This window comes from Nocardia sp. MH4 (genome assembly GCF_019266065.1).
GTDB lineage: Bacteria > Actinomycetota > Actinomycetes > Mycobacteriales > Mycobacteriaceae > Nocardia > Nocardia canadensis.
Genome location: NZ_LPNR01000125.1, coordinates 163,177 through 209,190, shown reverse-complemented (window position 1 = coordinate 209,190; position 46,014 = coordinate 163,177). Strand labels below are relative to the sequence as shown.

The 46,014-nt window shown below is 69.3% G+C and carries 41 protein-coding genes, 1 tRNA gene and 1 pseudogene (1 of these 43 only partly in view); 28 read left to right on the top strand and 15 right to left on the bottom strand.

The features are described 5' to 3' along the window. The 7 genes from ATM97_RS30005 to ATM97_RS29975 all read left to right on the top strand — a co-directional run. On the top strand, window positions 1–923 hold a 923-nt coding region (locus ATM97_RS30005), incomplete at its 5' end, for an AAA family ATPase (RefSeq protein ID WP_218721547.1). 53 nt (window positions 924–976) lie between these two features. Next, a complete protein-coding gene (locus ATM97_RS30000; RefSeq protein ID WP_255588614.1) occupies window positions 977–2,665 on the top strand; it encodes a vWA domain-containing protein in 1,689 nt (562 codons plus the stop codon). Window positions 2,666–2,786: 121 nt separating this feature from the next. Next, window positions 2,787–3,035 (top strand): hypothetical protein, encoded by a 249-nt coding sequence (locus ATM97_RS29995; protein ID WP_218721546.1) that lies wholly within the window; start codon window positions 2,787–2,789, stop codon window positions 3,033–3,035. Window positions 3,036–3,167: 132 nt separating this feature from the next. Then, window positions 3,168–3,713, top strand: a complete 546-nt coding sequence (locus ATM97_RS29990; RefSeq protein ID WP_218721545.1) for a hypothetical protein — start codon at window positions 3,168–3,170, stop codon at window positions 3,711–3,713. Between the two features lie 122 nt (window positions 3,714–3,835). Next, window positions 3,836–4,459 (top strand): hypothetical protein, encoded by a 624-nt coding sequence (locus ATM97_RS29985; protein WP_218721544.1) that lies wholly within the window; start codon window positions 3,836–3,838, stop codon window positions 4,457–4,459. Window positions 4,460–4,819: 360 nt separating this feature from the next. Next, window positions 4,820–5,698, top strand: a complete 879-nt coding sequence (locus tag ATM97_RS29980) for a hypothetical protein (protein WP_218721543.1) — start codon at window positions 4,820–4,822, stop codon at window positions 5,696–5,698. 93 nt (window positions 5,699–5,791) lie between these two features. Next, window positions 5,792–6,241, top strand: a complete 450-nt coding sequence (locus ATM97_RS29975) for a hypothetical protein (protein ID WP_218721542.1) — start codon at window positions 5,792–5,794, stop codon at window positions 6,239–6,241. Window positions 6,242–6,335: 94 nt separating this feature from the next. On the opposite strand, the gene ATM97_RS29970 is transcribed toward ATM97_RS29975, so the two are convergent. The 6 genes from ATM97_RS29970 to ATM97_RS29945 are packed head-to-tail and all read right to left on the bottom strand — an operon-like array spanning window position 6,336 to window position 14,013. Continuing rightward, entirely contained in the window at window positions 6,336–7,763 is a 1,428-nt protein-coding gene (locus ATM97_RS29970) for a cutinase family protein (protein ID WP_218721541.1), read from the bottom strand. 27 nt (window positions 7,764–7,790) lie between these two features. Further along, a complete protein-coding gene (locus ATM97_RS29965) occupies window positions 7,791–8,792 on the bottom strand; it encodes a bifunctional lytic transglycosylase/C40 family peptidase (protein WP_218721540.1) in 1,002 nt (333 codons plus the stop codon). Between the two features lie 7 nt (window positions 8,793–8,799). Then, a complete protein-coding gene (locus ATM97_RS29960; protein WP_218721539.1) occupies window positions 8,800–9,810 on the bottom strand; it encodes a replication-relaxation family protein in 1,011 nt (336 codons plus the stop codon). 33 nt (window positions 9,811–9,843) lie between these two features. Next, entirely contained in the window at window positions 9,844–12,306 is a 2,463-nt protein-coding gene (locus ATM97_RS29955) for a type IV secretory system conjugative DNA transfer family protein (RefSeq protein WP_218721538.1), read from the bottom strand. After that, a complete protein-coding gene (locus ATM97_RS29950; RefSeq protein WP_218721537.1) occupies window positions 12,303–13,319 on the bottom strand; it encodes a TRM11 family methyltransferase in 1,017 nt (338 codons plus the stop codon). Before ATM97_RS29950 ends, ATM97_RS29955 begins: the two co-directional genes overlap by 4 nt. Window positions 13,320–13,365: 46 nt before the next feature. Then, complete coding sequence (locus ATM97_RS29945) at window positions 13,366–14,013, bottom strand: hypothetical protein (RefSeq protein ID WP_218721536.1); 648 nt, start codon at window positions 14,011–14,013, stop codon at window positions 13,366–13,368. 484 nt (window positions 14,014–14,497) lie between these two features. On the opposite strand from ATM97_RS29945, the gene ATM97_RS29940 reads away from it, so the two are divergent. The 4 genes from ATM97_RS29940 to ATM97_RS29925 are packed head-to-tail and all read left to right on the top strand — an operon-like array spanning window position 14,498 to window position 20,512. Further along, window positions 14,498–15,424, top strand: coding sequence for a hypothetical protein (locus ATM97_RS29940; RefSeq protein WP_218721535.1), 927 nt, complete (start codon window positions 14,498–14,500; stop codon window positions 15,422–15,424). Next, window positions 15,421–15,819, top strand: a complete 399-nt coding sequence (locus ATM97_RS29935) for a pilin (protein ID WP_255588613.1) — start codon at window positions 15,421–15,423, stop codon at window positions 15,817–15,819. The genes ATM97_RS29940 and ATM97_RS29935 overlap by 4 nt, the downstream gene beginning before the upstream one ends. A gap of 35 nt (window positions 15,820–15,854) precedes the next feature. Beyond that, the gene (locus tag ATM97_RS29930; RefSeq protein ID WP_218721534.1) at window positions 15,855–17,675 is read left to right on the top strand and encodes a conjugal transfer protein TrbL family protein; all 1,821 of its coding nucleotides are present in this window, start codon (window positions 15,855–15,857) and stop codon (window positions 17,673–17,675) included. Then, window positions 17,672–20,512: a PrgI family protein gene (locus tag ATM97_RS29925; RefSeq protein ID WP_218721533.1), complete on the top strand. Its 2,841-nt coding sequence runs from the start codon at window positions 17,672–17,674 to the stop codon at window positions 20,510–20,512. Before ATM97_RS29930 ends, ATM97_RS29925 begins: the two co-directional genes overlap by 4 nt. 53 nt (window positions 20,513–20,565) lie before the next feature. On the opposite strand, the gene ATM97_RS29920 is transcribed toward ATM97_RS29925, so the two are convergent. Continuing rightward, window positions 20,566–21,669: a DUF3644 domain-containing protein gene (locus tag ATM97_RS29920; protein WP_218721532.1), complete on the bottom strand. Its 1,104-nt coding sequence runs from the start codon at window positions 21,667–21,669 to the stop codon at window positions 20,566–20,568. A 648-nt stretch (window positions 21,670–22,317) separates the two neighbouring features. Here ATM97_RS29920 and ATM97_RS29915 point away from each other — a divergent pair. Beyond that, on the top strand, window positions 22,318–22,605 hold the full coding sequence (locus ATM97_RS29915; RefSeq protein WP_218721531.1) for a hypothetical protein: 288 nt from the start codon (window positions 22,318–22,320) through the stop codon (window positions 22,603–22,605). Between the two features lie 80 nt (window positions 22,606–22,685). Here ATM97_RS29915 and ATM97_RS29910 read toward each other — a convergent pair whose 3' ends face one another. After that, window positions 22,686–23,000 carry a hypothetical protein gene (locus ATM97_RS29910; protein ID WP_218721530.1) on the bottom strand — a complete coding sequence of 105 codons (315 nt, stop codon included), beginning with the start codon at window positions 22,998–23,000 and terminating at the stop codon, window positions 22,686–22,688. Between ATM97_RS29910 and ATM97_RS35105 the strand changes: the two are divergent. Then, window positions 22,899–23,561: pseudogene (locus ATM97_RS35105) on the top strand (recombinase family protein); the annotation flags it as partial. The gene ATM97_RS29910 and the pseudogene ATM97_RS35105 overlap by 102 nt on opposite strands. Before the next feature lie 366 nt (window positions 23,562–23,927). Here ATM97_RS35105 and ATM97_RS29900 read toward each other — a convergent pair. Both ATM97_RS29900 and ATM97_RS29895 read right to left on the bottom strand, forming a co-directional pair. Continuing rightward, a complete protein-coding gene (locus tag ATM97_RS29900; protein ID WP_218721529.1) occupies window positions 23,928–24,113 on the bottom strand; it encodes a hypothetical protein in 186 nt (61 codons plus the stop codon). Window positions 24,114–24,481: 368 nt separating this feature from the next. Then, window positions 24,482–24,555: transfer RNA gene (locus tag ATM97_RS29895), tRNA-Arg, on the bottom strand. A gap of 138 nt (window positions 24,556–24,693) precedes the next feature. Here ATM97_RS29895 and ATM97_RS29890 point away from each other — a divergent pair. From ATM97_RS29890 to ATM97_RS29860, 7 genes are all read left to right on the top strand, one after another. Next, window positions 24,694–26,760, top strand: a complete 2,067-nt coding sequence (locus ATM97_RS29890) for a cytochrome c oxidase assembly protein (protein ID WP_218721528.1) — start codon at window positions 24,694–24,696, stop codon at window positions 26,758–26,760. Between the two features lie 17 nt (window positions 26,761–26,777). Further along, window positions 26,778–27,734, top strand: coding sequence for a serine/threonine dehydratase (locus tag ATM97_RS29885; RefSeq protein WP_218721527.1), 957 nt, complete (start codon window positions 26,778–26,780; stop codon window positions 27,732–27,734). 121 nt (window positions 27,735–27,855) lie between these two features. Further along, on the top strand, window positions 27,856–28,314 hold the full coding sequence (locus ATM97_RS34670; protein ID WP_255588611.1) for a single-stranded DNA-binding protein: 459 nt from the start codon (window positions 27,856–27,858) through the stop codon (window positions 28,312–28,314). Window positions 28,315–28,383: 69 nt separating this feature from the next. Beyond that, window positions 28,384–30,060: an energy-dependent translational throttle protein EttA gene (gene ettA, locus ATM97_RS29875; RefSeq protein ID WP_218721526.1), complete on the top strand. Its 1,677-nt coding sequence runs from the start codon at window positions 28,384–28,386 to the stop codon at window positions 30,058–30,060. A gap of 248 nt (window positions 30,061–30,308) precedes the next feature. Then, the gene (locus tag ATM97_RS29870) at window positions 30,309–35,189 is read left to right on the top strand and encodes an NAD-glutamate dehydrogenase (RefSeq protein ID WP_218721525.1); all 4,881 of its coding nucleotides are present in this window, start codon (window positions 30,309–30,311) and stop codon (window positions 35,187–35,189) included. Window positions 35,190–35,230: 41 nt separating this feature from the next. Then, window positions 35,231–35,656, top strand: a complete 426-nt coding sequence (locus ATM97_RS29865) for a thioesterase family protein (protein ID WP_342800792.1) — start codon at window positions 35,231–35,233, stop codon at window positions 35,654–35,656. Between the two features lie 5 nt (window positions 35,657–35,661). Further along, window positions 35,662–36,333, top strand: coding sequence for a hypothetical protein (locus tag ATM97_RS29860; RefSeq protein WP_218721523.1), 672 nt, complete (start codon window positions 35,662–35,664; stop codon window positions 36,331–36,333). A gap of 15 nt (window positions 36,334–36,348) precedes the next feature. On the opposite strand, the gene ATM97_RS29855 is transcribed toward ATM97_RS29860, so the two are convergent. From ATM97_RS29855 to ATM97_RS29845, 3 genes are all read right to left on the bottom strand, one after another. Next, a complete protein-coding gene (locus tag ATM97_RS29855; protein WP_308248672.1) occupies window positions 36,349–36,858 on the bottom strand; it encodes a DinB family protein in 510 nt (169 codons plus the stop codon). 232 nt (window positions 36,859–37,090) lie between these two features. Next, window positions 37,091–37,411 (bottom strand): AzlD domain-containing protein, encoded by a 321-nt coding sequence (locus tag ATM97_RS29850; protein WP_308248671.1) that lies wholly within the window; start codon window positions 37,409–37,411, stop codon window positions 37,091–37,093. Between the two features lie 151 nt (window positions 37,412–37,562). Further along, on the bottom strand, window positions 37,563–38,261 hold the full coding sequence (locus tag ATM97_RS29845; protein WP_218721522.1) for an AzlC family ABC transporter permease: 699 nt from the start codon (window positions 38,259–38,261) through the stop codon (window positions 37,563–37,565). A 67-nt stretch (window positions 38,262–38,328) separates the two neighbouring features. Here ATM97_RS29845 and ATM97_RS29840 point away from each other — a divergent pair, with 67 nt between their 5' ends. Further along, complete coding sequence (locus ATM97_RS29840) at window positions 38,329–38,898, top strand: helix-turn-helix domain-containing protein (RefSeq protein ID WP_218721521.1); 570 nt, start codon at window positions 38,329–38,331, stop codon at window positions 38,896–38,898. A 1-nt stretch (window position 38,899) separates the two neighbouring features. Here the strand turns inward: ATM97_RS29840 and ATM97_RS29835 are convergent, their stop codons facing one another. Then, the gene (locus tag ATM97_RS29835; protein ID WP_255588610.1) at window positions 38,900–39,613 is read right to left on the bottom strand and encodes an HNH endonuclease; all 714 of its coding nucleotides are present in this window, start codon (window positions 39,611–39,613) and stop codon (window positions 38,900–38,902) included. A gap of 186 nt (window positions 39,614–39,799) precedes the next feature. On the opposite strand from ATM97_RS29835, the gene ATM97_RS29830 reads away from it, so the two are divergent. The 4 genes from ATM97_RS29830 to ATM97_RS29815 all read left to right on the top strand — a co-directional run bounded on the left by ATM97_RS29830 (window position 39,800) and on the right by ATM97_RS29815 (window position 42,791). Next, window positions 39,800–40,213: a globin gene (locus ATM97_RS29830; protein ID WP_218721520.1), complete on the top strand. Its 414-nt coding sequence runs from the start codon at window positions 39,800–39,802 to the stop codon at window positions 40,211–40,213. Window positions 40,214–40,389: 176 nt separating this feature from the next. After that, window positions 40,390–41,991: a glycoside hydrolase family 13 protein gene (locus tag ATM97_RS29825; RefSeq protein WP_308248670.1), complete on the top strand. Its 1,602-nt coding sequence runs from the start codon at window positions 40,390–40,392 to the stop codon at window positions 41,989–41,991. Window positions 41,992–42,061: 70 nt separating this feature from the next. After that, window positions 42,062–42,340 (top strand): hypothetical protein, encoded by a 279-nt coding sequence (locus ATM97_RS29820; RefSeq protein ID WP_218721519.1) that lies wholly within the window; start codon window positions 42,062–42,064, stop codon window positions 42,338–42,340. Then, window positions 42,327–42,791 carry a DUF5130 domain-containing protein gene (locus ATM97_RS29815; RefSeq protein ID WP_308248669.1) on the top strand — a complete coding sequence of 155 codons (465 nt, stop codon included), beginning with the start codon at window positions 42,327–42,329 and terminating at the stop codon, window positions 42,789–42,791. The genes ATM97_RS29820 and ATM97_RS29815 overlap by 14 nt, the downstream gene beginning before the upstream one ends. A 24-nt stretch (window positions 42,792–42,815) precedes the next feature. On the opposite strand, the gene ATM97_RS29810 is transcribed toward ATM97_RS29815, so the two are convergent. Further along, window positions 42,816–43,850 (bottom strand): AraC family transcriptional regulator, encoded by a 1,035-nt coding sequence (locus ATM97_RS29810; RefSeq protein WP_218721518.1) that lies wholly within the window; start codon window positions 43,848–43,850, stop codon window positions 42,816–42,818. Between the two features lie 278 nt (window positions 43,851–44,128). Between ATM97_RS29810 and ATM97_RS29805 the strand changes: the two genes are divergently transcribed. The 3 genes in view from ATM97_RS29805 to ATM97_RS29795 are tightly spaced (at most 5 nt apart) and all read left to right on the top strand, a layout consistent with a single transcriptional unit that may run on beyond the window. Further along, the gene (locus ATM97_RS29805; protein ID WP_218721517.1) at window positions 44,129–44,698 is read left to right on the top strand and encodes an NADPH-dependent FMN reductase; all 570 of its coding nucleotides are present in this window, start codon (window positions 44,129–44,131) and stop codon (window positions 44,696–44,698) included. Window positions 44,699–44,700: 2 nt separating this feature from the next. Further along, window positions 44,701–45,318 carry a pyridoxamine 5'-phosphate oxidase family protein gene (locus ATM97_RS29800; protein ID WP_218721516.1) on the top strand — a complete coding sequence of 206 codons (618 nt, stop codon included), beginning with the start codon at window positions 44,701–44,703 and terminating at the stop codon, window positions 45,316–45,318. A 5-nt stretch (window positions 45,319–45,323) separates the two neighbouring features. After that, window positions 45,324–46,014, top strand: partial view of an MFS transporter gene (locus ATM97_RS29795; protein WP_218721515.1) — the 5' portion only. 455 nt of this gene lie beyond the right edge of the window; 691 of the gene's 1,146 nt are visible here — the first part of the coding sequence; its start codon is at window positions 45,324–45,326; its stop codon lies off the right edge, out of view.

The following is a 46,014-nucleotide window of genomic DNA, read 5'->3' as shown; positions in this document are numbered from 1 at the left end:
CCGCCCCTGCCCCTGCCGCCAGCACAGCGCCGAAACCGGCCCGCCGCCGAACCAAGAAGAAGACCACCCCGGCGGCCCCGGCCACCCCCACGCCTGCCACCCCCGCCCCGGCGGCCCCGGCCCGCACCGGGAACACGGTGGCCCGCCCGAACGGGCTGCCCTACCACGTGCGCAAACTCGCCGGGCGCGCCGATGTCGACGTACTCCAGACCATGCGCACCGCCGAAGTCCCGGTGCTGCTGTACGGGCCCCCCGGAACCGGCAAGACCTCGCTGATCGAGGCAGCGTTCGGGGACCTGCTGACCGTGCAAGGTGACGGGGACACCACGGTCGCCGATTTCGTGGGCGAGTACGCCCAAAACCCCGATGGCACTTTCGAGTTCGTGCACGGGCCGCTGGTCCGGGCGATGCGCGAGGGCCGGGTGCTGTTCATCGACGACGCGACTCTCATCCCGCCGACCGTGCTCTCAGTGGTGTACCCGGCGATGGACGGACGCAAAGAGATCGTGATCAAAGCCCATCGCGGCGAGGTCGTGACCGCCGCCCCCGGATTCTTCGTGGTGGCCGGACACAACCCCGGCGTGCACGGGGCCATCTTGTCGGACGCACTGTCCTCGCGGTTCGCGTTCCAAGTCCAGGTAGGCAGCGACTACGACCTCACCGAACAACTCGGGGTGGACACCAAAGCGGTCAAGGTGGCGCGCAATCTCGCCGCCCGCAAGGACAAGGGCGAGATCGGGTGGGCCCCGCAACTGCGCGAGCTTCTGGCGTTCCGCAAGATCGCCGCCGCCACCGATACCGACACCGCCGCCGCCAATTTGATCGGGGCCGCACCCGAAGAGGACCGCGCCACCGTGGCCGATGTGGTGCGCAGTGTCTACGGCACCCGCCACACCCCGCTCACCCTGGGCGCGCGCCTGTGACCTCGGCCCCGCATCCCACCCCGACCCCCGCCTCACCTGAAAGGACTCCCGCGATGACCGGACACCTGAACGCCGACCCGAGTGCCACCCCGACTCCCGCACCCGCCACCGATGGCTGGGACACGCTCTCGGCCGCATTGACCGCCGAGGCCCCACCGATCGCAGACCGTGACGACTTGGTCGTCTCGATCGCCCCTGGCGCTGCCCACGGGCACCCGGCGGTGTTCATGCCCCATAGCGCGGCCATCGAACTCGACGGGGTCCGACTCGGTATCGATCCCGCCACCGCCCGCCCCGATCGCAACAGCGACCGCAACCGGTACGCGGCGGTGTGGGGTGCGTTCGTGCACGAATGTGCCCATGCCAAACATTCGGTGTGGGAACGGCCCCCGGTAGCGAATCCGGCCGTGATCGAGGCCGCGATGCTGCTCGAGGAGTCACGCATCGAGGCCGCCCAGATCCGCCGCCGCCCCGACGACCGGCACTGGCTCCGCGCCAGCGCTACCGAGATCGTGATCGGCGACCTCGGTGGTGCCGATGCCGCCGACGCGATCCCGCCTACCCCGTATGCCGCCGCCCATACCGCCGCACTCGTGCTCGGGCGTATCGATGGCGGTGTCCTCGAACGATCCGAGTGCGCGCCCGTGGTGCTCGAGGTCGAGGCCATTCTTGGCACCGACACACTCGAGAAGCTGCGCGCCGTGTGGCGGCAGGCTCACACCGTGGCTGATCACGACGCCGCCGCCATGCTCGAACTCGGGCAGCGCTGGCTCGACCTCGTGGGACCCGACCCCCACGAGGACCCGGTCCCGGGCTCACCATTGGGGGCCGCGATCACCGACACGGTCGGCAAGGTCCGGCGCGCGGTCGCTGCCAACCCGGTCGAGCCCGACCCTTCCGAGGTCGCCGCCGAACAAGCTCGCGCAGCCGCCGAATCGGTAAAGCGCGCCGCCGCGCAGGCGGCCAAGGTATTCGGCAAGACCGCCTCTACCAGCACGCACACCACGCGCGCGCCGCGCGGGGACGAACAATCCGCCGCGCGGGTGCTGGCCCGCGCCCTCGACTCGGCGGCCACCCGCGAACGAGCCGCCGTGAGAACGACTTCGGCGCTGCCGCCGGGACGGTTGCGGATGCGCGGTGCGCTGGCGCGTGAGGCACAACGCGCCGCCGGGGCGATACCGACCGCCGAACCGTTCACCCGCACCACCCGCAAGATGACTCCGCTGCCACCGCTGCGAGTCGGGATCGCCTGCGACGTGTCCGGGTCGATGGCCGAGTTCGCGCAACCGGTGGCCTCGGCAGCCTGGATCATCGCCCGCGCCGCCGAGCTGGCCATGGTGCCCGCCTCGACCGCGACCGTGACCTTCGGGAAAACGGTCCGCCCGATCGTGTACCCGGGCACCGCGCCCAAACAGGTCACCGACTTCACCTGCCCGGACAACTGGGAAGCCATCGACAAGGCCATCGACGCCCTCGACGGTGCCCTGGGCCTCGCCCGCCCCGGCGCGAGCAGGCTGCTGGTGATCATCTCCGACGGCCAGTACTCGGCCTCACCCCGCATCAACGGCCAACAGCGGCTCGACGCGTTGCGCGCGGCCGGATGCGCGGTGCTGTGGCTGGCACCGGCCACCACGTACTCGACCCCGCTGGTCGGGGCGACTGTGCACCGAATCAGCCACCCGGCCGCTACCGCCACCGCGATCGGGCGCGCCGCTACCGCCGCCGTACGCGCCGCCACCTAACCCCCGACGCCCCGGGCACACACCCGTGTGCCCGGGGCAACCCAACCGCCCGCCCACCCTGCCCCATACGAACGGGCAGGGGCCGGGCGAATTCACTACGACAGCAAAGGAACTCACCCTCATGACCGACAGCCCGCAGCACCTCGCAACGACCCCGCCCTTGGACCTCGCCGTGGAAGTCACCTGCGATACCTGCCAGCAGAGCACGACCTTCCACGTCAACGAGGACCGGTTCACCGCGTGGCGTGCGCGACGTCTGGCGATCCAGAACGCCTTGCCACACCTGAGCGCGCCCGAGCGCGAGTTCATCAAATCCCGTGTCTGCCCGTCCTGCTGGACCGACATGTTCGGACCCCGCCCCGGCTGCTGACAACCCCGGGTGCCCCGGGCGCGACACCGCGCCCGGGGCACCGCAAACCCGGCCCGCACCTACCGCCCGCCCCCTTTGGTCACCCGACAACCCAAATCGCCCGAACAGGCGACAACGACAGGACACGACATCATGACCGACAACGCCCACACCCCCGCCGACCAGAGCCCGACCGAGACCGACATTTCCCCCGAGGTGGCCTGCCCGATCCGAGTCGGTGACGAGGTGACGGGCCAAAACAACCGCACCTGGCGCGGAGTCGTGCGCAATATCTACAACGACGACGGCATCGTCAAGTGCTCGATCCGAACCGCGACCGAGGGCCGGGCTCACGCGACCCCGTGGTCTTTAGCCCCCGCAGACGAGGAGCCGTCTGCCGAATGGCTCGACCGGATGCACGCCTACCGCAGTGCCGAACGCGACAACGCGCTCGCCCGGCTGCGCAAAATCCAGCGTGAGATCGCCGAGGAAGCGCAAGCGCTCGCCCAGCAACTGACCACGATCGCGGCCACGCTGCGCGCTTGCCGCTTCTACAACCCCGACACCCACGACGGCCTCGAATCTGAGGCCACCGAGATCGACGGCGGGCTCGCCTACCTCGCCGAAACCCGCCGCCACCTTGCCAACAGCGGGCTGTTCACACCCACGGAAATCCTGGAGCACCTCGCCGTGGACTGAACCTGAGCAACGACTCGGCCCCCGGGCGTGGCCACCGCGCCCGGGACCGAGCACCCGGGACAACCCTGGCAAGCGAACGAATCGACCAGCACGACAACCGCACTCGCAGAAATGAGGATCTGATGGCACTCGTACGAGAAGACACCGAGGGACTGTTCGTCATCGTCGGCGGATGGATCGCCCGCCCACCGACACCGCAGACCACCCACCCCCGCGCACGCGGGCTACCCCGCGCCCAGACCGCGCTCGCGGTCGGTGACAAACCACGCGCGAGCCATTCCGGGGGCCATACCGCCCGAGTCGGCGGGGATCTGTGGTTCATCGACCGGCAGGCGCGAAACCGCACACCCGCGCACAGCGCCAGTGAGCCACCAAGCACTCCCGCGCCGCACACCACCGGCTCCCGAGCCCAGACCACCACCAGGCTCGCCAGCAACACGTCCCCGGTCGCGACCACGACCGCGCTGGACTCGATCTATGTGATCGCCAATGCCGTCAGCGGCGAGCAGTTCGTGATCTACGCCCCCGGCGGCCACGACGAGCGCGGCATGTACACCGTTGCCCACGTGAGCGGCGGCACCGGCGAGATACGCCGCCCCCCGCGCATTCACCTCGTGCACCCCGACGACATCGCCGCCTACGCCACCGGGGCCGCCGACCGGATGCGCCGGGACGGGCCCGGGCACGCGGTGAGTGTGTGGCTCGACCGCACCACCGGCCCGCTGCACGAGCACCTGACTCGATGAACCCCGTCACCCAGCCCGCCGAGGTCGACTCGTCGTGGGCACGCACGACCCTCGACCGGCCTCGTGCTCGGTCCGCCTACCGGCCCGCGGTGAGGTCGCCGACGCGAGTCGCCCTCGCGCCGACGCAGGAATTGCGCGTGAGCCGAATTCCTCTCGTGCTGTTCGCATTCCGGAAATGGAAGAGAGGAATTCGGGGCCGGAATTTGTTTTCACATTCCGCTTGACATCGCACACCGTATCGAGCGTCCATGGAACCCGGAACGCCACCGCCCCCCGGGGAATTCGCCCCCACCGGAATGGCATTCCGTCCCGACCAGGACAACACGAATTCACCGAAACCTAATGTTGGAAGGAATCCCCATGTCCAAGAAGAAGAACACCGCCGCCGCGCCCACGGCACCGGCCGGACCCGTCCCGGACACCGCCGCACAGGCCCCGGAATACGGTTCGGTTGTGGTGCCCGTGCTGCGCAAACCGGCCACCCGGGCGTTGTGGGCGGCGCTGGGCAGCAACCCGGGCAGTACCGCCGCCGCGCTGGCGGACACGGCAGGGATCGCGGTGTCGACGGCCCGCCGTCTGCTGACGGGGTGGGAATCGGCCCGTGCCGTGCGGTCCTACACCGACCCGGAAACGCCCCGGGCCGCGAAAACCTGGTTCACCGCTGGATCGGCCGCGCCCGGACCCGCCGCCGAACCGGTCGGACCCGTAGCAGCCGCCCCGGAACCGGCCACGCCCGAACCGGCCACCCCGGAACCAGTTGCGACCGAACCCGCCGCCCCCGAACCGGTGACCCCGGAACCTGCCTCGGCGGAACCCGACTCGGCGGAACTCGCCGCGCCGGAATCCGTTTCGCTCGAACCGGCGACCCCGGACCCGACCGATCCCGCCGAGGAGGCGGCACCGGCCGACCCCGTGTCGGACAACGCGCCGGAGACGGCGGCAGCTGCCCCCACGGGCGACGATCCCGCCACCCCGGCCCCGGTGGCACCGGCTCCGGTCACCGAACCGGCAGCGGCCGACGCGGAGTCAACGGTGGAACGGTTGCCCGCCGGTGCGCTGCGCGGGCAGGTCGAGGACTACCTGCGCGACAACCCAGGAAAGGAGTTCAGCCCACACCAGATCGGAAAAGCGCTCGAACGGTCCAGCGGCGCGGTTCACAACGCCCTGGTCAAGCTGACCAAGGACGGGACCGCTCGCCAGACCGGCCCGGCCCCTAAGAAATTCGCTCTCGCGTCCTGACAATCGGGGCGATGCCGGAATCCCCGGAGACCCTAACTCCGGGGAGTCCGACACCGCGCCTCTCACTTTAGATCCTGAGAAAGGTGCTCGACCATGTACATCACTCCCACCCCTTCCATCCTGGCCTCTGCCCTATACAAGGTGTACGCCAAGTCCAGACAAGCCCCCGACACCTTGGCGCTGTGGCTCGATATCGCGGCGGAGGCCGCGCGTGAGCTCGATCAGCCGGTGCAGCCCGCTCTGGTGCCCTGGGTGCCGGTAGTTTTGCGGTACCAGCTCAATCGGATCGAGGGCGAGTTCTTCCCGTACACCGGTACGGTGCGGATCATGTCGGGGCCGCTGGCCGGTACGAGCTACGCCGACGCGCACAGCGCGGCGCTGGCAGTTGTCGACGCGATCACGGTCCCGGTGACGGACGGCGACGAGGATGGCTCCCGTGCCGACATCGAGACGGTGCCGAAGGTGTTGCCGTTGTGGCGGTTTCGTACCACCGGTGCGCCGGGCGCGTTCACCCCGCGCGCAGTGCCGCCCCTGATCTCCTGACCCCGCCTACCGACTGAAACGGCCGGTGGTGCCGAGCGATTCGCTCGGCACCACCGGCCGTTTCTCTGTGCGCTGTGGGGGGGCGGGGCGGGGCCTACTTGGTGCGGTCGATGGCCCCGGCGATCGAGTCGGTCAGCGCGGGGGCGGCGGTGTCGTAGCCGGTGGCGTCGAACACGGCCGTGTCGCCGTTCTGGGGGGCCGGAACGCCTGTGCCGGTGGTGGTGGTGCCCGCCCCGGTGGTGGTGGCGGTGTTGTAGGTCTGGGTGAGCGTGGGGAACCCGGTCCCGGTGAACGCGCTGGCGGTGGCCGAGAGGAGATCGGCGGCGATCGGTGCCAGCCCGGTTATTGCCAGGAAGGCGGCGACGGGGTCGCCTTTGGCGAGGCTTTCGGCGGCGGTCCAGGCGATCTCTTGGGCTTGGCCGATGTCGGTGGCGATGCGGGAGATGTCGAGACCGGCGAGGACACCGACGATCTCGGCGGCGATCAGGGCGGCCCCGGTGGTGTCCAAGGGTGCGGCCAGCTTCAATGCGCGGGCGACGAGGCGCAGGTCGAGTCCATCGGCCATCGTGATCAGGGGGTTGAACTGGTTGTTGAGGTCCCCGGAGACTCGGTGCAGGCCAACCACGTCCGAGGCGGCGATCAGGCCGGGCAGCTGGGCGAGGTCGTTGATGATGGCGGGCACGTTCGCGGTGAAGCTCGCGAGCCCGTTGAGGACGGTGATCACTTGGGCGAGCACCTGGGACGCGCTGAGTTGCCCGGTCGAGGCCGTACCGGCGGTCGTGGTCGGCGTGCTCGTCGTGGTGGTGGGGACCTTCACTGTGGTCGTGGGCGAGCCGGTGGCGGTGGTCGAGGTGGCGGTGGCGAGTGCGCGGCTCACCGCGGCGAGGACCGGCGAGGACTCGGCGGTGGTCGAGCAGTAGCTGTCGCCTTCGAGGCAGAGCGTGCGGACCCGCTCGGTCAGCTCACCGAAGCTCTGCGCACGCGGGCCGGTGACTCCTTGCCCGGAGACAGGTGTGCCGAGCTGGGCGGTCGTGGGGTCTCGGCGCGGATCGGAAACGAGCGCGACAGCCACGACTCGGGAGGCGGGAATCGGGCCCTTGCCGTTGCCGATGGTGGTGGCGAGGTCGCCGGTGACCTCGGCGCCTTGGCCATAGCCGGCCAACACGACTCGCGTGTCCGAGCACAACCCCGAGGCCACCGCGGTGAGTTCGACTCCGCTCACGGAACCGGCACCGGTCGCCGTCGTGGCGAGTGTGCGGACCTCGATGTCGCTGCCGTAGCGGGCGGTGAGCGAGTCCCCGAGCTGGGCGAGGATCCCGGGTAGGGCTTGCCCGGTGGTGGCCGGGGTTGTCTCGTAGGTGCCCGGTACCAGCAGTGCGGTCCAGCGCGGGCACTGGGCCCCGTTGCGGCCCGGTGTGGGTTCTGCGGCTGCGACACCGGCGGTCACGGTGGTCGCGGCGACGGCCGCACACAGTGCCAGGTGTGCGGCGCGGCAGGTGGTTCGAATGTGGTTGTGGTGCATGAGTTGTCTCCGTCCGTGCAGGGGTGATCAGGAGGTGGCGCGGGAGTCGTCGTGGGCGGGCGAGGGCCGCATCGCGGAGTAGTAGTCGTCACCTCCCCAGCGATAGGCCGAGACCTGGACGGGCTCGTTGAAGGTCGGTGCGTGCACCATCTGGCCGCCGCCGAGGTAGATGCCGACGTGATGGACGTCGGCGGCGGTGCCGTAGAACACGAGATCGCCGGGGGTGAGTTGGTTTTCGGCCACCGGTGTGCCGGTGTGGACTTGGTCGTAGGTGGTGCGGGGTATCGAGATCCCGGCGGCGCGGTAGGCGGCCTGGGTGAGTCCGGAGCAGTCCCAACCGCCGTTGACGTCGGGCCCGTTGCCTCCCCACACATAGGGCAGGCCGAGCTGGGCGCAGGCGAAGGAGATAACCTGCGCGGCAGTCGGGTTCGGTGGTGAGGCGGTGTGGCAGTCGCCGCCGGAGGTGTCGGTGGCGCGGTAGCGGGCGGCTTGGGCGAGGACGTCGTTGACGTACCAGTCGGCGTGGTTGTAGGCGAAGATCGCGCTGTACATGTCCTCGGGTGCGCCGGAGTCGCAGAGGTAGAACGCGGCAGCGTGGATGGCGTCGGAGGGGTTGTAGCGCGAGGGCGGACTCGCACCACCCGCCGGAAGAGAGTGCCGTGCGGTGACCGAGTCGAAGGTCTGGGCTAGGAACTGCATCGGCCCACCCGCCCCGGAGCTGTTCTCGCCCTGTGACACTCCCGGCAGCGTGGACCGGCCGTGGTCGGTCTCGATCTTGCCGATCGCGGCGAGCACCGACCAGTCCAGCCCGGGACAGTCCCCGGCAGCAGCCTGATAGAGCACGAGCATCTCGGCCGGGATGTCTTGTTGGGCTTCGGGACTCGGGGCGGTGCCGGTGCCGGTCGAGGCTCCCGGGGCGGGTGCGGTGAGCGCGTGGTCGAACACGATGACTGTGGTGACCACTGTCGCGATGACGACGGTGAGGAACACGAATCCCGCGAATCCCGCTGCGAGCGCCTTGACCAGCATCGCTACCTCACCAGAACTCAGAAGCCGGGGGGCTCGGTGGCGGAGGTGCGAGGGCGACGGTTCCGCTCAGCGGTGCCCAGGTCGACTCCGCGTCGATGCCGTCGTCGGGTGCGGTCCGGCGCGCCCAGACGGTGCCGAGTTCGTGCAGGTGCTTGCGGCCGGAGTCGGTGTGTAGCGGCAGCCATACCGGGTCGGCCGGGCTGGTCCCGGAGATCGTGCCGAGGAATTCGGCGGCGGCGGTGGCGACCGGCACCGCCTCGGGATCGGGCAACCGTTCCCAGGTCCGTCGTAGCACCACCCGCGCATTGGTCTCGCGCAGGGTGGTCGGCACCCAGAACAGGACCGGGGTGATGGCCCCGGTGGTGCGGGCGAGCTCGGCGAATCCGTGCAGCTTGGCCGCGACCCGGGGCAGGGAGGTGGTGCCGAGGTCGTATTCGAGGAAGAAGTCGAACACTGTCTCGCCGTGGGTGTAGCGGCCGTAGGCGTCGGGGCGGGCGAGGTCGCCCCACAGGCGCTGGCAGCGGGTCTGCGACCACCACCGAGACACCCGCGCGCTGTTGGCGGAGTGGGTGGTGAGGGTGGTGAGGGTGGTGAACCATTCGTTCACGCCGAGGGTGTGTGTCAGGTGAAGGCTGTGGGCGACCGAGAGCGTCGTTTGGTGGTTGTAGCCGAGCTCGCGCACGCTCACCCCGGCTTCCGCGGCGAGGATCGCTGCTCCGGCGGGGGCGAGGGTCCAGTGGTGGGGGGCGGTGCCGCGAGTTCGCATCGGCCGGAACCGGTCCAGGACCTGGTAGGTGTGCAGGATGGCCAGGCGGCGGCGGGCGATCTTGGCGGTCGGGAACGCCAGGTCGGCGAGCTGGTCGGTGGTCAGGACCCGGTGCTCGTAGACCATGCGCAGGACCCAGCGGTCGCGCACGGTCAACGCCCGCACCACCGAACTCTGCTCCGGGACGGTGGTCGGTGACCAGGCCGGGCGCGGGGCCCGGGTATCGGCTTGCCTGTCAGGACGCGAAATCATCAGTACTAGAGCCTTTCTCGGGCGTGGCAGGGGTTAGAGGCGTGCGGAGTTGGGGGGTTGGGCGGTGAGGCGGGCGCGGGCGGCGGCGGCGATCTCACGGGCGCGCCCGGGGATCGGCGGGTCCAGGGGACGGGTAGTGAGGGTGAAGGGGCGGGCGTTGCGGCCGTCGACGAGCAGGCGGGCGGCGGCGTGGAAGGCGTCGAGGTGCGACAGGTCGTGCTCGGACAACCAGGGCTCGGTGTGACGGGCCAGGTCTCGGGCGTCGTCGGGAGAGACGGCGAAGACGATTTTGTTGCGGGCATTCGCCGAGATGCCGTCCCTGAGTTCGCGGGAGAGCTGTCCCAAGTTCTGGTGCGCCAGCAGCAGAGAAAGGCGTAGTCCTCGGGCTTCGGCGAGCATGTCCTCGATCGGGGTCGAGAGGTTGAGGAAGTTCTGGGCCTCATCGAGCACCAGCGCCGCGTCCGGCCGGTCAGCGGCGGGCACTCGGGCCCGCGCGGTTACCGCCTGCCAGGTGCGGGCTACGAGCAGTGACCCGACCAGGCGTGAGGTTTCTTCCCCGAGCGAGCCTTTCGGCAGGCGGGCCAGACAGATGCCGCCGTTGTCGAGGATGTCGGCGAACTCGACGGTGCTGGGCCCGCCCGCGATGGCCGAGCGCACGAACGGCCTCAACAGGAACGCTCGCAGTTTGTTCAACAGCGGGCCGGTGAGTTGCGCGCGGCCGGTGTCGGAGAGGGTCTCGTAGCTGTCCCAGAACCCGCGCAGGACCGGGTCTTTGGTGGTGCGCGTGACCCGGGCACGGAAAGCGGGCTCGGTGAGCAGGCGAGGCAGATCGGCCAGGGTGGCGGTGCCGGGTTGCGCGCACAAGGTGAGCAGGCTCGCGCGCATGATGTCGTCGGTGCGCGGCCCCCACCACTGGTGGAAGATCCGGTGGAAGACGGTGACGAGGTTGTCGACGGCGAGATCCATTCCCGCGCGCCCGATCCGGTCGATATCGAGGGGGTTCACGCACGGAGGAGGGGCGGACGAATCGGCATCGAACAGCACGACCCGGTCGGCCATGCGCGAGGGCAGCCGGGATAAGACGTCGGTGACGAGGTCGCCTTTGGGGTCGATGACGATCACCCCGCGTCCGTTGTCGGCGTCGTCGAGGATGGTGCGCGCCAGCAGGGTGGACTTGCCGACACCGGTCGGGCCGAGGATGTGCAGATGGTGTCGGGCATCGGAGATCTTGACCGCGACCGGGCGGCGAGTCCCGGTGTCGGCCATCCCGAGGGGTTTCGTGTGCTCCCCACCGACAGGGATCTCGGGGGCGGGGGACAGCGCGCGGGCTCCGGCGCGTTGCAGGCCGGGTAGACCGGTGTCGGTGGGCAGGTGCGCGATCGTGGCGAGTTCGGGGACCGACAGCACGTCCCCCCGGCCGAGACGCCGCTGCCGGATCAACCACCCCAGGCGCAGGCGACGCCGCCGCCGGTAGAAGTTGTGATCGGTGCACGCCCCGAACACGGTGGCCAGGGCGTCGGCGCGACCGCGTGCCACCGCTCGCGCTTGCGCTGTCGGCGCGGTGTCGTCGGAGTCGGTGGAGACCGGGATCGAGGTGGCATAGCGGACCACGGTCTCCCAGTGGCCGCCACGCGCTTTCGCTGCCGCCGCGCGGGCGGCGGCGGCGTACTCCATCACGGCTTGGCGGTCGCTGCCCCTGCCCTTGTTGCCGCCCCCGGCCCGGGTCGGCGGGGCGGTGGTCGTGCCGGGCGTGAGCAGATTCAGTGCCTCGCGCAACAGCTTCACCACGATCCCGGATGAGGCACCGGTGCTCGCCGCGGCACGGGTAGCTCGCGCGACTCTGCGGCCGGTGACCGGACGGGCGAGGATCTGCACACAGGCGGCCTGGCCGGGGCCGAGATCGTCGGCGGCGGTGATCAGGTCACGCACGAGATCACCGGAGTGATCGGTACTCAACGGCAAACCCTCACGCCGTCCGAGCCGCAGCTCACCTCCGGCCACGATCCGCCGGACACCTTCTGCCGGGGCCGGTAGCGGGGGTCGGGCTGGGGTGAGGGTGTCGGTGTGCGCACCGGGCCACGCCGAGGCGATGGCGCGTTCGATGAGCCCCGGCGGGATCGCGCCGGGCACCCAGAGCTGGATCGCTGCCCCCTCCTCGGGAGTGACGGTGTACTCGAACCCCAGGTGCGGCTGACCCAACAGCACCCGTGCCCAGGCAGGGCGGAGTTGCCCGATGAGGTGCGCCCAGAAGGCGAGTGCGCCTTTGGCGTCGACCTCGGGTGGAGTGAGCACGGTGATCTGGCGAGCACGCGCATTCAGCCGGCGCCGACGCCACTCGCCCAGAGATCGCACCGCGGCGAGCACCGCGAGCACAGCGGCGACCACGCCCAGCCCAGACACCGACCCGAGGGCCTGCTCGACCGCTTCGCCGAGATCGGCCAGGGCCGAGCCGGGCGCGAGAAGCGCCCGACCCAACCACCCCTGTTCGGGATTCACGCGGCCACCGAGCCCGAGCCGGTCGCATCGAGAGTCGGCAGCGTCGTAGAGGTACCGAAGGGGAAACCTCCGCTCGCGCGGCGGCGCTTGGACGCGGCGCTGGCGGCCTCAGGCTTCCTCAAAATGACGACGTCCTCATGAGCGATGAGGTGCATCGGCAGCCCGGCGGCGCGCTGTTTGACGACGAAGTCGCGCTGGAAAAAGCTCGACCGCGCGACTAGTTCACCCTCGGTCAGGCGGCCCAGCAGGGCGACGCACCGCTCCACCGGCACGAGCCCGGCCAACTCGCCACAGGTGTAGAGGTGGCCCGGCAGCGGCACCAGCTCGGCGTGCTGACGCCACGGTCGCGCGGTGATCACGACATGCCCGCCGGGGGCGAGGTATTCGGCGGCCCCCGCGAGAATCTTGGTGAACCCGGTGAGCAGCCGCCCGAGGCCGACGTTGGCGAGGTTGCCCCGGTCCAGGACCGCGCCGTAGCGGTGGTTTCTCTTGCGAATCGGGTCAGCGCCGTTGGCGCGCACATGCCCGTGCAGGGAGTCGCCGTAGGGCGGGGAGGTGATCACCAGACTCGCCTTGCCACGCAACTCGGCCGGGATGAGATCGGGAAGCTTGCGGGCGTCGCCGTGGTAGACGTCGGCGTCGAGATCGATCCCGGCTTCACGGGCGAGCCCGATGTTGTTGCGCGCCAGCTCCGCCCACCGGCCCTCGTATTCGACGCCGACCGCTCGGCGACCCAGGTGCAGGGACTCGACGAGGGTGGTACCGATCCCGCACATCGGGTCCAACACGAGGTCCCCGGGACGGGTATAGGTCTCGACCGCGTGGGCCACGATCGCGGGGAACATCTTCGCCGGGTGGGCGGTGCTGTCGGGGTGGTAGCGGCCCCGCCGTTGCGCGGTCGGGGCGGTCTGGGCGGTGGCCCACACCGACACCGGCAGGGCGGCCGGGCCGGTCTGTGCGGGGGTCGCGGAGTCGATGTCGGGGGTGTCGGTGGCGTTCGCGTCGAGAGTCATGCGGGTGTCCTTCGCGTGAGAATTCGGGCAGGGCGAGGCGTGTGGGTCAGCCATGGGCGGGCTGGAGGAACACGAAGACGTCGATGTGCGCGACCCGGTGGCGCGCGACGGCAGACGAGCCCGGTTCGGCGGGCGCGGCGGTGATGGTGGTGCCGCTGACGGGTGCGGCGATGATGTGCTGGAGGTAGAGCAGATCGGCGGCTTGCGCGGCGGCCACGACCGAACCGGCCGGGTCGTTCAGGACGCCGGAGTCGCTGTGACGGCAGCGGGAGAGAACGACCAGCAAACCGCCCGGAGTTACCACTTCGGTCGCGATCGCGGTGACGTGCTCGGCAGCCTCCACCGGGTTGAGGTGATCGGCGAGCAGGCTCGCGATCACCAGATCCACCGGCTCGCCGGAGCGGTCGCGGTCGGTGGGTGCATCGAGGCCGTGGCGGTCCAGTTCACCGATCGAGGCCAGCGCAGCGGCGGTGTCGGGCTCGATGATCCGCAGCGCGCCCCGGGCGACAGGGGCGGGCCAGCTCAGCAGCATCACTCGTGAGGCCGGTTCGGAGAACTCGGCGATCGCGTGGGACAGGACCGGGTCGGGCCAGCGGTCGTCGGGATCGAGCGGGGCGGGCCCGAGCGCCCACAGGGTCGAGGGGACCCGCACGGCGGCGGAGGCGGAACGAGGACGGCGGGAACTGGCGGACAAGACGGCCTCCTGAGCGAGAGAGCGGTGTGTACTCGCTTACTTCCGCCAAAAAGCCGAAATCGGGACACCAGGTTCAAAACTATTTTCTGAGAATTTCATGAGCCGAAAATGACAGGCCGGAACACTGCCCGGAATCAGGTCGCGATCAAAATATTTTGAGAAATTTTTCGGCAGGTTGCCCATGCGTAAATGGGATCTATCCTGGATCTATCTGAAACATATCCAAGTCATATCCTGGATCTATCCTCGTATTCACCTCCGCAGGTAGATCGGCATATCAATCCGGATATGACCAGACATCGGGACTCTGGTTGAGCGATAGCGAAACGTTCGCCAGCTCGCCCAGGATATGACTCGGATATGTTTCGGATAGGTTTTGGGTGTGGTTTGGATAGATCCCGGATAGGTCGCGGATAGATTCCGGATAGAGCGGTTCGGTGTCCTTGTGAGGTCGAAAGTTATCGATCGAACAAGGAGAACTGTTGTGACGAATACACGCCCTGCGAAATATGCGGGACAACTCAAAAAACCGGGCTCTCCGCTATCGGTGGTGCGCTCCGGTTTCGACAGGGTCGCCGCGCAGGCACTTCCCACCGATCCGCACCCGGTGCCGACATCCGAGACCGGCCCCGCCGGTCCGGTGCGGACGTGGGGGCAACTGCGCGAGCGGCTGTGGGACCGGGCCACCCCGATCGCCGAGGTCGACGCGATCTGGGTCTGGCTGCTCGAACGAGTCCGCGCCAACGACCAGGGCGCGATGCTGGTGTGCGCCGGACTGGCCGCGCCGATGCTGTCACGGACCGCCAGCGAGTATGTGACGTCGAGCCATACGGCTCGCCACGACATCGAGTCCGAAGTGCTGACCGCGTTCCTGCTCCACCTCCCGCGCGTCGGTTTGGAAGCCCCGGGGGTGTGGCATCGGCTGCGGTGGGGTGCCTACCGCGCCGTCCTCAAAGCGGCAACCCAACAGCGAACCATGGCAACAGTGGTCGGGGACCTCGACCGCGACCTGGCCCCGTTGGGCGAGCGGGTGCAGGCGATGGTGTCGCAACCGGGCCATCCCGAGACGATCCTGGCCCAGGCCGTGGCCGCCGGAGTGATCTCCGCCGACGCCGCCGAACTCATCGCGGCGTCGCGGTGGGAAGGCCGTTCTTTGACCTCGCTGGCGGCCGAGCGTGGTGTGTCGTTGGGCAAGCTGCGCAAGCAACGACCCCGCGCCGAACGCGCACTGCTGGCATGGCTGTCCGAGCGCGCCCGCGACCTCGACCCCGAGCGCACCAGCACGGTCGAAGCCGAGGCGGTCACCGCCCTCGCATCGACCTCACGGTTACCGCGGCGAGGTCGCCGGCCGAACCCACACTCGACAGCCTCGGCGCAGTCGAGCACCGAGCACGGGCAGGTGGCGGCATGAACACCAACCAGACAAATCTCAGCGTGGCGGCACAGGCATCGGCTCGACACCGGCGGCGCTGGACTCGAGCGCTCGCGGTCGCGGGCACGACCGTGGCGCTGCTGGTGCTGCTCGCCGGATCGGCCTCAGCGGCACCACCGCACACCGACGTGCTGGCGATCGCCTCGTCGCTGGGGGAGGTCATCGACAACGCGCGCAACTGGATCATGGGGATCCTTGCGGGGCTCGCGACGCTGTTCTTGACCATCGCCGGTGCCCGTTACCTGCTCGGCGGCGGCGATCCGTCCGAGATCGAGAAGGCCAAGACCGCGTTCCGTGCCGCCTGCCTCGGTTATGCGCTGGCGATGCTGGCACCGGTCATCGTCGCCGTGCTCAAGTCGATCGTCGGAGCCTGACCGTGCACACCACGGCGCAGGCCCCACCCGCACCCGTGAGGGTTACACCGGCCACACGCATCGCTGCCGCCACGGCGGTGGCGGTGCTCGCCGCGCTGCTGATCGTCGTCATCGGCGCGGCCGGTGCCGCCGCCCAACCCGCGACACCGACCGTGCCGGTCACCCCCACACCGGCAACCCCCGCCCCGACAACCACACCACCGACCACGACCACTGCGCCGAGCCGGTGGGTGACCCCACCGTCGACCACCTCGAGCCCGGCCACGCCCGCCCCGACAACGCCCGGCACAACGACCCCAACTCCCGGGTCGGGGTCGGCCGAGTGCGGTGTCACCAATATCAACGGGTGCGTGGAGAACGCGATCGACGGGTTCTTCCGACGCATCGTCGAATCCGCGCTCAACCCGCTGCTCGAACTGCTCTCGGAAACCCTGCTCACCACACCCGAACCCAGCGAGATCCCACAGATCGGTGTGCTGTGGGACCAGTCCTGGCAGATCGTCACCGCCCTCTACGTGCTCGTCGTGATGGCGGCCGGGGTGCTGCTGATGATGCGCGAGACCTTCCAGACACAGTGGTCGATCCGAGAACTCGCTCCCCGGCTGGTGGTCGGTTTCGTCGCTGGGGGACTGAGCATGGCAATCGCCACGGCAGCGATCTCCTTCGCCAACGCCCTCGCAGGCGCCGTAGCCGGAGACGACGTCGACTCCACCTCGGCCGCCGCCGCACTGACCGAGCTCGCAACGACCAGCCCCCAGACCCAGAGCTTCGGGCTGCTGCTCTATCTCGCATTCGTGCTGATGCTGCTCGTGCTCCTCATCAGCTACGTCGTACGGGTCACCATCACGATCCTGCTGGTCGTGGGCGCACCCCTGGCGTTGATGTGTCATGCACTGCCGGGGATCGACGGGGTCGCGCGGTGGTGGTGGCGCTCGTTCGCCGCATGTCTAGGGATCCAGGTCGTGCAGTCGCTGATCTTGGTGACCGTGCTGCGGGTGATGCTCGCTCCGGGCGGGTGGTATCTGTTCGGCCCGGACGCGAACGAGATCGTGAACATGATCGTCGCGTTGGCGCTGATGTTCGTGTTGATCAAGACACCGTTCTGGCTGCTGTCGGTCCTCAAGATCGGGCAAGGTCGCAGCTTCGTGGGGTCGATCGTGCGGGGCTTCATCGCCTACAAGACACTCGGCCTGCTCAAAGGGACCACGTCGAGCAGCGCCCGCACCGCCGCCTCGGCAGCCTCTGGACCGCGAACCCCGCGAGCCGCTCGCGCCCCGCGAGCGCCTCGCACGGCCGCCGGGACTTCCGATCCGTTCGCACGGGTCCGCTCGACACGAGACGGGCAGCTGATGCTGCCCCTGGAGGGGGTGCGCCGCGTCCCCCGCCAACCCGGCCCGACACCCGCCGAGGCCACTGGCACCCCGCCGCCGCGCCCTGCCCGGACACCGAGGGGACGCCAGCTCGCGTTCGACTTCACCCCACCGGACCCCTACCGGGGCACCCGCGCCGGGGCGGGAGGCCAGTACCCGCTCCCGATCCCGGTCCGCCGGGTTCGCACGACACCACCGGCCCCGCCGCCACCCGAGCGACCCGGCCGCCGCGCGACACCTCAACAGCTGGCCTTCGATTTCACCGAGCCCGCCCCGGCCGACCCGTACGCCCGTCTTCGGCCGAACCGCAGCGGCCAGTACCCGCTGCCGTTCCCGGTGGCCCGGGTCAAACCTGTAGCGCCGCCACCGAACCCACCACCGCCCGCACCGGCGCGTCCGGCGGGGCGGCAACTGCACCTGCCCATGCCCGACCTGCCCGTGCGCCGCCGCGCATCACGCGCTCCGAGAGGAGGAACACTGCGATGAGCACCATCGTGCGTATCCCCGCCGACGTCGACCGCTCCGACCGGCTGTTGGGCCCCTTCACGGCCCGCCAACTCGCCGTTCTCGCCACCACCGCCCTACTGCTGTATTCGGCTTGGGCCACAACCAGAACCTTGATCGCCCCGGTGGTGTTCGCCGCCGTCGCGGCCCCGGTGTTCGTCGTGATCGCGGTCGCGGTCCTCACCCGCCGCGACGGCCTGTCGGCCGACCTGCTGCTCGTGGCGGCCATCGGCCACCGCCTCCGGCCACGCCACCTCGTCAGGACCGGTGTGCAGCCGTCCCCGAGGTGGATCAACCACAGCGCGAACAGGACCCGGTCGCGCTCGCCGAGCCTGGCCCCGTTGACCGCGCACGCGGCACGGCTACCGGAGTGGGTGAGTGCCAGTGGTGGCGGAGGTGGCGGTGTCGGGGTGATCGACCTCGGCCCGGACGGCCTCGCTGTCATCGCCGTCGCCGGAACCCTCAACCTGAGCCTGCGTACCCCGGCCGAACAGGACAGCCTGGTGGGTCAGCTCGCGGGCTGGCTGCACACCCTGCGCCAGCCCGTGCAGATCCTGGTCCGCTCGGCGCGGCTGGACCTGACCGAGCACATCACCGGCCTGCACGCCGCCGCCGAGCAGATGTCACCCGACCTGGCCGCCGCCGCGCTCGACCACGCCGACCACCTTGCCGAATTGACCGCTCGGGAGGACCCGACCCACCGGCAGGTGCTGCTGATCTGGCGCGAACACACCGAGACCCTGGCCGCCACCGGGTTGCGCGCCCGCCTGCCCGGCCGCAGCCGGGCGCGGCGGGTGTTGTCGACCGGTGCGCGCCGAGCGGCCGAGTCCCGGCTGCTGCGTCGGATGAGCGAGGCCGCCGATGTCCTTTCCCCACTGGGTATCTCGGTCACCGCCCTCGACACCGCCGCAGCTGCCGCCGTCCTGATCAGCTGCACCAATCCCGAGGGACTGGTCTCGGCTACCGCCGACATCGCCGCCCCTGACACGGTGATCACCACCGATCCCGACAGCCATGTACCGGACCCGTTTGCCGGTGAGGGCCTGGAACGGTTCGCCCCGGAATCCCTCACGATCGGCACCCGCCATCTCGAAATCGGGTCCGATTGGACCGCGACTCTCGCGGTCACCGGATACCCGCGCGAAGTGACCGCTGGCTGGCTCGCACCCCTGCTCTCACACCCCGGCCGGGTCGAGGTCGCGGTCCACATCGAGCCCGTCGACCCGGCCACCGCCGCCACCCGTCTGCGCCGCCAGCAGGCCCGCCTCGAGTCCTCGCGGATGCAGGACCTCGGGCGGGGCCGACTGACCGACCCGCAGATCGATGTCGCGGTCGAGGACGCCGCCGATCTGTCCGCGCGGGTGGCCCGCGCCGAGGCACGCCTGTTCCGGGTCGGGGTGTATCTCACCGTGCACGCCGAATCCGAGGCTGAATTGGCAGACGAGGTCGCCGCCGTCCGTGCCTTGGCCGCGAGCTTGCTCGTGGACACCTGCACCCTGTCCTACCGGGCCGCTCAAGCCTGGACCACCACGTTGCCGCTCGGGCTGGACTTGATCGGGGTGCAGCGGACTTTCGACACCACCGCCCTCGCCGCGGCATTCCCGTTCGACTCTCCGCAGCTGCCCGCTGCTGATCCTGCTCAGGCTGCTCGCCCGCAGGGTGTTCTCTACGGGCGCGACGCCGCGTCGGGGCTGTTGTTCGTGGACCGGTTCGGGCCCGAGGCCCACAACCACAACCTCGTCGTACTGGGGCGCAGTGGCGCGGGCAAGTCCTACCTGGTTAAGACCGAGATCCTGCGGGCGTTGTATCGCGGGATCGAGCAGGTCGTGATCGATCCCGAGGACGAATACCGTCGACTGTGCGAGTTCGTGGGCGGTGCCAACATCCGTCTCGGCGCACCAGGCGTCCGGCTCAACCCGTTCGATCTGGAAGTCCACACCCGAGCCGACGGTCACCGCAGCGCCCCGGCCGACACCGTCCTGCGCCGCAAGCTGTTCCTGCACACCCTGATCCAGGTGCTACTGGGGGACCAGACCCCCACGCAACGGTCGGCGTTGGACGCCGCGTTGGCCGCGACCTACGCCGCCGCTGGGATCACCGACGACCCCGCCACCTGGACTCGGCCCGCGCCGACGTTGAGCGGGTTACGCGACCAACTCGACCGCCTCGCTACGCCTGCCGCGACCGAGCTGGCCGCCGGGCTGCACCCCTACGTCGGTGAAGGTGCCTACGCGGGGCTGCTCGACGGGCCGACAACGACCGAGCCCGAGGGTGGGCTGATCGTGTTCTCGCTGCGGGAGCTGCCCGAGGAGCTGAAAACCATTGGCACGCTGGTGGTGTTGGATGCGACGTGGCGGCGGGTGTCGAATCCGGGACAGCGGCGGCCTCGCATGATCACCGTGGACGAGGCGTGGTTGCTCATGCGTCAGCCCGCCGGGGCCCAGTTCTTGTTCCGGGCGGCGAAAAGCTTCCGCAAACACTGGGCGGGATTGACCGTCGCCACCCAGGACTGCGCGGACGTGTGCTCGACCGAACTGGGGCGCGCAATCGTGTCAAACGCCGCGACCCAGATCCTGTTGCGCCAGGCACCCCAAGCCATCGACGAGGTCGCTACCGCGTTCCACCTCTCCGACGGCGAGCAACAGTTCCTGCTCTCGGCAGCACGCGGTTCGGGGCTATTGGCGGTCGGTGGCACCGACCGCGCGGTGTTCGGGTCTCTGGCCTCTGACACCGAGAACGCGCTCATCACCACTTCTCCGGAGTTCCTCGCTTCTGTCGAGAATCCCGACGAGAACTTCCCCCTGGTGGAGGTCGCGTAATGGTGACCGAGCCCTGGAGTTCGCGCACTCCGTTCAGGATCCGACGGTGTCGTTCACTCGACACGACAGCCTGGAAGCAGGCAGGGAGCAGTCTTGGAACGCCCCTTCGACTTGTGTGCCTGCCAAACGGCATCCATGTCGATGGTTGCGATCGCATCCCGCATCACCGTGAACGCGTTGTCGGAGTACCGCCGTTGACGGAACGCGCCAAATTCGAAAAGGTGGCTATACGGCCCTTCTTCGTCGATCCCCAGATGTCGGCGCAGAGCTACGCTGCGTGTCGGGCTGAGTCCTACCGCCGCCGCCAGTTCGGCCGGTGCACGGTGGTACTTCTTCTGGAGGTCCACCTCTCGGATCGCCGCTGCTGGCACCGTATCGTCGGCGACGTATCGGACCGGCGCACCCTGCTTCTTTGTGAAGTGGACCGTCAGCGTCAACCCTTCTCCGTCGATCGTCGTTGCGATGTCACTGAGCCGTGGAAACACATCTTCTCGAGAATCGCCACGGCGGACACCGTCTTCGACCCGTTCTACGTCGTTGTTGGACACCGCAGTTTCGGGTTCGACGTGGGCTTCCATGGCCAGCAGCGTCCGGATACGGGCTCGCGCTTCGTGTCCCGCCCGACGCCCTGGTTGCAGGAGCGCTGTGATCTGGCTGTATTCCTCGTCGAGCACGAGTGCCAGATCGCGGGGCGGGTCGACCGACACCGGCAGCACCCGGCTGGGCAGATGTGTGGCCAGTCGCTCAGCGAACACGCGCTGAAGGAGGTCATCGAACAAGGTCACGCCCGCCCGTGCATGCAGGTAGAGGATCTGTTCGGGAACGATATTGAACCAGTGTTGTTCGTCGTCGCGCATCGCGTCGATGGCGCGGAGCGTACCCGCGTCGGTATCCTCGAGCTTGATGGTGGCGTTCCCCTCGGCCAGCCGGACGCACTTCTCGAAGCCGACGGAACGACCGGTTTCTCGATCGAAAATGTTCTTCTCACCAGTCTGTACAAGCGCTGCCTTGAGCAACATCTCGAAGGCATGCTGCAGATGCAGCAGAATTCGGGTCACCCGACCGGTGTCGTGCGGCGAGTTGAAGGCTTCGACCGCGCAGGTCAGCGACGCAAGTCCCTTCCCCTTCAGCACCCGGCTTTCCTGCTTGAGCTTCATGCTCCCTCTCGTCTCACATACTGCGGCAGTCATAGATGGAGTCGGTCCGAGAGAGGCGGACGTTTCAGGCCACGATCAAGGCGGCGTCGCTCGATCACCGACGAGGCCCAAACGACACCGATATCGACATCGACTCCCTGCCACCGCTGCACCGGTCCAGGACCTCCGGTGGATACGCGGCCTCGGATCTCGCCCGCGGTGAGGTCGACACCGAGGCCGGCGAGCACCCAGAGACCAGACCCGACCGGAGGGCCGCATAAGGGGACCGTCCACATGCCGACACCGCTACCGCCGTCACCCGCCGCCCCGCAGGCACAGGTCGTCCGCCGGTGCCCGCACCTGTCGCCATCCATGACCCCGGGTTTCGGACATCGCTGGTAACCAACCGCAGCGGGCAATGCGCGTTGACCCCGCCAGAACGGCCCCTGGCTGCCGTATCCCACCCGGGTCGGCCCAGACGTGGGTATCGGCGGTCGAATCGGCAGAAACGTTGGACGAGAAGACATTTGACGCCCCGGCCGCTACGGAGCGTTCATGGACCCCGATGTCCGGGCCCGCGCGGTCACCGCGCAGGTCCACCATCCACGAAACCGACACCACCCACCCCGGTTATAGGGCGGCGGTGTGGTGCGAGAGAAGGAGAAGAACATGGACGAGGAATTCTCGGACGGGGGCGTGGTGATCCCGTTGAACAGGCGGGCTCGCCGTGCGCACAACAACGAACCGGTGCCGGGGCACGTCGATGCCCGCGTGGCTGGGATGAAGGCGTCGTTCCACATCCGCTACGTCACCGGGGCTGAGGCGAAACGCACCGCACAACGCCAAGCCGACGCGATTGCCGCGCTGCTGCGCTGGCTCAACAGTGCTGACCAGGACCCGGCCACCGTCGAGCTAGACGCCGTGGCCCTCGACGGTGATCAGGAGAACGCGGCATGAGCCTGCCCGCACTCATCGGAACCGACAGCGCCGACCTGCTCGGGGTCGGTGGCGCGTCCCCGGTCCCGGTCGCGGTGTTCCTACGCACCTCGACCCGCGATTTGCAGGACCCGACGTTGTCGCTGCCACGCCAGCTCGACAACTGCCGCAAAGTCCTGCCCAACGGGTTCGTGATCGTCGCCTTCTTCTACGACGTGGAATCCTCGCGCAAAGACCTCGAGCTGCGTGGTCTGGGCAACGCGCACGAAGCATTCGACATCCCGATCCCGCGTGACGGCGGCTTGGCCGACTTGATGGCCGAGGCCCGCCACCCCAACCGCCGGTTCGAAGCGGTCGTGGTGGAAGAGATCGAACGCGCCGCCCGCTGGACGCACCAGTCCACCCAGCTCGAACACGAGCTGGAAAAAGTCGGGGTGCCGCTGTTCGCCGCCGACGAGGGACCGATCTCGCTGTCAGAGAAACGGGCCACCCAGATCCTCGTACGCCGCATGAAACAAGGTGTCGCCGAGTGGTTTCTGCGCCACACCCTCGAACAGTCCTGGGAAGGGTTCCGCGAACACACCTTTCAAGGATGGAACATCGGCAAAGCCTGCCACGGCTACCTCAACGAGAAAGTGCCACACCCAGTCGCGGCGAAACGAGAGGAAGGCCGCACCAAATCCCGGCTCATCGTGGACCCCGAGCGGGCACCAGCGGTGGTGCGGATCTACCAGTGGCGTCACGACGAGAAACTCGCCTACAAGGTGATCGCGGACCGACTCAACGCCGACCCCGACCGCTACCCACCGCCACAGCCCAACAGCGGAACCCGAGCGCGGGGACGCTGGACACCGTCGTCGGTGCGCGAACTCCTGATCAACCCGAAATACACCGGCCACATGGTCTGGAACAGGCGTGCCAGCAAGAAAGGCGGGATAGTGAACCCGCCCGAGAAATGGATCTGGTCACCAGAACCCACCCACGAGCCCCTGGTCACCCGCGAGATGTGGGACGCGGTGCAACAGAACCGGACCGCACGCCAAGGGTCACGGATGAACGGCCGCAACTCCCACCCCGACACCCACCGCACCTACGTGTTGCGCTACTTCGTGCATCACAAGCAGTGCAACAAACGGATGTTCGGCAAGACCCGCAAGGGCAACGGCTACTACACATGCCAGCCCAAACTCGATCTGGTCGGCAAACCCGAGGAATACGCCGACCACCCCCGCTCGGTATACGTACGCGAAGACGCCCTGCTCGAATGCCTTGAGAAGTTCTTCAACGAGCGGGTCCTCGGTCCTGACCGCACCACCCTGCTACGCCACCAGCTACGGGGGCAGTCATCCAGCAAGGGCACCGAAATCGCGCAGCGGATCACCGCGATCGAGAAGACCGTGGCCGAGATCACCCGACGCCAGGACAACATCCTCGATGAACGCGAATCCCGCCCGATCACCAGCGGTGACGATCTGGCCGATGCCTGGGCCGAGCGGCTGCGCCGCCGCTACGCCGAACTCGAACAGCAACGCCGGACCAAGAACGACGAGCTGAAGACATTGCGAGAACAAGCTGCCCGCCAGCAGCCCGACGAACCCGCCCTGCTCGAAGACCTGCCACGCCTGGCGCTACATCTCACCCGCGCCCCCGACGTCCTGCAACGCGACCTATACGAGGCATTCGGCATCAAGATCGTCTATGACCACACCACCAAACACGTGACCATCTACGCCACACTGACCGCAGAAACACTTCCCGCCGCCGTCACAGCCGTTGGCACGCTGTCCCCGGCTACACCTACCGAACCGGCCCCCGTGCCACCACCAGCGCGTGGCGGTGGCGGCACGGGGCAACCCGGCACGACATGGGCAACCACCACAGTTGCCCATGTTCTACGCGCCCCCGGCAGGAATCGAACCTGCGACCTAGGGATTAGAAGGCCCTTGCTCTATCCAACTGAGCTACGGAGGCAGTGGCATCCACCTTGGCCGAACTCGGCGCCGGTGTCCAGCGCGAAAAGTATAGCGACCGACCAGCAGGAGTGCTGGGGTCGTCGGCAGCGATGCCCCATCGGGTCGGCCCGGGGCAGGTCGAACTACCCTCGTTGTCATGTCGTTATCGCAGCACCCCTCCGCTGGACCCGCCGTGGACGGCGCGCCACCGGTGGAAGCGGGTCGGGCTGCGCCGACAGGCAACAGCGCGACGTTCGGGGTGCTGAGCGTCGTCGCCGGGGCGATGGCCGCGGTCGTCGCGGCGATCGTGGTCGGGTTGTCGGCGGCGCAGGCCCTCAGTCTGCTGGGTATACCCGATCCGGGGCCGTTGACAACATATGGCTTGCCCGCGCTGCGGGCGGTGGCCGATCTGGCCGCCGCGATGACCGTCGGCTCGCTGTTGTTCGCCGCGTTCCTGCTGCCGCCCCGCGACAGCGGACTACTCGAGGCCGGCGGCTACCGCGCGGTGCGCCGGGCCGCCGACGCCGCGCTGGTCTGGGCGGGCTGCGCGGCGCTGCTGGTGCCACTGACTGTCTCGGATACGACCGGGCAGCCGGTCGGTGACATCTGGCGGCCCGAGGTGCTGTGGCCGGTGATCGCCCAGGTCGAGGTCGCCGGTGCCTGGCGCACCACGACGCTGTTCGCGCTGATCGTCGCCATCGGGTGTCGCCTGGCGCTGCGCTGGGGCTGGACGCCGCTGCTGCTGGCCGGCTCGCTGATCACCATGATGCCGCTCGCGCTGACCGGGCACTCGTCCTCCGGCGGTGCCCACGATGTGGCCACCAACTCGCTGATCCTGCACATGGTGGCGGCCGCGGTCTGGGTCGGCGGTCTGATCGCGGTGCTCGCGCACGCGCTGCGCGGAGGCGCGGGGACCGATGTCGCTGCCCGGCGGTTCTCGGTCGCCGCGACCATCGCGTTCGTGGTGATCGGCCTCAGCGGCGTGGTCAACGCCTGGGTCCGGCTGCCCGCGTCGGAGCTGTTCGGCACGACCTACGGCAAGCTGGTGCTGGCCAAGGCGGCGGCGCTGCTCGTCCTCGGTGTGCTCGGCTACCTGCAGCGCCGGGCCGCGCTGCCCGCGCTCGCCGCCGATCCGCGCGACCGCCGGGCGCTGATCCGCTTCGCCGGGGTGGAGATGCTGATCTTCGCGGCCACCATCGGCCTGGCCGTCGGCCTCGGGCGCACCCCGCCCCCGCCGCCCACCTCGATCCCGACGCCGGTGGAGGTCGAGCTCGGCTACACCCTGGCCGGGCCGCCGACCGTGGGCAGACTGCTGTTCGACTGGCGCTTCGACCTGATCTTCGGGACCCTCGCGATCGTGCTCGCCGCGCTCTACCTGCTCGGCGTGTATCGCCTGCGCAAGCGCGGCGACGCCTGGCCGGTCGGGCGGACCATCGCCTGGTGCAGCGGCTGTCTGGTGCTGCTGCTGGCCACGTCCTCGGGTGTCGGCCGGTACGCGCCGGCGATGTTCAGCGTGCACATGGGCGCGCACATGGCGTTGTCGATGCTGGCGCCGATCCTGCTCGCCCTCGGTGGCGCGGTGACGCTGGCGTTGCGCGCGCTGCCGCCCGCCGGGCGCGAGGGCGTGCCGGGTCCGCGCGAGTGGATCCTGGCCGCCGTGCACAACCCGGTCTCGCGGTTCCTGACCCAGCCGGTCGTGGCGTCGATCATCTTCGTCGCCGGGTTCTACGCGCTGTACCTGGGCGGGATCTTCGACACCTACGTCGACTCGCACGCCGCGCACCTGATGATGAACGCGCACTTCCTGCTCAGCGGCTACCTGTTCTACTGGGTGGTGATCGGCATCGATCCCAAGCCGCGCGAGGTGGCGCCGCTGACCAAGCTCGCGATGGTGTTCGGCACGTTGCCGTTCCACGCGTTCTTCGGCATCGCGCTGATGAGCATGAACACCGTGCTCGGCGGCTGGTTCTACCGCACCCTCGGCCTCGGCTGGAACATCGACCTGCTCGCCGATCAGCGCAACGGCGGCAGTTTCGCCTGGGCCAGTGGTGAGGTGCCGCTGGTCGTGGTGATGCTGGCGCTGCTGATCCAGTGGTCGCGCAGCGATCAGCGGCTGGCCAAGCGCACCGACCGCGCCGCCGACCGCGACAACGACGCCGAGCTCACCGCCTACAACGCGATGTACGCCGAGCTGGCGCGTCGCGACGGCGAGGTGCGTCAGTGAATGGATGCGGTGCGCCCATGAGTGGGTCGATACATCGCACCGAACCGCATCGTGTGCTGCGCACGGAGGTGCGGGCGGCGCGACGCAGGCTGTCGGGCCGGGTGCGCAAGACCCCGGTGTTCCATACCACCGTCGACGGCCCCGACGGCCCCGTGCCGGTCTCGCTGAAACTGGAATTCCTCCAGCACGGTGGCACCTTCAAGGTGCGTGGCGCGCTCAACGCGCTGCTGGCCGCGGGCAAGGATGTCGATCATGTCGTCGTCGCCTCCGGCGGCAATGCCGGGATCGCGGTCGCGCTGGCCGCCGCGCAGCTGGGCAAGGCCTGCACGGTGGTGGTGCCGGAGTCGGCGCCGCACACCAAGGTCGCCGCGATGTGGGCGCACGGCGCCGAGGTGCTCTGGCACGGCACGAGCTACGCCGAAGCGCAGCTGCGGGCCGTGACATTGGCCGCCGAACGCGGTGCGCAACACCTGCACGCCTACGACATGCCCGCCGTCGTGGCGGGAGCCGGGGTGATCGGCCTCGAACTGGAAGAACAGGTGCGCGGGCGGCCGCCGGTGCTGGCCGCGATCGGTGGCGGCGGGCTGATCGCCGGCCTCGGTGCCGCGCTGGGCAGACGCAGGCAGATCGTCGGCGTCGAGTCCGAGCACACGCCTGCGCTGTCGGCCGCGCTGGCCGCGGGCAGGCCGGTCGACATCGACGCGCAGTCCAGGGCCACCGAGTTGCTGTGCGCGACCAGGGTGGGCGAGATCGCCTTCGACATCGCGCGCAGGCACCGCATGCCCGCCCTGTCGGTCGCCGACGACGCGATCACCGCGGCCAGGGAGTACCTGTGGCGCGAATTCCGCGTCGTCGTCGAGCTGGAGGGCGCCGCCGCGCTGGCCGCGGTGCAGAGCGGCGTCTATCGTCCGGACCCGGGCGTGCGCCCGATCGTCGTCCTGTGCGGGGCGAACACCGAACTCCCCGTGCTCTGACACAGGAGATCTCCACAACCGTCGAGGTTGTCCCCAGTTGCGTCCGCGTCCGACCGTTCGGCCGACGGTGAGTCCATCCTGGGGAAGTCAGCACAACAGCGACCGAGCGGGGGCGGATTCGATGTACGAGGCACAGGCGACGGTGATCGGCACAGTGGTGACCCATCCGGTCCGGCGTGATCTCGCCAACGGCGAACAGGTGGTGACCTTCCGAATGGCGAGTAATGCGCGCCGGTTCGACGCCGCGGCCGGGGGATGGGTGGACAACGGCACGTATCGCGGCAAGGACGGTACCGAGCGTCGGGATCTGGAGATGCGCGCGGTCGCGGTCGGCCCTGATCTGGGACGGTGCAGCGCATCGGTGGTGCGGCGATCCGATGCGGCACGCTCCGCGTCGCACACCGTGCGGAATATTTCGGACCGGCGCGGCGCTGTACCACCGATCCCCGCGCAGGACGCGGCCGAGTATGCGCCGACGGTACCGACTGCCGTAGCCTCTACGACCGCGGCGGATTCCCTCCCGGCGCGATCGCCGGTTGCGGTGCCGATCTCCGGTACGCCCGAGCGGGTCGACGCCTGAGGGTCGCATCCGCGGCACCGGCCCGCTCCGCATCTCACCCCCGTTACCCGCACCGATAGGCTTCCATATATGGCTGAGTTCATTTACCAGATGATCAAGGTTCGCAAGGCGCACGGCGACAAGGTCATTCTCGACGACGTGACGCTGAACTTCCTGCCCGGCGCCAAGATCGGTGTGGTCGGCCCGAACGGCGCGGGTAAGTCGTCCGTGCTGAAGATCATGGCGGGGCTGGACCGGCCGAACAACGGCGAGGCGTTCCTCGCGCCCGGCGCCACCGTGGGCATCCTCATGCAGGAGCCGCCGCTCAACGAGGAGAAGACCGTCCGCGGCAACGTGGAGGAGGGCCTCGGTGAGGTCAAGGTGAAGCTGGATCGCTTCAACGAGATCGCCGAACTGATGGCCACCGACTACTCCGACGAGCTCATGGACGAGATGGGCAAGCTGCAGGAGTTCCTCGACCACGCCGACGCGTGGGATGTGGATTCCCAGCTCGAGCAGGCCATGGACGCGCTGCGCTGCCCGCCGCCGGACGAGCCGGTCACCAACCTCTCCGGTGGTGAGCGCCGCCGCGTCGCGCTGTGCAAGCTGCTGCTGAGCAAGCCCGACCTGCTGCTGCTCGACGAGCCGACCAACCACCTCGACGCCGAGAGCGTGCTGTGGCTCGAGCAGCACCTGGCCGCCTACCCGGGCGCCGTGCTGGCCGTCACCCACGACCGGTACTTCCTCGACAACGTCGCCGAGTGGATCCTCGAGCTCGACCGCGGCCGCGCCTACCCGTACGAGGGCAACTACTCCACCTACCTGGAGAAGAAGGCCCAGCGGCTCGAGGTCCAGGGCAAAAAGGACCAGAAGCTGCAGAAGCGCCTCAAGGAGGAGCTGGCCTGGGTGCGCTCCGGCGCCAAGGCCCGGCAGGCCAAGAACAAGGCCCGCCTCGGTCGCTACGAGGAGATGGCCGCGGAAGCCGAGAAGCACCGCAAGTTGGACTTCGAGGAGATCCAGATCCCCGCGGGTCCGCGCCTGGGCGACATCGTGGTCAACGTCTCGCACCTGGACAAGGGCTTCGGCGATCGTCAGCTGATCAAGGACCTGTCCTTCACGCTGCCGCGCAACGGCATCGTCGGCGTGATCGGCCCCAACGGTGTCGGTAAGACCACGCTGTTCAAGACCATCGTCGGACTGGAGGCGCCGGACAGCGGCGAGGTGAAGGTCGGCGAGACGGTCAAGCTCAGCTACGTCGACCAGAACCGCGCGGGCATCGACCCGAACAAGAACGTCTGGCAGGTCGTCTCCGACGGGCTCGACTTCATCGAGGTCGGCAACCAGGAGATGCCTTCGCGCGCCTATGTCAGCGCGTTCGGCTTCAAGGGCCCGGACCAGCAGAAGCCGGCCGGGGTGCTCTCCGGTGGTGAGCGCAACCGCCTGAACCTCGCACTGACCCTCAAGCAGGGCGGCAACCTGATCCTGCTCGACGAGCCGACCAACGACCTCGACGTCGAAACCCTCAGCTCGCTGGAGAACGCGCTCGAGCAGTTCCCCGGCTGCGCCGTCGTGATCTCCCACGACCGCTGGTTCCTGGACCGCACCTGCACCCACATCCTCGCGTGGGAGGGCGACAGCGACAACGACGCCAAGTGGTTCTGGTTCGAGGGCAACTTCGAGGCCTACGAGGCGAACAAGGTCGAGCGCCTCGGTGCCGAAGCGGCGCGCCCGCACCGCGTGACCCACCGCAAGCTCACCCGGGACTGATCCCGAGGGTTTGCTGCGACGGCCCGGCGGAACGATCCACGATGATCGGCTCGCCGGGCCGTCGGCGTCAACGCGCGAAAACGACTGGCAGCGGCGCCTTCCGCGGCGTTCACCGAACGTTGGCCAAGTTACCGGCGCGGCAAGCGCAAATTCCCTCCGCGTGTCCATGGAGCCCCGACTAGTCTCGAATTTGCGTCACCTGAGTTGCGGAATCGAAGCGAACCGAATCCATGGGAGTGGGCGAAACGATGACGGTCTCGTCGGAAATGTCGAGCGCGGCGTGGGCCGCGGGAATACCGCAGAGCTTGCGCGGTGATCTCGCGACACTCGAAGGGGCGTACTTCCGACACGTGGACGCCGGCGACGCGGACTTCCCGGTCACCGGCATCAACCAGATCTTCCGTCGCCACATGGAATTGGCCGCCGAACGTCCCGCGGACACGGCGCTGGTGCGGGTCTACCATCCCGACGACGGGTCGGGCATGGGCGCGGCGGCGCAGCTGGTCACCGACGACATGCCCCTGCTGGTCGAGTCGATCACCGCGGCGCTGAGCCGGATGCAGGTGAGCGTCACCGAGGTCATCCACCCGATCTTCGAGGTCACCCGCGACGCGCACGGCGTCCTGATCAGTGCGGCACCGCACGAGGTGGACGGCAACGGCGCGACCGGCAAGCCGGAGTCGTGGATGCATCTGCAGCTGCATCCCTCGACCGGGCGGGCCCAGCTCGATCACATCGAGCGCACCCTGCCCACCGTGATCGCCGACGTCCGTCAGGTGATCGACGACACCGAGGCGATGACCAGGGTGCAGAGCTCCCTGGCCGACCAGCTCGATCGGACCGCGGCCGCGGGCACGGGGCCGTTCCCCGCCACCGATCTGGCCGAGTGCGCGGAGCTGCTGCGCTGGCTGTCGCGCGGCAACTTCACCCTGCTCGGTTATGCGCGCTATCACCGCGACACCGAACTCGGCCACACCGTGTCCACCCCGGTGGCCGGCGCGAGCCTCGGCGTGCTGCGTGCCGACATCGGCACCGACTTCCAGGTGCCGATCAACGGCGGCGACCGCCCGCTGCTGATGCTCACCCAGGGCCTGGTCCGCGCGACCGTGCACCGCTCGGTGTACCCGTACTTCGTCGGCGTCGCCGACGTGGACGACGCGGGCGCCGTCGTCGGCGTCCATCTGTTCATCGGCGTGTTCACCGTCAGCGCGGTGCACGAGAACGTCCTCGACATCCCGGTCATCAACACCAGGGTGCGCACCGCCATCGAGGCGGCCGGATTCGACAAGGACTCGTTCTCCGGGCAGGCGATGCTCGAGGTGATCGAGTCGTTCCCGCGCACCGAGCTGTTCTCGGCCGACACCGAGGCGATGCGCCGCACCGCGGTGGCGGTGCTCGGGGTGGGCCTGCGCAGGCAGGTGCGGCTGTTCCTGCGCAGCGACCGGTACGGCCGGTTCGTGGCCTGCATGGTGTACCTGCCGCGCGATCGCTACACCACCGCGGTGCGCCTGCAGATGCAGGAGATCCTGGTCCGCGAGCTCGGCGGCGCCGACATCGACTACTCGGCGCGGGTGAGCGAAAGCGAGCTCGCCAGTGTCTATTTCACCGTGATGCTGCCCGCCGAGGCCACCGCGGCGCCGGACACCTCCGAGGACAATCGGCTGCGCCTGCAGACTCTGCTGAACGCGGCCAGCCACACCTGGGACGATCGGATCGACGACGAGGTCGCCACCTCCACCGTCCTGGACCCCGGTGTGGTGAAGCGATATTCGGAGGCCTTCCCGGAAAGCTACAAGGAGGATTTCGGCCCGGTCCGCGCGCTGGCCGACATCGGCAGGCTGGAACGGCTCACCGAGGGCGGCATCGGCCAGCACCTGTACCGCAAGCCGGAGGCCGCGCCGGGGTCGTGGCGCTTCAGCCTCTACATCGCCGGGGCGGCTGTCTCGCTGAGCCAGGTCCTGCCGGTGTTGCAGAGTCTCGGCGTCGAGGTGGTGGACGAGCGGCCCTACCAGCTGCAGCTGGAGTGCGGTGCCGAGCGCTGGATCTACGACTTCGGGCTGCAGGCGCGTCCCGAGCTGCTGCGCAACGCGCTCGGCGGCGATCTCGACGCCGAACTGCTCGAGCAGGCCACCCACGAGGACGAGCTGCACTCTCGGTTCACCGACGCCTTCGAGGCGGTCTGGGACGGCCGAGCCGAGGCGGACGGCCTCAACGAGCTGGTGCTGCGGGCCGGTCTGCCGTGGCGGTCGGTGGCGATCCTGCGCGCGTACGCGAAGTACCTGCAGCAGGCCGGTTTCCCGTACAGCCAGGTCAACATCGCGCGCGTGCTGCTGGCCCATCCCGAGGTCGCGCGGGCGTTCGTCGACCTGTTCGCCGCCCGCTTCGATCCCGACACCGTGTCGGCCGAGACCGCCGCCGAGCTGGAGACGAAGGTCAGGGCGGGCATCGACGAAGTGGTCAGCATGGACGCCGACCGCATTCTGCGCGCCATCCTCGGCCTGATCAAGGCGACCCTGCGCACCAACTACTACGTCGTCGACGCCGAAGGTCATCCCCGCGACTACTTCTCGTTCAAGGTGGAACCGCGCGAGATCGCCGAATTGCCCAAGCCGCGACCGCAATTCGAGATCTTCGTCTACTCGCCGCGCGTCGAGGGCGTGCATCTGCGGTTCGGCTCGGTGGCGCGCGGCGGTCTGCGCTGGTCGGACCGGCTCGAGGACTTCCGCACCGAGATCCTGGGTCTGGTGAAGGCGCAGGCGGTGAAGAACGCGGTGATCGTGCCGGTCGGCGCGAAGGGCGGCTTCGTGGTGAAGAATCCGCCCGCGCCCACCGGTGACCCCGCCGCCGATCGTCAGGCGAGCATCGCCGAGGGCGTCGCCTGCTACCGCACCTTCATCTCCGGCCTGCTCGACGTGACCGACAATGTCGATCTGGCCACCGGCGCGGTGCTGCCGCCCGCCCGGGTGGTCCGCCGCGACGCCGACGACACCTATCTGGTCGTCGCCGCCGACAAGGGCACCGCCAGCTTCTCCGACATCGCCAACGACGTGGCGACCCGCTACGGCTTCTGGCTCGGTGACGCCTTCGCCTCCGGCGGCTCGGCCGGCTACGACCACAAGGCCATGGGCATCACCGCCAAGGGCGCGTGGGAAGCGGTCAAGCGGCACTTCCGCGAGATGGGCATCGACACCCAGAGCCAGGACTTCACGGTCGTCGGCGTGGGCGACATGAGCGGTGACGTGTTCGGCAACGGCATGCTGCTCTCGCGCCACATCCGGCTGGTCGCCGCGTTCGACCACCGCCACATCTTCCTGGACCCGAACCCCGACGCGGCCACCTCGTACGTCGAGCGCGAGCGGCTGTTCGCGCTGCCGCGGTCCTCGTGGGCCGACTACGACCGCTCGCTGATCAGCGCGGGCGGCGGCGTGTTCGAGCGGACCGTGAAGTCGGTGCCGATCTCGCCGCAGGCCCGGCTCGCGCTGGGGCTGCCCGACTCGGTGCAGGCGCTCACGCCGCCGGAACTGGTGCGGGCGATCCTGCTCGCGCCGGTGCAGCTGTTGTGGAACGGCGGCATCGGCACCTATGTCAAGGCCAGCACCGAAGCCAACGCCGAGGTGGGCGACAAGTCCAACGACGCGGTCCGGGTCGACGGTAACCAGTTGCGGGTCAAGGTGATCGGTGAGGGCGGCAACCTCGGCGCCACCGCGCTGGGCCGGATCGAGTTCTGCCGGGGCGGCGGCAAGATGAACACCGACGCGCTGGACAACTCCGCGGGCGTGGACTGCTCCGACCACGAGGTCAACATCAAGGTCCTGCTCGACGGCGTGGTGAGCTCGGGCGACCTGGCGCAGGCCGACCGCAACCCGCTGCTGGCCTCGATGACCGACGAGGTCGCGCGGATGGTGTTGCAGGACAACGTCGATCAGAACGTGCTGATCGGCATCGCGCGCACCGACGCGCCGCAGATGGTCAGCGTGCACGGCCGTGTCATCGACGATCTCGAGCAGCGTCGCGGCCTGGACCGTGAGCTCGAGGCGTTGCCGAGCGAGGCCGAACTGAAGCGGCGTGACGAGGAGGGCCGCGGGCTCACCTCGCCCGAACTGGCCAATCTGCTCGCGCACGTCAAGCTCGGGCTCAAGGCCGATCTGCTCGACACCGATCTGCCCGACAGCGTCTACTTCGCGCGCAGGCTGCCGCAGTACTTCCCGACGCCGCTGCGTGAGCGGTTCGGCGCCGCGATCAAGAAGCACCGGCTGCGGCGCGAGATCGTCACCACGATGATCGTCAACGAAGTCGTCGACTACGCGGGCATCACCTACGCGCACCGGCTCAACGAGGAAGTCGGGGCCAGCACTTCCGACACCGTTCGCGCGTTCGCCGCGGCCACCGAGATCTTCGAACTGCACGACGTGTGGGCGCGTATCCGCGGCGCCGACGCGCCCGCGGGTGTGTGCGATCTGCTGGAGCTGGAGTCCAAGCGGACGCTGGACCGGGCCTCGCGCTGGCTGCTCAGCAACCGGCCGCAGCCGATCGCGGTGGGTGCCGAGATCAACCGATACCACCGGCGGGTGCAGGAGCTGGCGCCGCAGGTGCCGGGCTGGCTGCGCGGGCACCACGTCACCTCGCTCACCCAGGGCGCGGCCGAGCTGATCGCCCGTGGCGCGCCGACCGAGCTGGCAACCGAGGTGTTCGGGCTGCTGAGCCTGTACCCACTGCTCGACATCGTCGACATCGCCGACATCGCCGACCGGGACGGCACCGAGGTCGGTGCGCTGTACTACGCGCTCAACGAGCATCTCAAGATCGATTGGCTGCTCGAGGCGGTGAGTCACCTCGAACGCGGCGATCGCTGGCACGCGCTGGCCCGGCTCGCGTTGCGCGACGACATGTACGGTTCGCTGCGCTCGCTCACCCTCGATGTGCTCTCCGCGGGTGACCCGGAGGAGACGGCCGACGAGAAAATTGCATACTGGGAGTCGAAGAACCAGTCCCGGCTGGGTCGTGCGCGCGCGGCACTGTCGGAATTGTTCGAGTCCGGGACCCACGACCTCGCCACACTGTCGGTCGCCGCGCGACAGGTGCGGAGCATGGTGAGCGGGGTGGGCGCCCAATCGGAGGTACCACGGTGACGAGCTCGCCGAACACAGCCACGGCCGCGCCGGAGACGAACCTGGTGTTGCCCCGGCGCTTTCACGCCAAGGTCGAGATCCGCTGGTCGGACATGGACGTGTTCCAGCACGTCAACCACGCGCGGATGGTGACGCTGCTGGAAGAGGCCAGGATTCCGTGGCTGTTCGACGACGACAAGCCGACGGCGTCGATGGGGCGGCAGGGTTGTGTGCTGGTCGACCTGCACGTGAAGTACCGGGGCCAGTTGCGGCACGAGGACACCCCGCTCGACATCGCCATGTGGGTCAAGCAGTTGCGGGCGGTCGATTTCACGATCGGCTACGAGGTGCGTGCCAACGGCGCCGCCCCCGATTCGCCGCCGGCGGTCACCGCCACCACCCAGCTCGCCGCGTTCGACATCGAGACCCAGCGGTTGCGCAGGCTCAGCGACACCGAACGCGACTACCTGGCCCTGTGGCGGGCCTGACCTCCGTGAGCTCCGAACAGCGGGTGCTGCACGCTCCCGACCCGGCCGAACGCGAGAACCTGGCCACCTTCCTCAGCCGGGCGATCCGGCTCGACCCGGCCGCGGTGGTCCGGTTGCGGCGGCGGGGTTCCAGTCTCGTCTCCGCGTGGGTCGCAACAGGTTTCGAGACCCTCGCGGTGCGCACGGTCACCGCCGAACTCGGTGTCGACGATGTCACCGTCGGCGCCGATACGGTGCTGGCGGGTCTGCGCACCGGGCACCCGATCGACCTCGGCTACTCGATGGACTCGGCCTGGCGCGGTGCGCTGCCACCCGCCGACGGTTTCACCCACGTCGACGACGTCCCGGCTCGGGCACTGGTCGAGCTGGCCGAGCGCGGTGCCGATCTGGCCCGCGAGCACGGCGGGGCCCACGGCCCGCCCGCTTCGTTGCTGGACCAGTCGGTGCTCACCGTCACCGGCGCCGACGACCTCGCGGTCGAGGTCCCGATGCGGGTCGTCTTCGCCCTCACCGCCATGGACTTCATCCCGCACGCGGGGGAGAAGACCGAATCGCGCCGCATCCAGCCCACCGAACTGGTCCGCGTCCGCGCCACCCGCACCTGGCTGCGCCTCGACGCCCGTTACGGCTCCGTCGCGCGTCGCCTGGGTGGGGGGATCCCGCTGTCGCCCAGCTGAGGTCGTGCGCCGGGCTCAGACGCCCGTGGCTCCGTCGATGCGCTCGCGCAGCAGATCGGCGTGGCCGCAGTGGCGGGCGTACTCGGCGATCATGTGGGTGTAGATCCAGCGCAGGCTCACCCGGCTGTCCAGGAACGGGCTGGTGTCGTCCAGCTCGCGAGCGGCGCAATTGCGGCGGGCATGGGCGATCTCGTCTTGCCAGACCGCGACGGCCTTGTCGTAGGACGAGTCGTCGGTGAGCTCGAAACCACCGTCGTGTCCCGCGGTATCGGCGTGCGGGTCGTAGATCGGCGGCGCGGGCTCCTCGGCGAGGACTCGGCGGAACCAGTTACGTTCGACCTCGGCCATGTGCTGGAGCAGGCCGAGCAGGGTCAGCGCGGATGGCGCGGCGGCGGTGCGCAACTGGGCGTCGTCGAGGCCCTGGCACTTGAGCGCCAGCGTCGCGCGGTAGAAGTCGAGCCACGCCTCCGTGGTCGCGCGCTCGTCGGCGTTCAGGGGCGGCATCGGTCGTTCGCTCGTGGTCACGGGCGACATGGTGCCAGTGGGGTCGGACATCTCCCGGCGACAACGAGGTCGCGCGCGCGGCGCCGGAGCAGAATGGTCGACGTGCGCGTGTCCGTAATCTCGGGGACGGTGGCCAGCAGCGGCGCGAGCCGGCCCGTGCCGACCATGACTCGACGGCAGTGTGACGATCAGGTCGGTGGACGCTCGCGAGTCGCCGCGTCACGGTCGTCGAGCACAGGGTGACGGCGCCGCGTCAGTGCACGCCGGCCAGTCGGAGGAGGGCGGTTGTCGCCGCCGCGGCGAGCACGGTGACGAGCAGCGGCGCACGGCGCCACGCGAGGAGGCCGCCGACCGTCACTCCGGCGGGCAGGGCGATGCCGAGTTCGCCGGACCCGGTCGGGAGGGTGGCGGTCGCGACCAGCGCCGCGAGCAGAATCAGCGCGCCGGTATCGAGAAGATGGATCATCCTGGGCGACAGGCGAAGTCGATGCCGAAGAGCCGGGCCGGTCCACCGCAGCGCGTAGGTGCCCGCGGCGAGCGTGAGCATCGCGGGCAGCAGGTAGGGGGTGTTCACGACGGGCACCGCCGCTGGGAGACGGGCGGAGTCCGGCCGGTCGCACAGGTCGGCACGACCCTCGGCGATCCGAGCGCGCGGCCGGGACGCGCGGGGATCGACCGGGCGGGTATCGACCGCGCACCGGCGTGCCCGGGCCGAACGGCCGAGGTCAGCATGGCTGTGCCGCCGGGCTCTCGGTCTGCTCCGGTGGCCGCAGCGCGAACACCAAGCCGAGCAGAGCGATCAGCACCGGCAGGCCCGCCGGGACGAACGGGGCGGCCGCGACCGCGAGTGCGGCGCCGACCAGGACCGGGCGCAGGGTGGCGCGGTCGCGCAGGGCGGGCAGGATGAGCGCGAGCAGGATCACCGGGAACACCGCGTCGAGACCGAGAGCCGAGGTGTCGGGGACGAGCGAACCCAGGGCGGCGCCGAGGGTCGCGCCCAGCGGCCAGCTCAGGGCGACGCCGATGCCGCAGGCCCAGTAGGCGGCGCGCTTGCGCTCCTGGTCGCCGGGCGCGGTCGCGAACGCCACCGACTCGTCGTTGAGCACGTGGATGCCGAGCACCCGCTTCCAGCCGTGGCCGAAGACCTCCGGCGCCGACAGGCCGTAGGGCAGGTGCCGGGCATTGAGCAGCAGTCCGGCGACGACGGCGGCGAGCGGGCTACCGCCCGCCGCGACGATGCCGAAGAACAGCAGCTCGGACCCGCCGGCCAGCACCGTCACCGCCATCACGATCGGCATCCAGACCGGGAACCCGGCCGCGATCGTCGATGCGCCGTAGGACACGCCGAAGAGGCCGACGGCCAGGCAGGCCGCGGCCACGGCGGTGACGGTTCGCCGATCGAGTGTTCGCCATATCGAACGCATGTTTCTCATATTGAACGCGACAGGTGGGTAAAGTCAACGCGAAATCGCCAGCTCCCAGGAGGCGTTGATGGACCGGCAGGACCCGGTGACCGGACCACCCCAAGCGGTGATCGCGGCATCGCTGCGCCGCGAACGCGCGCGCGCTGGTTTGTCGCTGACCGAGGTCGCGAGCCGGGCCGGCGTCGCGAAATCGACACTGTCGCAACTGGAATCGGGCACCGGCAATCCCAGTCTGGAAACCCTGTGGGCGCTGTGCGTCGCGCTGGAGATGCCGTTCTCGCGGCTGCTCGACCCGCCCCGGCCCAATGTCCAGGTGATCCGCGCCGACGAGGGCGCGCCGGTGCCATCGGCCGACGCGGACTATCGAGTGACCTTGCTCGCAGCGGGACAGTCACACACGCGCTGCGATGTCTACCGGATCGCGGCCGAACCCGGCCATACCCGCCGCTCCGATCCGCACAACCCGGGCGTGGTCGAGCACGTGGTGCTGGCCGCCGGGCGCGCGCTGGTCGGCCCGGCGGACGAGCCCATCGAGATCGGCCCCGGCGATTACGTCCGCTACCTGGGCGATCTTCCGCATATCTTCGAGGCGCTGGAACCGGGGACCTGGGCCTCGATGGTCATCGAGAGCCCCTGACTCAGGCGGCTCCTTCGCCGAGATACTGCAACCAGATCGGATCCAGGTCGGCGGTGGTGGACAGCAGCCGCCAGTGCGGTCCCTTGGGGGAGACCAGGGGGTGGCGCAGCGTCCAGCCGAGCTCGGTGAGCATCTTGTCGGCCTTGCGGTGATTGCAGGGGGCGCAGCTGGCGACGCAGTTCTCCCACGAGTGCTCGCCGCCGCGGCTGCGCGGGATCACGTGGTCGATGGTCTCGGCCTTGCCGCCGCAGTAGCCGCAGCGATAGCGGTCGCGGTGCATGAGCGCGGCGCGGGTCATCGGCACCCGGGCGCGGTAGGGCACGCGCACGTAGGTGCGCAGCCGGATGACGGAGGGAATCGCCACTTCGGCGCCTGCCGAGTGCAGGACCGGGGCTTCGGGGTTGTCGTGGACCGCGTCGGCTTTGGCGCAGATCAGCAGGACGACGGCACGGCGCGCGGACAGCGCGGTGAGCGGTTCGTAGGTGGCGTTGAGGAGGAGGACCCGGCGTTTGCGCCACGCGGCGGCGTCGTGGTCTCCGGCAAGATGCAATGGCGCGGGGTGATGCGGCAGGTCGTGATGACCGTGTGCGCCCGGATGGTGATCGGACAAGATATGCAGCGGGATAGCCCCCGAGCCACGATTGTGGACGTCGGCGGGCTGGAGTTGTCGGTGCGCGCGCGCCTCGTGTGACCGGGCGCCTGGTCGCTGCTTCATCTTGACCTCAATTTCATGATTGGCAGGATCATGTGGTATCTGGGGCCGATACTGCCCCCCAGTTGACCATGGTTCTGCCGGTATTGCACGGCTATTTTTCAAACTTTCGGGTGAACTGTGGTTGAAGGGCCACGCGTTCGTGATGCGCGGCTGCCGCCGCGTCGCGTGCCCGGTCATCGGGGCACAATGGACGTCGTGACTTCAGGTGAGCAGACAACGACCTCGTTCTACGAAGCGGTGGGTGGCGCCGAGACGTTCCGCCGCATCGTGTCCGTGTTCTATCGCGAGGTCGCTGTCGATGAGATCCTGCGCCCACTGTATCCGGAGGAGGATCTGGGCCCCGCCGAGCGTCGGCTGCGGATGTTCCTCGAGCAGTACTGGGGCGGGCCGCGGACCTATTCCGACGAGCGTGGGCACCCGCGGCTGCGGATGCGGCACAACCCGTTCGTCGTCGGCCCGCTCGAGCGTGACGCGTGGCTGCGGTGCATGACGATCGCGGTCGGGGAGATCGAGCCATCGATCCTGGACGACGCGCACCGCAAGCAGCTGATGGACTACTTCCAGATGGCGGCCGCCTCGCTGCAGAACGCGCCCGGGTGAGGGGAAGGGTGCCCCGCGTTCGCTGATGACCGGCAGGTGGCGCCGCGGTTTCGGGTCGATGCCGAGGTTTACCCCGATGTTTCGCTCCGGCGTGGCGAACGCTGGCGATTTGCCAGATTCGAAGAAAGTCTCGCGCCGTAGGAATATCCCGGGCAATCTTTGGCAATATTGCGGTTGTGACACAGACACCTGCCTCGCCGGTGCCGGGGGAAAACAGCACCGCTCCGTGGTGGACAACCGCCGTGTTCTATCAGGTCTACCCACGTTCGTTCGCCGACTCCGACGGTGACGGTGTCGGCGATCTGGGCGGCGTTCGCGAGAAGATGGGCTACCTGGAGTTACTGGGCGTCGACGCGCTGTGGATCTGTCCGGTGATGCGTTCGCCGCAGGCCGACGGCGGATACGACGTGGCCGACCCGCGCGACATCGACCCGCTCTTCGGCGGGCTGGCCGCGTTCGACGAGCTGATCGCCGAGGCACACGACCGCGAGATCAAGGTGACGATGGACCTGGTGCCCAATCACACCAGCGTCGAGCACCCGTGGTTCACCGCGGCCCTGGAGGCCGCGCCGGGCAGCCCCGAGCGGGCCCGCTATCTGTTCCGGGACGGCCGCGGCCCCGACGGGGCCGAGCCGCCGAACAACTGGCCGAGCATCTTCGGCGGCCCGGCCTGGACCAGGGTCACCGAGCCCGACGGCACCCCGGGCCAGTGGTACCTGCACATCTTCGCGCCGGAACAGCCGGACCTGAACTGGGAGAATCCCGAGGTCGCCGCCGATTTCGAGAAGACGCTGCGGTTCTGGCTCGACCGCGGGGTCGACGGCTTCCGGATCGATGTCGCGCACGGGATGGCCAAGCCCGACGGCCTGCCCGACATGGCGAAGGTCGAGACCAAGATGCTGGTCCACGACGACGACGATCCCCGCTTCAACAACCCGGGCGTGCACGCCATCCACCGCCGCATCCGCGCGGTCCTCGACGACTACCCGCACGCGGTGTCGATCGGCGAGGTGTGGGTCGACGACAACACCCGCTTCGGCGAGTACGTGCGCCCGGACGAACTGCACCTGGCGTTCAACTTCCGCCTGGCGGAGACCCCCTACACCGCCGAGGGTGTGCGCGAGGCGATCACGCACTCCCTCGACGCGGTGAGCGGTGTCGGCGCCCCGCCGACCTGGACGCTGTCCAACCATGACATCGAACGCGAGGTCACCCGCTACGGCGGCGGCCGGATCGGGGTCGCGCGGGCGCGGGCGATGACGATGGTCGAGCTGGCGCTGCCCGGGGCGGTGTTCGTCTACAACGGCGCCGAACTCGGCCTGCCCAACGTCGACGATCTGCCCGAGGACGCGTTGCGGGACCCGGTGTGGGAGCGCTCGGGCCACACCGAACGCGGGCGCGACGGCTGCCGGGTGCCGATCCCGTGGGAGGGCTCGACCACCCCGTTCGGCTTCACCACGGGCACGCCGTGGCTGCCGATCCCGGCCGACTGGGCCGACCGCACGGTGGAAGCCCAACTGGAGACCCTGCATTCGACGCTGTCGCTGTACCGGCTGGCGATCGATCTGCGTGGCACACGGCCGGAATTCGCGGGTGACCGGATCGAGTGGTACGGCAGCCCGGACGGATGCCTGGCCTTCCGCAGGCCGGGTGGACTGATCTGTGTCCTCAACGCCTCCGACGGGCCGATCCAGCTGCCGCCGGGGGAGGTGCTGCTGGCCAGCGCCCCCGTCGCCGACGACCGGCTGCCCGCGAACGCGGCGGCCTGGCTGGTCTGAGGAGGGTGGACACGCGGTTTCGGGAGTGCCGGAGGATGAACTACTACAGAGCATCGTCTACCGTTGGACCGTGAGCATTCTCGAGACAGTGCTGATCTTCGTCGGCATCCCGGCCGCGATCTACTTCGCGATCGCGGGTTTGTCCTATCTCGGTAAGCCATTCCCCGGTGAGAAGCCGGCCCACTTCGCGCTCGGGCAGAAGTGGACCCACTCGCCGGTGCTGTGGAGTGCTACCGACGAGGTGACCGCCGCGGCGGGTCACCACACCGCCGAGTCGCATGGCAGCCATGCGGCTCTCGAAGCCGCGAACGCGGAGCTGATCGGAGGCCGGGCAAGTGGCAAGTTCTAAGTGGCCCGCGGTGGTCGATGCCGACCTGCCGCACGGATTCGCACTGACCAGCAGCGGTCGCGTCTCGGGCGTGCACGAGCCGGGCACCGTCTTCGACGAGGTGCCTTTCACCGACCGTGAGCGCGTCATGCTCGACAACGCCCTCACCGAGGCGACCCGCGCGACCAAGGTCCGCTTCAACATCTACCTCGGCGATCTCGGCAACGACCCGGCGGCCGGCGCCGACGCGGTCCTGCCGAACACCCCCGAGGCGGCCGACTCGGTGCTCATCGCGGTCTCGCCGAACCAGGGCGCCATCGAGGTGCGCTCCGGTGCGCACGTCGCCGAGCGCGCCAACGATCGCATCTGCCAGCTGGGTGTCACCGCCGCGCTGGCGTCGTTCCGTCAGGGCAACCTGATCGACGGCCTGATCTCCGCCGTCCGCGTGATGGCCGCGGCCATCGGCCGCTAGTTCGTTTCCCGCCGAACGGCGCGTTCACCCGAGGGTGAACGCGCCGTTCGTGTTTGCGGGGCCGGCCGCCCGGCGGAAGGCATCGGGGCTGTGGCCGGTCCAGCGGTGGAAGGAACGGCGCAGGGCGCGAGCATCGGTGTAGCCCAGGCGGGCGGCGATGGATTGGACGGGGAGGTCGGACTCGCGCAGCAGACGTTCGGCGCGGTCGCGGCGGGCGGCGTCGACTTCGTCGCGCCAGGTGGTGCCCGCCGCGGCGAGGCGGCGCTGGAAGGTGCGCGGACTGGCGGCGAAGCGAGCGGCGACGGCGGGAAGGGTGAGCTCGCCCGTGGCGAGTTCGTCGAGGATCGCGGCGCGCAGCGCCTCCTGATCGGTGGGGACGGGGCAGGAGCCGGCGAGGGCGAGCTCGGCGTGGTGCCGCACCAGGGCGCCCAGCTGCGGATCGGTGCCGGTGGGCAGGTCGGCGACGTCGAGGAAGGTCAGCTGGGCGTGCGGGGCGCCGAAATCGATGCGTTGGGTGCCGAAGACATCGACGAGGTGCTGCCGGGTGGCGGGTGCGCGCCTGCGGAGCGCGACGTGGACCGGCGTGATCGCCGTCCGGGTGGCCTCGCGCATTCGCCGCAGCACGGTGGAGAGGATGAAGTCCTCGACCGGGGCCAGTAGCGGGTCGGGCTCGATCGCGTCGAACCGCAGGACCAGCAAGCGGCCGTCCTCGCGCACGGACCAGCCGACACCTGGATCGGTCACCAGGGCGCGCAGGTCGAACGCGATGCGGACGCTCTCGGCCAGGGTGGGTGCGCTGGTGAACAGGTAGTCCCACTCGAGCAACTGCCCACGATCGGCCGCGGCTCCCGCCCGGAGTCCGGCACCGGGACCGCCGATCGCCTCGGTGAGTTCCCAGATGCGCCAGGTCGACTCGGTGGGAATGCGGGCCAGGCCATCGGCGATGTCCGCGGGGTCGGGGCCGGGCAGATGACGCAGCTCGGCCTCGGTGACCCCGACACCCCGCGCGGTCGCCCGGATCAGCCGGGCGGTGCGTACCGGGATGGTGCTGTCGATCACCAGCGGATGTTAGTCGACGACAACCGTTCGCGGGCAACCGAAGTGCGAACCCTTCCAGCTGGACGATCTGGCGTGGAGTGTCCGCCGCGCGGCGCCGGTGGTCCGCCGTCGATACCGCGCCCGCGCCGTAGGTTCTGAGTACGCCACGAAGGCGCTCCGTCGTTGAATCCGAGATTTTTTCCCGAACCGGGAATCAACGAGGCCCGGACTAACCTTTAAAGTATCGATGACTGGTTAGAACAACGGATCCCATCCGCACGACCCAGAAGAGCGAGCCCATGACCAACCACACCGTCCTCGCGCTGTCGGGCAGCCTGCGCGCCGACTCGCACAACACCGCCCTGCTGCGCGCCGCCCAGAAATTCGGCGCCGGCCTCGACATCGAGATCTACGACGGGCTCCGGGCGATCCCGCCCTACGACCAGGACCTGGATACGCCCGATCAGCGACCCGCCGCGGTGGCCGACCTGCGCCGCCGCATCGCCGCCGCCGACGGCGTGCTGATCGCGACGCCGGAGTTCAACTACTCGATCCCCGGTGTGCTCAAGAACGCCATCGACTGGGTCAGCACCGACTGGACCAGAACCGAAGGGCTGCCGCTGCTGCGCAAGCCGGTCGCGATCATGGGCGCCGCGCCCACCCAATTCGGTTCGGTCCGAGCGCAACTGGCGTTGCGGCAGGTCTTCGTCTGGACCGAGAGCGATGTGGTGGTCAAGCCGGAGGTGATCGCCTTCCGGTCGCACGAGCGGTTCGACGACGCGGGCAACCTGGTCGACGAGACCACCATCGACCTGCTCCAGAGCCTGCTCGCCGCGCTCGCCGGGAAGATCGAACGGGCGAAGGGGTAGTCGTGACCGGGCACTACGCGCAGGTCGCGTTCACTCCGCTGGTGCGCGAGCACCAGCGCGCGCACGGCAGTCTGCGCAGCTACGAGCGGATGGCGCAGGTGCCCGAGGTCGCCGACCGGATCGGGCCCGACGAGGCCTGGTTCATCGGCGAGCGGGACAGCTTCTACCTGGCGACGGTCGGTGAGACCGGCTGGCCGTACATCCAGCATCGCGGTGGCGCACCGGGATTGCTGAAGGTGCTCGGTGATCGCACGTTGGGTTTCGCCGACTTCCGCGGCAACAAGCAATACATCAGCCGCGGCAATCTCGACCACGACGACCGGGTCTCGCTGTTCCTCATGGACTACGCCGCGCAGGCGCGGATGAAGATCTTCGGCCGGGCGCGAGTGGTCGAAGCCGCCGACGATCCGGACCTGGTCGCCTCGATGGCGGTCGAGGGGTATCGCGCGCAGCTCGAGCGCGCGGTGTTGATCGACATCGAGGCGTTCGACTGGAACTGCCGTCAGCACATTCCGCCGCTGTATCCACGCGCGGCGGTCGCCGAGGCGATGCAGGTCCTGCGCGATCGGATCGCCGAACTCGAGGGCGAGATCGCCCGGCTACACACGGAAAGGAGGTGACCGACATGCGACGTGAACATCTCGCCTGGGCCGGACTCGCGGCGATGACCGTGTCGTTCGGGCTGAACTTCACGATGGGCGTGTTCTTCGCCCCGACGGCCGCGGCCTACGGCGTCTCGGCGACGGCACTGGCCGTTGCCGCCGCGCTGGGCACCACGGTCACCGGGCTGGCGCAGCAGGGCATCGGCAGGCTGCTGGATCTGTTCGGGCCCAAGCTCGTGCTGATCGGCGGGCTCACCCTGATCTCGAGCAGCTATCTGGTGCTGGCCACCGTCACCGAGACCTGGCAGTTCGTCGCGGCGTACATGGTGCTGGGCGGACTCGGCTTCGCGTCGTCGTCGACGCTGACCGTGACGACGCTGCTCGGCCGCGCGCACGGCCCGCAGGCCGGACCCGCCATGGCGCGGGCCGCGATCGGCATCAACCTGGGACAGCTGATCACGCCATGGGCGGCCACGGCGCTGTTCGAGCCGATCGGGGTGCGCGCCACCTTCGCGCTGCTGGGCGCGATCGGGCTGGCCGCCACCGCCGCGCTGTGGGTGCTGCTGCCCACGGATCAGCGGGCGGCGACCAGCGCCGGTGCGGGGGAGTCGCTGGCCGATCGATGGAAAGTGCTGGTGTCGTTCGGTTTACACGCGGCGACCCTGTACGTGGTGGTGCTGATGCTGCCCAAACACGCCGTGGAGCAGGGCTGGT

Bases quoted from the DNA above. Each gene is read 5' to 3' on its own strand.
- ATM97_RS29845 (WP_218721522.1), bottom strand. From the start codon at position 38,261: ATGCGTTCGATATGGCGAACACTCGATCGGCGAACCGTCACCGCCGTG.
- ATM97_RS29965 (WP_218721540.1), bottom strand. From the start codon at position 8,792: ATGCTGGTCAAGGCGCTCGCAGCGGGATTCGCGGGATTCGTGTTCCTC.
- ATM97_RS29805 (WP_218721517.1), top strand. From the start codon at position 44,129: ATGACCAACCACACCGTCCTCGCGCTGTCGGGCAGCCTGCGCGCCGAC.
- ATM97_RS29995 (WP_218721546.1), top strand. From the start codon at position 2,787: ATGACCGACAGCCCGCAGCACCTCGCAACGACCCCGCCCTTGGACCTC.
- ATM97_RS29960 (WP_218721539.1), bottom strand. From the start codon at position 9,810: ATGATTTCGCGTCCTGACAGGCAAGCCGATACCCGGGCCCCGCGCCCG.
- ATM97_RS29975 (WP_218721542.1), top strand. From the start codon at position 5,792: ATGTACATCACTCCCACCCCTTCCATCCTGGCCTCTGCCCTATACAAG.
- ettA (WP_218721526.1), top strand. From the start codon at position 28,384: ATGGCTGAGTTCATTTACCAGATGATCAAGGTTCGCAAGGCGCACGGC.
- ATM97_RS29890 (WP_218721528.1), top strand. From the start codon at position 24,694: ATGTCGTTATCGCAGCACCCCTCCGCTGGACCCGCCGTGGACGGCGCG.
- ATM97_RS29830 (WP_218721520.1), top strand. From the start codon at position 39,800: ATGGACGTCGTGACTTCAGGTGAGCAGACAACGACCTCGTTCTACGAA.
- ATM97_RS29925 (WP_218721533.1), top strand. From the start codon at position 17,672: ATGAGCACCATCGTGCGTATCCCCGCCGACGTCGACCGCTCCGACCGG.
- ATM97_RS29950 (WP_218721537.1), bottom strand. From the start codon at position 13,319: ATGACTCTCGACGCGAACGCCACCGACACCCCCGACATCGACTCCGCG.
- ATM97_RS30000 (WP_255588614.1), top strand. From the start codon at position 977: ATGACCGGACACCTGAACGCCGACCCGAGTGCCACCCCGACTCCCGCA.
- ATM97_RS29920 (WP_218721532.1), bottom strand. From the start codon at position 21,669: ATGAAGCTCAAGCAGGAAAGCCGGGTGCTGAAGGGGAAGGGACTTGCG.
- ATM97_RS29985 (WP_218721544.1), top strand. From the start codon at position 3,836: ATGGCACTCGTACGAGAAGACACCGAGGGACTGTTCGTCATCGTCGGC.
- ATM97_RS29915 (WP_218721531.1), top strand. From the start codon at position 22,318: ATGGACGAGGAATTCTCGGACGGGGGCGTGGTGATCCCGTTGAACAGG.
- ATM97_RS29990 (WP_218721545.1), top strand. From the start codon at position 3,168: ATGACCGACAACGCCCACACCCCCGCCGACCAGAGCCCGACCGAGACC.
- ATM97_RS29835 (WP_255588610.1), bottom strand. From the start codon at position 39,613: ATGAAGCAGCGACCAGGCGCCCGGTCACACGAGGCGCGCGCGCACCGA.
- ATM97_RS29980 (WP_218721543.1), top strand. From the start codon at position 4,820: ATGTCCAAGAAGAAGAACACCGCCGCCGCGCCCACGGCACCGGCCGGA.
- ATM97_RS29935 (WP_255588613.1), top strand. From the start codon at position 15,421: ATGAACACCAACCAGACAAATCTCAGCGTGGCGGCACAGGCATCGGCT.
- ATM97_RS29885 (WP_218721527.1), top strand. From the start codon at position 26,778: ATGAGTGGGTCGATACATCGCACCGAACCGCATCGTGTGCTGCGCACG.
- ATM97_RS29870 (WP_218721525.1), top strand. From the start codon at position 30,309: ATGACGGTCTCGTCGGAAATGTCGAGCGCGGCGTGGGCCGCGGGAATA.
- ATM97_RS34670 (WP_255588611.1), top strand. From the start codon at position 27,856: ATGTACGAGGCACAGGCGACGGTGATCGGCACAGTGGTGACCCATCCG.
- ATM97_RS29840 (WP_218721521.1), top strand. From the start codon at position 38,329: ATGGACCGGCAGGACCCGGTGACCGGACCACCCCAAGCGGTGATCGCG.
- ATM97_RS29970 (WP_218721541.1), bottom strand. From the start codon at position 7,763: ATGCACCACAACCACATTCGAACCACCTGCCGCGCCGCACACCTGGCA.